Here is a 56,774-nt window from a genome sequence, read left to right as displayed (position 1 = left end):
CCGGCATCTGCCCGTGCGGGGCGAGCTTGAAGACGAGTGCCGCGAGCGTCGCCCCCAGGGTCTGCCCGGTCAGCCGTGCCAGCCCCAGCATGCCATTGGCGCTGCCGCTGCGGTGGCGCGGGGCGGAGCCCATGATCGCCCGGTTGTTGGGGGACTGGAAGAGCCCGAAGCCCGCGCCGCAGATCGCCAGCCGCCAGCAGATTTCCCAGTTCGAGGGATGCGCCGGCAGCGCCGCGGTCAGGCCGAGGCCGAGCGCGAAGAGGCCGAGACCGAGGCCGCCGAGCAGCCCGGCCGGAAAGCGATCCGCCAGCCGGCCGGCGATCGGCGCCACGAACATGATGACGAAGGGCCAGGGCGTCATCAGCAGCCCCGTCATCACCTCGCTCTTGCCGAGCGTATCCTGCACGAAGAAGGGGATGGAGACGAAGGCCAGCATCTGCGCGCAGAAGGAGCAGACGGAGGTGATCATCGAGAGCCGGAACAGCGGGATGCGCAGCAGGTCGATCGGCAGCAGCGGCTCCGCCCGCTGCAACTGCCGCAGGACGAGGGCGACACCCGCGACCACGCCGACCACCACCTCGGCGAGCCCGAGCTCCCAATGCCGCCCGCGCGAGAGGTCCATCAGCCCGAACATGCCGACGCCGAAGGAAAGGCCCGAGAGGATGGCGCTGGGCAGATCGAAGCGCATGGAGGAGTGGTGGCTTTCCGGCACCGAGCGGAGCGCCACCGCGAGGCAGATGAGGCCGAGCGGCACGTTGATCGCGAAAAGCCATTCCCAATGCGCGACAGCGAGGATGCCCGACGCGATGGAGGGCGCGACGGCGGTGGAGCCGGCAACCACGAAAGCGTTGATGGCGAGACCCTGGCCGAGCCGCGCGCGCGGATAGGAGAAGCGGATGATGGCGCCTGTCACGCTCATCTCGCCCGCCGCGCCGCACCCCTGGAAGATGCGGGCGAGCGTGAGCTGCCCGAGGGTCGAGGACAGCGCGCAGGCGAGCGAGGCGAGGGTGAAGAGCACGATGCCGCCGAGGAAGATCCGTCGGTAGCCGTAGATCTCGCCGAGCGCCGAAAAGGGCAGCAGCAGCACGATCACCGCGATCTGGTAGGCGTTGATGATGGCGACCGAATCATGCGGGCTGACATGCACATCCGCCGCGATCGTCGGCAGCGCGACATTGGCGATGGTGCCGTCCAGCACCGCCATGACGAGGCCGAGTGCGACCGCCGCCACCGCCCAGAAACGCTGCGGCTGAGCGAGCCCATCCTCGGGCACAATGAGCGAGCGCGGGGTCACGCGGCGGGCCTCGCGCCCCGCATGGGCGTGGCGGAACGCTTCCATAGGATCGGCATCTAAGGCTCCTTCTGCGCCGCGGCGGCGGGCTTTGCGGCCGGCGGATCGAGATCGATCCGCTGCCAGCCGCCGCCGAGCGCCTTGTAGAGGCTGACATCGTCGAGCAGCAGGGCGAGGTCGCTCTGCGCCACCGCATCCCGCGCCTGGAAGACGGTGCGCTCATCGGTCAGCACCGTCAGGAAATCGAGGAGGCCGGCATTGTAGAGCCGGGTCGATTGCGCGAGCGCCGCCTCGGCATCCCGGGCGGAGGCGCGGAGCGAGGCGTTGGCCACCCGCTCGGTATCGACGCGCACCAGCGCATCCTCCACCTGTTGCAGGGCGGTGAGCACGGTCTGCTGGTAGGAGAGGCGGGCGGCCTCGGCGGCGGCGCGGGCTTTCTGCACCTCTGCGCGCAGCTTGCCGCCGGCATAGAGGGGCGCGGTGCCCTCGATCGCCGCGGTGAAGGTCATGCTTGCCGCCTTGAACAGATTGCCGATGAGGCTCGCCTGCGGGGTGATGGTGAGGGGAATGGTGAAATGCGGCAGCTCCGCCGCGATCGCGACCCCGATCTCGGCATTGGCCGCGCCATATTGCATCAATGCCGCATGCACGTCCGGCCGATTGGCGATGACATCGGCCGGGACCGTATCGGGGAGCGAGGGCGGCGGCAGCATCGGCGGCTGCGCGGCCGTCAGCATCGCTTCCAGATCCCCCGGATCGTGGCCGAGCAGCACGGCGATCGCATGTGCCATCACCGCGACACCGGCGCGCAGGCCGGGCAGGCTCGCCTCCGTCTGTTCCAGCTGCGCGCGCGCTTGCAGGACGGCGACCGAGGTGCCGAGGCCCTGGGTTTCGAGCTTCTGCGTGTAAGAGAGCGTATCGCGCGCGATTTTGACGTTGCTTTCGGCGATCGCCAGCTCCTCCTGGCGGGCGCGGAGCGTCGCGTAATCGGTCGCCAACTCGGCGAGCAGGCTGACGAGCAGGGCGCGGCGGTTTTCAATCGAAGCCTGCACCCCGAAATCCGCCGCCTGCGTCGCGCGCCGGTTGCCGCCGAAGATATCGAGTTCCCAGCTCGCATCGAAGCCGGCCTGATAGTACTGGTAATTGCCGATGCCGGGCGGCCAGGTGACCGTGGTGCTCGACCGGGCGCGGACGTATTCGCCGCCAAAATCGACGGTGGGGAGGCCGCCGGAGGCCGCGATCACCCGGTCCGCCCGTGCTTCCACCAGGCGCTGGCGGGCGATCTGCAGGTCGAGATTGCCCGAGACCGCCTCGCTCACCAGCCGGTCGAGCGTCGGGTCGTCGAAGGAGGTCCACCACCGGGCGACCTGGGCATCAGCGAGGGCGATTTCGGTGGGCGTCGCCGGCCGTTCGGTGAAGGCCGCCGGCAAGTGGAGTTTCGGCGCCTGGAAATCGGGGCCGACGGTGCAGCCGCCGAGCACAAGCGCCAGGATCGGCGGGGCGAGCCGCATGCGCGCAAGCCAGCCCATCTCAGAGATTGCCTTCGAACCAGCGCTGGATGCGGCCGGCGAGGCCCGGGCGCGGCGGCACCGGCCGCCCGACATCGACCGAGCAGGTCATGCCTGAGGCAAGCAGCACGCCGGGCGGCACGCGGTCGATCGCGATATCGACGGGAATGCGCTGCGCGAGGCGCACCCAGTCGAAGACCGGGTTGATCTGCGGCAGGCCGCGCGGATCGGTCGCGTCGTTAATGTCGCCGATGCCGTGGCCGATGCTCAGCACATGGCCGGCGAGCAGCTCGGGATAGCCCATGAGGCGGATGCGCGCCGCATCGCCCGGATGGATGAGGCCGATCTTGGTCTCTTCGAAATAGGCGCGGATCTGGAAGGTTTCGGTGTCGATCAGGGTGACGACGTGCTGCCCGGCATTGACGTAATCGCCGGCTTGCAGCCGCAGATGCGTCACGATCCCGGTGACGGGCGCATAGACGGTGGCGCGCTGGAGGTTGAGCTTGGCGAGCGCCACCGCCGCCTCCGCCCCCTGGACCTGGGCGGCCGCGACATTCGCGGCGATATTGGTGTTGGCGAGGTCTTCCTTGGAGATGAGGCCGCTGAGGCCGCGCCGGCGGGCGGCATCCTCCGCCGCCTTCTGCTGGTCGAGCCGGGCGGCGGCGAGGCTCGCCTCGGCCTGGTCGAGCGCGATGCGAAAGCGGCTCGGGTCGATCGCGAAGAGCACCGCGCCCTTCTGGACGCGTTCATTGTCGTGCAGCGGCACCGAGACGACGGTGCCCGGCACTTCCGGGGCGACGACGACGGTTTGCGCGAAGACCCGCCCGTCCCGCGTCCACGGCGCCAGCATATAGACGTTCCACAGCTGGACGATGACGAAGACCGCCGCGGCAACGACCGCGAGGGTGATGAGGAGGCGAATCAGGCGGAGAAGAAGATGCATGGGGATGGCTTGTGCTGTCACGCTAGGAGAAGGACGATCGCACCGGTGATGAGCGCGTAGAGAGCGACCTCGAAGAGGGCCGGGTGCCAGACGAGGGAGAAGAAGCCGATCCGCCCGAGGATTGCCCGCAGGGGCAGGAAGATGACGGCGGCAATGAGGCAATAGAGTACGATCGGCGCGTAGAACAGGCCGGCTGTCTGGGCTTCGACGAACATGGTGCTCAGGCTCCTTCCTGCGGCAGCGGCGCTTCGAGCGCGAGAAGGCGCTCGGCTTGCGCCATCATCGCGGCGATCGTGCGGAAGCTGGCGGCCGCCTGCAACAGGCCCTGCCGCCGCCGCCCGCCCGCTTCGTAGAGCGCGATCAGCCGCTCGCCCATGGCATCCGCCGCGCGCGCGGCCCGCCGGGGCCGGCGCAGCCGCCCGAGATGGCCGAGCGCGAGCCCGGCCGCGGCCGCATCCTCGGCGGCGAGATTGAGCGCCGGCAGCAGAGAGCGCAGCCGTACCGCCTCCTGCGCCACGATCAGCAGCGCGCCACAATCGCCGATGGTGCGGGAGCGCAGCGCCGGATCGACCTGCAGCCTGAGGGCCAGCCGCTGGATCGCCTGGTTGTAGGTCACGAGCCAGCCGAGCCAGTCCCGCCGCCCGCGATGGCCGCCGCCGGCGCGCACGAGATGCTCCGTCATCCGGCGGATGCGCCGCGTCAGATAGGCGGCGTTGCGCATCGGGTTGGGCGGCAGGATGACGCGAAAGACGAGGACCGTGAGCCAGGCGCCCATGATGAAGGCGACGGCGTTATTAATAAAAGTAACCACGTCGTAATGCATCTGGTTGGCGAAGCCGAGTTCCGTGATGAAGAAGATCACGAAGCCCAGGGAGAGGAGGGCGGTGCGGGGGCGCGTGGTACCCCACACGGCTGGCAGCAGCACGGGCAGCAGCACCAGGGCGAGGATGGGGAAGCCGGTGATATGCGGGAGGATAAAGAACTCCCACAGGAAGGCGAGCAGGGTGGCGAGGGTGATGCCCTGGGCGAAGGCGATGCTGGCGGCAGCCGCGCTCGGCAGGCCGGAGAGCAGGGCGCAGGCGGAGGCGAGCACGACGAGGAGCGAGGCGCCCATGTTCCAGCCGGTGATATAGGGAAAGAGCCCGCCGAGGACGACGGCGATGAAACTGCGCGCGCCGTTGCGCCCGGCGGTTGCGTAATCGATGAAGGTGTGCAGACGAGGCCCGTGATGATAGGGCCGCCTGCCCATCCGCCAGGCGGCAAAGGGCACGATTGCCGCATGCAGCAGATCGAGTTCCTGATAGAGCCGCGCGAGCGTCGTCGTCTCGTCAAGCGTGCGGGTTTCGCTGGCGAGGTTCGAGAGCATGCGGGTGCGGGCGGCGATCGCCTCAGCGAGCGCGAGCGGGGCGCGCCGATCCTGCGGATCGTAATGGGCGATCGCGGCAAGCTGGCCGCGCACTTCGGCGACGATATCAACGCCGGGCGCGGCCGCCGGCGCCTCGGGCAGGGTTGCGGGCTCGGCTGCAGGCTGTGCGGCGGGCGTGCCATCAAGCCCGGCTGCGAGCTGCAGCGCCGGCATGGCGGCGGTCTCCCGCCGCTCGGCCAGGATAGCTGCGAGGCGGGTGAGGGAATTCCCCGCGATCGAGACGGAGAGCAGCGCCGCATACATCGCGGCGAAGCCACGCCGGATGCTGCCTGCGTGGCGGCTGACATCCGGTGCCTCGGCGCCGGAAAACTCCACCGCCTCGTCCAGCCGTTCGATCTCGGTCGCAAGCCGCGTGCGCTCGGCGATGAAGGCCGGATGGTCCATGGCGAGGCCGTCGGCGCGGGCCAGCATCAGCCGCGCCACGCCCTGCAAGGCGCCGCGCCCGCGCGCCCGCATGCCATCCGTCGTCACGCTTGGCTGAAAGACCATGGTGACGATGGTGGAGACGACGACCCCGATGGTGACGACGGCGAGGCGCGCGAGAGCGAAGCCCAGCACATGGTCCGGCGTGGCAAGCGCGCCGGCCGCGATGAGCGCGACGGTATAGCCCGAGAGCACCGCCGCATAGGCGCGGAAATGGCGGAACATGCTGGAGGCGAAGGTGCAGAGGCCGAGCCAGAAGGCCAGGCCGACGACGAAGAGCAGCGGCGCCTGGCCGAAGGCGCCGAGAATGACGACGGCGGCGACCGCGCCCGTCAGCGTGCCGAAGATGCGCCAGAGCCCCTTGGAGAGAATGCCGCCGCGCGAGGGATTGGCGACGATCATCACGGTGACCGCCGCCGAGGCCGGGGTTTGCAGCTGCAGCCAGAGTGCTGCGTAGAAGGCAAGTCCCATGGCGAGCAGGGTGCGCAGCACATAGCCGATCGTGCTGAGCGTGGCCGGGCTCGGCCCGGCGCGGAGCCGCGCGAGACGCGCGGCAAGCGCCAGCCATGGCCCCGCGGAGCGGTGGCCCGCTCTCCCGCTCGCCCCGCTGGCCGTCGGATCAGCAGGCTTGGTGCTGTCGGTCGCGCCGCTCATGCGCTGCCCTCATCGCCCGGGGCAGGATGCTCGGTCGCCGCCAGGATGCGCTGGAGCACGCGATCGCAGACGGCCAACTCCTCGGCCGAGACATCCCGCACCAGTTCCTGCGCGAGCTTCTCATGCACCGCGTTGACCTTGGCGAAGGTCGCGCGGCCAGTCTCGGTCAACCAGACGCGCTTGGAGCGGCGATCCTCGGCATCCTCCAGCCGTTCCACGAAGCCTGCCCGTTCGAGCGCATCGACGAGGCGGACGAGGGAAGCGCCTTCGATGAGGAGAGCGGCTGCGAGATCCGTCTGGCGCAGCCCGTCACCCAGCCGCCCGAGATAGAGCAGCGGGCGCCAGGTGGCGTCGGTCAGGCCGAAATCGCGTACACGCAGATCGATCTCCCGCCGCCAGGCGGTGGAGACCCGATAGATCAGGCGGCCGAATTCGGTGGCGCGGATGGATTGCAGGGGCATGGCTTCGGGCAAACTGGCGATGGCCAAATAATAAGCAACCTAACTATCAGCAAGCAAACGAATTCGCGCCTCTCCCATGCATCCATCGCGACCGCGCACGGCCGGGCATCTCGCCATAGGGAATGGCCTCTTGATCAACATCAAGGCGCCGGCCGCGGAAGCCTGCGAGGGTTCGATATGAGGAGCGCGTCTCGCTCATCCAGCCTTCGCGGGGACGGCCGGAGCCAAGGTTCGGCCGCCGTCCTCCCTTGGCCGGATGCGCTACCGGGGCGGGCTCCGCTCGAACGAAAGGACAAGCCATGCGCGCGCGCGACATCATGACAGCCAAGGTCGTCACCGTCGGGCCAGAGGCCAGCATCGATTCGGCGATCGCACTGATGGTCGGGCAGCGAATCTCCGGCATCCCGGTGGTGGCGGGCGATGGCCGTCTTGTCGGCATGCTGACCGAGCGCGATCTGCTGCGCCGCGCCGAACTCGAGACCGAGAGCCCGCACCGCCGCTCCTTCCTCGGCCTGCTGCTGGGCCATGGGGAGGAGGCTGCCGCCTATGTGCGCAGCCATAGCCGGCGGGTGGGCGATGTGATGACCGAGAAGGTCATTTCGATCGTCGAGGACACGCCGCTCGAAGAGATCGTCCAGCTCATGGAGAAGCATCGCATCCGGCGGCTGCCGGTGGTGTGGGATGGCCGGCTCGTCGGTATTGTCTCGCGGCTCGATCTGGTGCGCGCGCTCGGTGCTCGGCTGGCGGCGGAGCCTAAGGCCGCGGCCGATCTGCCGGACCAGGAGTTGGAAGCGCGGGTGAAGGCGGCGCTCGCCCGCGTCTCGCTCTTCGATAGCAGCAGCATCGCGGTCACGGTCGCCCAGCATCGTGCGCGGATCGAGGGTGTCATCCCGGACGAAGCCCTGCGCCCGGCGATTCGCGTGGCGGTGGAGCGCGTGCCGGGCATCGCGGCGGTTGAGGACAGGGTTGTTTTCGTGGAACCGGTGACGGGCGCGATCTATCCCGCCTGAGGCGACAGCCGCTCCCCCGGCGGGGCTCGATCACCGGCATCAGGTGATTGTTTTCAAAAATATTTCGTCGCACCGACTGCGTGTCTGACGCGCAGTCGTGCTGACCGCCCGGGGCGCGGCGGCCCGGTGGCGCCCATCCGATCTGGCCAAAATCCAGGCAGGCAGTCCGATTCGGGGCTTGCGCCGCAGGCGTCGGCCTGTTTTCTGCCCCCTTTGCGCATTGACGGCAGTCTTGCGCAGCCCCGGCCGCGCGCGGCGGAGGCAGGCTCCCGCAGGTGGCCATCGCAGCGGTCGGGCCGGCCCCCCGCGTGAAGCGGAGCGCGGGCTGCGCCAGATTGCCGGCGCGCTCGATTCTAACACGGATTGGACGCTTCATGAATTCTGGCGATGCCAGCCCCTTGCTCGTGACCCATAGTGGCAAGTTCCATTGCGATGAGGTCTTTGCCTATGCGGTTCTGCGCCTTGCCCTCGGCCTCGGCCGCACGGGCGAGGATCATCGGCTCGTCCGCACGCGCGAGAGCGGGTTGATCGCGGCCGGCACCATCGTCTGGGATGTCGGCCTTGTCCATGATCCGGCGCGCGGCCGCTACGATCACCATCAGCGCGGCGCCCCGCTGCGGCCGGATGGCACGCCCTATTCGGCGGCTGGGCTCATCTGGCAAAGCTATGGGGTGCGGGCGGTGGCGGCGCTGCTCGGCGAGGGCAGCGCGGCAAGCCTTGCCGTGGCGATCGCAGGCGAACTTGACGAGAGGCTTCTGCGTCGCATCGACGAATTGGATAACGGCGTCTCCCCGCACGGCCCGGTGTTCGACGATGGCCTCGGCCTCGGTCATCTTATTGGGGACTTCAATCCGCCCTGGGATAGTCCGGAGGCGACTGGGCCGGGCGCCGGGGATGCGGCGTTCCTGGAAGCAGCGGAATTCGCCCGCGGCGTGCTCGCCCGGCGGGTTGCGGCCCTGCGTGCGCGCTTCGAAGCGGAGGCGGTAGTCCTCGCCGCCCATCGCCAGGCGCAAGACCCGCGGGTGTTGGTGTTGGAGCGCGGCATGCCCTGGAAGAACCCTGTCTTCGCGCGGGATCTGCCGGTAGTATTTTGCGTAAGCCCGGCATCCAACGGCAATTGGATGGTCGATACGATGCCGCCGGAACCGCATTCCTTCGCGCAGCGCGTGCCGCTGCCGGCCGCCTGGGCCGGGCTGGAAGGCGATGCGCTGGCGGCAGCCAGCGGCGTGCCGGACGCGGTGTTCGTCCATCTGCGCCGCTTCGTCGGCGCCGCCCGCTCCCGCGAGGGGGCGATCGCCCTGGCGCAGCGGGCCCTCGGGATCGCCGAGCGGGAGGAGAGCGCGACGGCCGCGTGAGCCGTTCACGCGCGGGCAGGGGGCAGCCGCTCCACCTCAACTCGCCCGCCCGTGCCATTTCGCCTCTGTCTCCCCGGCGCCCTCAGCCCTTCGCCTGGCGGTTTTTGCCGGGCTTCACGCCGAGGGCCGGGGCGGGTGGTGGGGTTTTTAGAATTCTGCCCAGCCGTCATCCTCTGCTTCGGCCATGGCGGGTGCCCGGCGCGGGGCGCTGGTGGCTTCGGCCTTGGGGCGGGCGGCCTGCGGCCGGCTGCCTTCGGCCGTCGGGTGCTCAGCAGTCCTTGCCTTAGTCGGCCGCGCCTCAGCCGGCCGCGCCTCGCCCTGGCGGCTCGCGGTCTTGCGCGTGGCCTCGGCGGGCAGGGCGCGCTTGCTCTCGGCGGGGGCGCGCGGTGCGGGCCGGGCCGGGGCTGCCTCGTGGCCCCGCGCCGCCGTGCCTTCCGCCTCGATCCTGAAGCGGGCCACCAGATGCGCCAGGGTTTCCGCCTCGCGCGCCAGGCTATGGCTCGCCGCCGTCGATTGCTCGACCATGGCGGCGTTCTGCTGCGTCACCTGGTCCATCTGATTGACCGCGGTATTGACCTCGGCGAGGCCGGTCGCCTGTTCCTGTGCCGAGCTCGCGATCTCGCCGATGATCCCGTTGAGCCGCGCCACCTGTTCCGCGATGCTGGCAAGCGCCGTGCCGGTTTCGCCGACGAGTTGCACGCCGCTTTCCACCTGGCGGCTGGAGGCGGAGATGAGCGTCTTGATCTCCTTGGCGGCCTCCGCCGAACGCTGGGCGAGCGCCCGCACCTCGGTCGCGACCACCGCGAAGCCGCGCCCGGCTTCCCCGGCACGCGCGGCCTCGACGCCGGCATTGAGCGCGAGCAGATTGGTCTGGAAGGCGATCTCGTCGATCACGCCGATGATATTGCCGATCTGCTTGGAGGAGTTTTCGATCCCGCTCATCGCGGTCACGGTATTCTGCACCACCTCGCCCGAGCGGGTTGCCTCGTGCTGGGCGGTTTCGGCGGCGCTGCGGGCTTCGCGGGCGTTTTCTGCCGTGCGGCGGACGGTTGCGGTAATCTCGTCGAGGGCGGCGGCGGTTTCTTCCAGGCTCGCGGCCTGCTGCTCGGTGCGGCGGGAAAGATCGTCGGACGCCTGGCTGATTTCACCGGCGCCGGCCCGCACGCCATGGGTATTGGCGGAGATTGAGGCCATCGTCTCCTGCAGCCGTTCCATCGCCGCATTGTAGTCGTGCCGCAGCTTCTCGTATTCGGCGGAGAAGGCGCGGTTGAGGCGGAACAGCAAGTCGCCCTCGGCGAGCTTTTCGAGGCCGAGCGCCACCTGTTCGACGACGGCCGTGGTGCGTGCGGCAATCTCCGCCCGCTCGGCTTCCTGCGCAACGCGGGCCGCCTCCGCCTCAGCGCGATGCTCGCCGGCGGCCGCTTCCACCCGCAGCTTCTCCCGCCCGGCATCGCGAAAGCCTTCGACCGCACGCGCGATCGCGCCAATCTCGTCCCGCCGTTCGCTCCCCTCGATCGCAATGTCATACTGGCCGGCTGAGAGGGCCGTCATATAGCCAAGCTGCGTGCGCAGCGGGCGGTTGATCCAGGCACGGGTGCCAAAAAAGGCGATCAGGCCGATCGCGACCAGCCCGATGATGATGCCTGCAAAGGTCGTCAGGATCGTCGTATGTGTCATGGCGACCAGCACCTTCTGCCGCGCGATCGCCTGGGCGCCCAAGATAGCGCTCTCTTTGCGGAAGTCTGCCAGCAGAGGGAGAAATACCGGCGAGCAATGGGCCAGATATTCATTATGGGCGACGGTGTTCTGAGCGGCGGTGACCGCCGTATCGCCTTCGACGATCGCCGTGTGGCAGGTTGCGTCCAGGATCTGCTTGGCCCGTGCGGCAAGGCTCTCGATCGCCGGCACCGTGCTGGCCGGCGCAATCTTCAGCGTGTCGTTGATGGTTTTGTCGAATTCCTGGCGGGCGCTGGCGATCTTTGCCATGGCGCTCGCATTGCCCTCGGCCGTGGAAGAGACGAGCAGATCGCCAAGGCCGCCGTGGATCGTGCTCAGGTTTGCTTGTGCCTTGGTGATGCCCAGGCTGGTCGCGCGTTCATGGTTCAGCAAGCTTTGGAAGTTTCCGCTGATGCTGCTCATCTGCCCGGTTGCATAGAAGGCAACGCCGAGCACGAAGATGCCGAACAGCCCGAGCAAGGCCATGATCTTCATGGCGATGGGAACATTCTTCAACGCTTCTCTCCTGAGTGCCGCCGCGCAGCGCGAACCGGGGTTGGAAGGCGAGCTTGGCCGTTCTGCCGCACCAGCCGTAAAGTTTTGATGACGACTTCGGAATGATAGGAGGAGTCTGTGGAAAATATTGCGGCTGCCCATCATCCGGCGCCGAGCGGCAACGGTTGCCGCAATCACGCGGCGGCGGCGAGCGCTGCCGCTCAGCCGCTCGCGGAAAGATCGAGCGCGCCCGCGCCGGCGAGCAGCCGGGCAGCGGCGGGCGTGTAGCCCAGCCCCTCGTGCAGAAGGAGGCCGGGGAGGATGCGGCATTCGGCCCGTCCGCCGCGCCGGGCTTGCAGCAGGAAGATCCGCGCGGCGCGGCCGGCCCGCGGCCAGAGCGGAAAGATGACCGGGGCGCCGAGTGCCGCCGGCGCCAGCGCGGCCAGCGCCTCGGGCAGGGCGCGCGCCGGCAGCACGAGGGTGAGCGTGCCGCGATGCCGGAGGCAGGGGGCGAGGGCAGTGACCCAGCCGCCGATCAGCCCGGCGGGCGCGACCTTGGCGCGGTGGCGCAGCGGCTCGGCCGGCGCGGTGCCCTCGGCGGGATGCCAGGGCGGATTGGCCATCGCATGATCGAAGGCGCCGTGAAGATCGGCGAGGCTGCCGGGGCGCGCCAGATCCGTCACCCGTACGGCGAGCCCGGCAAAATCGTTATCGGCGAAGTTCCGCGCCGCGATCGCCGCCATGCCCGGCTCGATTTCGAGGCCGAGGCCGCGCAGCCCGGGGAGCCGGGCCGCGAGGCATAGCAGCCCCGCGCCCGCCCCGGTGCCGGCTTCCAGCACCTGCTCACCCGGCCGCGCGGGCACTGCGGCGGCGAGTAGCACCGGCTCGATCCCGGTGCGATAGCCTGTGCGGGGCTGGGCATAACGCAAGGCTTTGCCCAGCAGATAACCCTCCGTCACCTCCGGTGCCTGCATCGCCCCCTCATGCCATCCCGCGGCGCAGGGGTGTAGCGAGCGCGGCTTTTTTGTGCGATGCCGAGGAAGGCCTCTCAGCGGCCATCCGGGCAGGCCTTCGGGCGCGGCGGCCCGGAGCGACACCCCAGACCGGAAGGGCTTGGACTTGGGCATGAGTGCCGGCGAGACGATCTATTCCCCCGAAGATGCGGCGCCCGCCCCGGCGGCGGACAAGCCGGATGCGCTCTCCCGCCTGCTCGGGCTGCTGCAAACGGATATGGAAGCCTGCAACCGCGCCATCGTGCGGCGGATGGCAAGCCCCGTCGCGCTCATCCCGCAGGTCGGTGCCCATATCGTCGCGGCCGGCGGCAAGCGCATGCGCCCGCTGCTGACGCTCGCGGCGGCACGCATGTGCGGCTATGCGGAGGGGGAGCGGCACGTCAATCTCGCCGCCTGCGTCGAGTTCATCCATACCGCGACCCTTTTGCATGACGACGTGGTGGATGAAAGCAAACTCCGCCGCGGCCTCGCCTCCGCCAATGCCGTCTTCGACAACAAGACCCCGGTGCTGGTGGGGGATTTCCTCTTCGCCCGCGCCTTCGACCTGATGGTCGAGGATGGCTCGCTACAGGTCCTGCGCATCCTCTGCTCGGCCTCCGCCACCATCGCAGAGGGCGAAGTGCTTCAGCTGGTGACGCAGCACGACCTCTCGACGACCGAGGAGCGCTATCTCGACGTGGTGCGCGGCAAGACGGCCGCCCTCTTCGCGGCGGCGGCTGAGGTGGGCGCCGTCATCGCCGGCCGTCCGGCGGCGGAGGAACAGGCGCTCGCCACCTATGGCATGAATCTCGGCATCGCCTTCCAGCTGGTGGATGATGCGCTGGATTACGCGGCGGATCAGGCGGTGCTTGGCAAGACGGTGGGAGACGATTTCCGCGAGGGCAAGATCACCCTGCCGGTGCTGATCGCCTATCAGGCGGGATCGGAGGAGGAGCGCGTCTTCTGGCGCCGCACCCTGGAGGAGGGTGCCCAGGCCGAGGGGGATCTCGCGCATGCGATGCGCCTGCTCGCCCGGCACGGGGCGATCGGCGAAACCCTCGCGCGGGCCCGGCAATTCGTGCGCGGGGCGGAGGAGGCGCTGCAATGCTTCCCCCCCTCCGAGCTGCGCGATGCGCTGATCAGCGTCGGCGCCTATACGATCGACCGCGCGCATTGACGGCGCGCCCGCCGGCCCCACCTCTGCGATGAAGCGCCGCCCCGGTTTGCGGGCGGCTTCCAGACACAGCGGAACGGAGACGGCAGAGCCATGGCCAAGACGCCCTCGATGCGGATGCACAAGACCCTCAACGATCTCGACGATAATGCCCGCAAGGTGGCGATCGACACGCTGAACGCGCGTCTCGCCGATATGGTCGACCTCGCGCTTATCACCAAGCAGGCGCATTGGAACCTCAAGGGCCCGCGCTTCATCGCCATCCATGAAATGCTGGACGGGTTCCGCACCCAGATCGACGGGCATGTCGATATCGTGGCGGAGCGGGTCGTGCAGTTGGGCGGCACCGCCCTTGGCACCAGCCAGATCCTCGCCGGGCAGTCCAAGGTCGCGCCCTATCCCACAGATATCTACAAGATCGAGGATCACCTCCAGGCGCTGATCGAGCGCTATGGCGCGGTCGCCAATGCGGTGCGCGCGGCGATCGATGAGACCGACGAGGCGGGGGACGCCGATGCCGCCGATATCTTCACCGCCGCCTCCCGCGATCTCGACAAGGCGCTCTGGTTCCTCGAAGCCCATATCCAGGAACCAGCCTGAAGCGGGCGGAACGGCGCTGCCGGCTGCGGGGCAAGCTTACCAAATTGTAGCACAAAGAAGGCGGGTGGCTGGCTGGGCAGCGCCTATCCTACGCGCTATGTGCTGAGGCGATGGACACGCGCAAGAAAGCAGCAACTGCCTGGCTTCGCCAGCAGAGCATGATCGGCCGCCAGGCGGCGATGCGGGCTATCCTTCTCGGCCTGTTCGGCATTCTCTTGGCGATCGTGCAGGCGGCGGCGGCGGCGGATCTGCTGCGCGCGCTGATCGCGCGGGATCATCAGCCTGTGCTATTGGCGGCGATCATCTTCGCGCTCGCGGCACTGGCGCGCGCTGTGGCAGGGGCTGCGGCCGATGGGGCCGCCTTCGCGGCGGGGGCTGCCGGGCGCCGGCGGTTGCGCAGCGAGACGCTCGGCCGCCTGCTCGCCATCGGGCCGAGCCTGCTGCGCCAGGGCCATAGCGCGCATTATGCCGGCATCGTGGTCGATCGCATCGAGGCGCTGGACGGGTTCTTCGCCCGCTGGGTGCCGGCCTCCACCCTCGCCATCGCCGGGCCCACCCTGATCGTGATCGCTGCCGCCATCGCTGATCCGCTCGCCGCCCTCATCCTCGCCGCCTGCGGCCTCTTCGTGCCCTTCGCGCAGGCCGCTGCCGGTATTGGCGCAGCCATCGCCAGCCGATCCCAGCTTTCGGCGATGATGCGGCTCGAACAGCGCTTCCTCGACCGTATCCGCGGCATCGGTACCATCGTGCTGGCCGGCCGCGCGGCGGACGAAGCGGCCGCCCTCGGTGCCGCGGCGGAGGAGCTGCGCCGCCGCACCATGCGGGTGCTGCGCACCGCCTTCCTCTCCTCCGCGGCGCTCGATCTCGCCGCTGCCGTCGCCCTCATCGGCATCGCTATCCAGCAAGGCGACCTTATCCTGCATGCGGCAGGCGGCGAAGCGCGGGCCGAGCAGGCCGGCCGGGCGCTGTTCCTGCTTCTGCTGGTGCCGGAAATGTTCGCGCCCCTGCGCGCCTTCGCTCTTGCCTACCAGGATCGCGGCCATGGCGTCGCCGCGGCGGAGGCGATCATCGCCCTGCCGCAAAGCGAGCACGATCCGGCGCAGTTGGGCGAGCCGCCGGCGGCAGCGCCCGTCACCGTTGCAGCGCACGGCATCAGCGTCGCCTTCGAGGATGTGCGCCTGACCTGGGACAAGGCGCGCGGCCCCGCGCTCGATGGGGTGAGTTTCCGCCTGCCGGCCGGGGGCGTGCTGATCCTCGCCGGGCCATCGGGTGCCGGCAAGTCCTCGGTGATCGAGGTACTGCTCGGCTTCGCCCGGCCCGATTCGGGGCGAGTGCTGCTCAACGGCATGGATATCGCCAGCATCGTGCCCCAGGCACTCTCACGCCTCACCGCCTGGATCGGCCAGAAGCCGGTGATCTTCGCGGCCTCGATCCGCGACAATATCCGCTTCGCCCGGCCCGAGGCGAGTGCGACCGAATTGGCCGAGGCGGTGCGCCTCGCCAGTATGGAGCAGTTTCTCGCCGAGCTTCCCGAAGGCCTCGATACCATGGTGGGCGAGGGGGGCTTCGGCCTCTCCGGCGGGCAGGTGCAGCGGATCGCCATCGCCCGCGCCTTCCTCAAGAACGCGCCGCTGCTGCTGCTGGACGAGCCGACGGCGCATCTCGATCCGGCGACGGAGGCCGAGGTATTCGAGAGCATCCGCCATCTCGCCATCGGCCGCACGGTGATCATGGCGAGCCATTCGACCCAGGCGCATATGCTCACCGGCCGGCGCATCAACATGCAGGCGGGCCGGCTGCTCTCCGGCGATGCCCAGAAGGGGGTGGCATGATGAGCGATCTCCTCGCGATCTTCCGCCTGTGGCGCAACCGTGCGCCCTGGATGGCGGCCGGCATTGGCCTCTCGCTGTTGGCGCTGGCGGCCGGCCTGCTGATGATGGCGCTGGCCGGACGGATCACCGCCGCCGCGCTCACCACGGGGCTCGTCCTCACGCCCATCCTGCTCCGCGTCTCCGGCGTGTTCCGCGTCGTGCTCCGCTACCTGGAGCGTGTCGTCACCCATGAGGCGACCTTTCGGGCGCTTGCCGATCTGCGCGTCTGGTTCTTCGCCGGCCTTGCCACCCGCATGGCGGGCGGCCTCGCCTTCGCGCGGAGCGGCGATGTGCTCACCCGTGTCGTCAACGACGTCGAAAGTCTCGACGGGCTCTATTCGCGCATCCTCGTGCCGCTCGCCGGCGCGGTGCTGGTGCTGCCGGTGCTCTTCATCGTGCTGGCCCTGCAATCCTTGCCCCTCGCCCTGCTCGTCGCCCTGCTGTTCGTGGTGGCCGCCTTCCTGCTGCCCCTGCTCGCCGCGCGGGTGACGGCGACGAGCGGCAACCGGCTCGCCGCGGCCGTCTCCGCCCTCCGTGTCGCCGTGCTCGATGCCATCACCGGGCTGCGGGAGGTGCGGGTTTACAGTGGGGAGGGGCGGATGCTGGCGCAGGTGCAGGCGCGGGAGGCGGGGCTGCTCGCCGCCCAGCGCTCCGTCGCGCGATCGGCCCGATTCGCTCAGGCCGCGGCCTTCCTCTGCGCCCAGGCGGCGATCCTCGCCGTTCTGCTCGCCGCTGGGGCGCCGCCGCCGGCCGCGGTCGCGGCGGCTTTCCTCACCGTCGCCGGGTTCGAGGCGGTGGGCGGTCTGCCGCGCGCCGGGGCGCTGGCCGGCTACGCCGCGGCGGGCGCCCGGCGGGTGCGGGAAACCGCGCTCGGCCCGATCATCGCCCCTGACCCCGCGGTGCCGCAGCCATTGCCGGCGGAGAACAATCTGCGCTTCGCCGGGGTGCGCTTCCGCTGGGCGGCCGACCGCACGCCGGTGCTCGACGGGCTGACGATGGAAATTCCCGCTGGCAGCCGGGTGGCGATCCTCGGGCCTTCAGGCTCGGGCAAATCGACGCTCGCGGCCCTCGCCCTGCGGCTTCAGGTGCCGGAAGCGGGGCGCATCCTGCTGGGCGGCACAGATATCGCCGATCTCCGCGCCGATGATCTCCGCGCCCGCATCGCGCTGCTTTCCCAGCAGACGCACCTCTTCGACGATACGATTCGCGCCAATCTTCTGCTCGCGCGGCCGGATGCGGACGAGCGGGCGTTGTGGGCCGCGCTCGACGCCGCGCAGATCGGCGATTTGGTGCGCGGCTTGCCGGACAAGCTCGAAACCTGGGTGGGCGAGGGCGGGCATCGCTTCTCGGGCGGCCAGGCGCGGCGGCTGGCACTCGCCCGCGTGCTGCTCTCGCCCGCGATGATCGTGATCCTGGACGAGCCCTGCGCCGGTCTCGATATCGAAACGGAACAGGCTTTTCTCACGACGCTGAACGATCTTGGCCGCGCGCGGACCTTCATTCTCATCGCGCATCGGTTGACCGGTATCGAGAAGCTTGACCGGATCTGGCGGATCTCCGGACAGCATGCGGTGGCGGCGACGGCGTAAGCGCCTCCCTGCGGCCGCGGCGCCCGGCGGGAATGCTTGCGCGAGCGGCGTGATTTGGGGCCCTCCGCAGGTTGCGGGTTTCTCCGCTCTGCCCTTGACGGATGAGCCGCGCTCAGGCCCCATCACGCGCCGAAATCCAGGAGAGTTGACGCCATGCGCCGCCGTGCCGCCCTTATCGCCTTGTCCTTGATCGCGCTCGGCGGCTGCCAGGCGACCAGCCAGACCGTGGCCCGCCAATACGCGCCGGCCGAGCCGCGCTATGTGGTGTTCTACAGCCCGTGGTCCTCCACGCTCGATGCCAAGGGGCTGGGCGTCGTCTCCCAGGCGGCGCAGGCGGCGGCCAAGGATCCGGCGGCGCAGGTGCAGGTGGTGGGCTTTGCCAGCACCATCGGGACGGACGCTGCCAATCAGGCGCTTTCGGAAGAGCGGGCGCAGGGGGTGATGACCCAGTTGATCGCCGATGGCGTGCCGCAGGACCGCATCGTGACCATGGCGCGCGGCGCGACCAGCTATCAGCTGAGCGCGATCGAATCCCGCCGGGTCGAGATCGACATCGTGCGCGCGGGTTTCTGAGGGCGAGAAGCGCGCGAGGAGAGCCCGCCCTGGCGGCCTGCGTCGGTTACGCAAGGCTTGCGCTGAATGGGCAAAAAACGGCATGAGAGGAGCGGGATAGAGCCCGTTCTTGGAGTGAAGCCTCATGTCCTTCGGGGCGATGGTAAAGCGTCGGACCAAAGCCGCGATCCCGCCGATCATTTTTCTGGCGCTCGCCGGCTATTTCGCTTGGAACGCGACCCGCGGAGACCGCGGGCTCGTGGCGCAGCAGCAGGATCGGCTCGATCTCGCGGCCGCCCAGGTGCAGCTTCAGAAAGCCGATGCCGATGTCGCGGATTGGACCAACCGCATCCAGGGGATCGGCGGCCGGGTGCTTGATCTCGACGCGCTCGATACCCAGGCGCGGCGTATGCTCAACCTCGTCGATCCGAACGACATGGTGGTGATGATGGGCCGCAACACCGCGCCGAACGGTCTGCCCCCGCCCGATCCCGCCTCGGTGCAGGTTGTCGCCCCCGCCCCATCCGCCGCGACGCCCGGCCAATAGGCGCGGGCTGCGCTGGCCGCGGCGGCGGCTCTGATACGGAACGGTATCGGCTGGAAAAACAGCGGCCAGGCCCCATCTCCCCCAAACAATGCTGATCGCTTGCCCAGCACGAGGGCGTTTTGGATCAGCGCGCATCTGGATCCGGTCGCAGAGTTGGCGGTGGCGGGAACCCGCTCTCGCAGCGCAAGCCAAGGGAGGTAGCAATGGCCGAGAACAAGGCAAGGCAGGAACCAAGGCCCGCCGAGGCGGGACCGGGCAAGGGCGAAGAAGGGGTCGCCCCCTCGGTCGGGCGGGAGCCCGATCCGATGCCGACACCGCAGGACGATGAACAGCGGGTGACGGAAGAGGACGAGCCGAAGGGGCACCCGACGAGCGACCGCTTCCATTCCGAGCAGGCGCATCGCAAGCCGAAGGGCGAGCGGCCGGGCGAATAGCGGCTCGCCGCCGGTCGGGCTGCGCGAAAACGGCGCGGGACGAGACGGCCGGGCCGTGGCAGTATGCGGCCATGTCCGCGGTGCCGCCTTCCTCCGATCCTGAGCCGACCGCGGCGGCACTGCCGGTTCTGCTATTCCGGGTGGCGGGGCAGACGCTCGCGATCCGCCGCGCGGAGGTGGCCGAGGTTCTGCCCCTGCCGCGCCTCACCCGCTTGCCGGAGGCGCCGCCGATCCTGCGGGGCGCCTTTCATCTCGGCCCCGATCTCGTCCTCGTCCTGCCGATCGCCGAACTGCTCGGGCTCATCGGCCCGGCGGAAGGCACGCCGCTCTATCATCACCTTCTTTTGATCCCCGGGCGGGATCAGCGGATGCGCCTCGCCTTCCTCGTCGATCGTGTCCTCGATATCACCGAGGCCGAGCATCAGCCGGTGCCGGCGGTGACGAGCTTCAACAATTGCGTGGAGGGCGATGTGCGGCAGGCGGGGGCGCTTATTCCGCTGGTGGCCTTGCCGCGCTTGCTGGCCGCGCATGAGGAAGCGCGCCTGGCCGCCTTCGCGGCGCGGGCGGCTGCCCGGCTTGCCGCCTTCGCCCTGCCGGGCGAGGCAGGCGGCTGATGGCGCGGCCCGAAGGCGGCCAGGCGCTGCCGGCAACCGAGAGCGAGCGGGAGGCCTTCGCCGCCCTTAAGCAAGCCATCATCGCCCGCACCGGGCATGATTATTACCGGGACAAGGATCCGCTCTTGTGCGAGCGGCTGCATCGCCGCCGCATCGCAACCGAGATGGCGGATCTCGCGGGCTATCAGGAGCTGCTCGCCAGCCCCCGTATCGGGGATGCGGAATGGCGGGAGTTGGAAGCTGAAATCACCATCGGCGAGACCTTCTTCTTCCGCCATCAGGAGCAGGTTTCCGCCCTTCGGGATGTCATCCTTCCGCGGCTGATCGAGCAAGGAGCGGATCGGCGCCGCCTGCGGATCTGGAGCGCTGGCTGCTCGGTCGGGGCGGAAGCGTACAGCCTGGCGATCTTGCTGGAACGGGTGCTCGGCCAAGCGGCGCAGAATTGGACGATCGATATCATCGGGACCGATATCAGCAGCCGCGCTTTGGCCCAGGCGCGGGCCGGCACCTATGGCGAATGGGCCTTGCGCGGCGTGCCGGCGGAGGAGCGGGCGCGCGATTTCGTCCGCGCCGGCGCGCGCGGCTGGGAGATCGCGCCGCGCCATCGCCAGCGCGTGCGCTTCGAGCGACATAATCTGCTCGATCTGCCCAAGGTCGGCGCGCCCGGCCTGTGGCGGGAATTCGATCTCATCCTCTGCCGCAACGTGCTGATCTATTTCGGCACCGAGCGCATCGTCGGGACGCTGATGGCGCTCTCGCGCTGCCTGGCGCCGCAAGGCTGGCTGATGGTCGGCCATTCGGATGCGATCGCCACCCTACCGCCGGATCTGACGGTAGTGGAATTGCCGGGCACCCTCGCGTTTCGCCCCGGTGCCGGCAAGCCCGGTGCCGACAAGCCCGGTGCGGATAAACCCGAGGCCAGTCCTTTCGGTGCCAGCGCTTTCGCTAACAGCCCGGCGGCGGGAGTGGGGATCGGCGGTGCCGCCTGCCCTGAAACGCGCGCGGGCAGGCCGCCGCCGCCCCAGCCCGTGGGCCCGAGCGCCGCTCACAACCCTCTTGCGCCACGGCCGAGCGATGAGCCTCCGGCGGCCAAGCCTCCGGCCGCGATGGCCGCGCGGGGCACGGGCCTGGCTCTCCCCGCGCCCTCCGCCGCCGCGCTGATCCCGACCGTCAAAGCCTTGGCCGATGCCGGGCGGCTGGCAGAGGCGGCGGCGGCGGTGGCGGAGGCACTGCGGCAAGATCCGCTCGATGCCCGCCTGCACTTCTACGATGGCGTCATCGCGCAGGCGGCGGGGAGGGCGGGCGCGGCCGAGACGGCGCTGCGCCGGGCGATTTACCTCTCGGGGGAGATGGTGATGGCGCATTACCACCTCGGCCTGCTGTTGAGTGCCGCGGGGCGGAGCGGAGAGGCCGCCCGGGTGCTCGGCCAGCTGCAGCGGCTCTGCGCCGCTCTGCCTGAAGATCGGCGCCTGCCGGACGGGGATGGGCTGACGGCGCGCGGCTTGATGGAGCGGCTGGGCAGCATGGCCGGGCGGCGCCGGGCGCTGCGGAACGGGCCGGGAGGGGCTGCTGCCGATGCCCGATGAACAGGCCCGGATCGAGGCGATCCTTGCGGCCCGCATGGCCGCACTCGCCGCCCGCGGCGGGCGCGGCCGCGCGGCAGCTGCGGACCAGCCGCTCCGCCACCTGCTGCTGGCCGAGGCGGGGGGCATGATCGCCGGGATCGACCTTGCCGCGGTGGAGGCGGTTACGCCCTTCCTCGGCTGTGCCCGCCTGCCTAACCGACAGCCTGCCTGCCTCGGCGTCATCGGCCGGGGCGGGCGGTTCTACTCGGTGCTGCATCTCGCCACCCTTCTGGGAGCGGCGAGCGGCGGGCGCGATGCGGCGGAGGGTGCGGGCAGGGGGGATGCCCGCCACCTTATCCTCCTCGCCCAGGCGGCACCCGCTCTCGCGCTCGCGGCGGATACGGTGCTCGGCCGGTTCAGCCTGCCCGAGGGGCCGGCCGGTCTCGACTTCGAGGGCCGCCCCGTCACCCTGCTCGACCTCGCTGCATGGCGTCAGCGCCTCGGTGCCGTGCCATGAGAGCGCGCGCGCCCGTCGCCTTGCACGCCGCGACTTTCCTGGCCTTCCCCCCGACCCTCGATCTGCGGAGTCCTCGCGCGTGACCATCGCCGCCCGCCTCTTCCTTGGCTTCCTCGTCAGTATCCTGTTGCTCGTGGGGGTCGGGCTTTTCGCCCTCAGCCAGATCGGCGCCGTGCGGGATTCGACCGTCACGATCGTCGATCACGACATCACCGCCTATCGCGCGCTGCAGCAGATCGTGCAGAGCCAGGTCAGCCTGCTCGATGCGCGGCGCGCCGTGCTGATGGATTTCATGCTGCAACACGATGGCGGCAATACTGCGCCTTCGGATGCCTATGGCCTCGGCGGGATGGCCGACGACGCGACCCATTGGAAAGCCCTGTCCGACCGGCTCTCGGGCGAGATCGCCCGCGCGATCGCCGTCACCACCGCCTATGAGCAGGCGGCGCTGACCGCGCAGAGCCTGACCCGGGCCGATACCTGGCATAGCGTCACCGGTCTGCTGCAGCAGGCCCAGGTGCAGTGGAACATGCTGCGCACCGATGCCGCGACTCAGTTGAATGTCATCCAGGGGGGCGGCTCGCTCGCCCAGGTGCTCGCGGCCGAGCCGAAGCTCGTGAACGACAATATCGAGCTCGGCAAGACCCTGGGCCAGGTGGAGGAAGCTCTCGCCTCCGGCAGCGGAGCGGGGCTCGGTTTCATCTCCCAGCTCTATGGCGAGGCACGCTCGGTCCTCGTCATCGCGCTGCTGGCGGCGGTGGTGCTGCTCATCGGCATCGCCTGGCTCATCCTGCGCTCGATCATCCGGCCGCTGGAAGCTTTCACCGCCTTCGCCGACCGGGTCGGCCGTGGCGATCTCACCGGCGAGCCGCTCAAGATCGGGCGGGACGAGCTCGGCCGCCTCGCCGCGACGCTCAACGGGATGGCGGCGAGCCTGAAGCAGGTGACAGCGCAGAGCCGGGAATTGACGACGACGCTCAACGCTTCCGCCGCGCAAATCCGCGCCTCCACCCAGGAGCAGGCGGCGAGCGTGGAGCAGCAGCTCGCGGCTTTGCAGGAAACCGCGGCGACGGCGGATGAGATCACCCATTCCGGCGCGCGCATCACCATGCGGGCGCAGGAGGTGATCCAGGTGGCGCAGCAGGCGGTGCAGACGAGCGCCAATGGGCTGCGCGCCGTCTCGGACGCCGCGCGCGCCATGGATGCGATCCGCGACCAGGGCGAGGTGGTGGCGACCAATATCGTGGCGCTGAGCGAAAAGACGCAGGTGATCGGCGAGATCATCGCGACGGTGAACGACATTTCCGAACGCGCGCATCTGCTCGCCCTCAATGCCGCGATCGAGGCGGCGGCGGCGGGCGAGAACGGGCGCAGCTTCGCCGTCGTCGCTTCCGAACTCAAGGTGCTGGCCGATCAGGCCAAGCAGGCGACGGTGCAGGTCCGCTCCATCTTGGGTGAGATCCAGCGCGGCATCAACGCCTCGGTGATGATGACGGAGGAGGCGGTCAAGCGCGTCGCCGTCGGGCGGGAGCGGTCGGACGTGACGGAGCGGACGATCGAGGCGATCACCGCGAGCGTCCAGGAAAGCGTGCAGACCTTCCAGCAGATCGTCGCCTCCACCAACCAGCATCAGATCGGCATCGAGCAGGTGATGGGCGCCTTGCAGAACATCCGCCAGGCGAGCCAGCAGACGGCGGCCGGCACGCGGGAATTGGAGATCGCCGCCGGCAGCCTGGCGGAGCTCGCGGGGCAGCTCGTCATCCTCGGCGATCGCTACAAGATCTGATCGCGGGCTGACGCGCGCCGATGCCGCCGCCCCCGAGCCCCGCCGATCTGCGCCAGGAATTGCTCGCCGCCTTCGAGGTCGAATATCGCGACCATCTGGTGGCGGTGCGCCTCGGCATCGCCGCGGCCCGGCAGGGGCAGCAGCCCGACCTGCGCGAGCTGTTCCGCCGGCTGCATTCGCTGAAAGGGGCTGCCCGCGCCGTCGATCTCGACGAGGCTGAGCGGCTGGCGCATGCCCTGGAAAACGAGATGGCGAGCGTCATCGAGGCCGGCGGCACCCTGCCCCCGGGGTGGGACGGTGCGATGGAAGCCGCCCTCGACCGGCTGGAAACGGCGATCGCCGCGGGGCTCGGCACGGGCGAGGCCCGGCCGGCGGCGGCAGGTGCCCCAAACCCCGAGCCCAACGAGCATTCCTTCGGCTATCTGCCGATCGATGCCGCGCAGATCACCGATCTGGTGATCGCGACCGGCACGCTCGCCCAGGCGATTGAGCGTCAGGGGCGCCTCGCGCAGCGGGTGCAGGGCCTCGAAGCGGCGATCGAGGCGGTGCGCCGCCTGCCGGGCCCGGCGCCGCACGGCACCATCGCCGATCTTGCCCGCCAGGTCGCCGGGCTGCGGCACGAGGTGCAGGACGGCGCCTTCACCCTCGGCCAGAGCTTCCGGCGCGTGCGCGACGATGTCTATCGCCTCAGCCTGGTCGCGGCGGAGACCGTCTTCGGGCCGATGGCCCGCGTGGTGCGCGAACTCGCGCGCGACGAGGGGCTCGCGGTCGAGACGGAATTTCTCGGCCTCGGCCTCTCGGCGGATCGCCGGCTGCTCCAGGCGCTGAAAGATCCGGTGATGCAGCTGCTGCGCAATGCGGTGAGCCACGGGGCCGAGCCCCCCGCCCGCCGCCGCGCGCGGGGGCTGCCACCGGCCACGCGCATCCTGCTCAGCGTGCGCGGCGGCGGCGGCTCGCTGAAGCTGACGGTGAGTGATGACGGCCCGGGGCCCGATCTCGCGGCGATCCGCGCCCGGGCGGTGGAGCGCGGACTGCTCTCCCCGGCCGAGGCGGAAAGCGCAGCGGCCGAGCGAATCCTCGCCCTGGTGTTCGAGGCCGGGCTTTCGACGCGGGCCGATGTCGGCGCGCTCTCCGGGCGTGGCATGGGCCTCTCGATCGTGGCGGAGGCGGCGCGCGCCTTCGGCGGCGAGGTGCGCATGCGCTTCGCCGAGGACAGGGCGGCCTATGGCACCGCCGTCGAGATCACCGTGCCGCTGCTGCTCTCCCGCCAGAGCGCGGTGCTGCTGCGGTTCGAGGATGCGACCGTGGCGCTGCCCGCCGGCAGCGTGATCCGGCTGTTGCGCGTGCCGCTCGGCGCGATCCAGCCCGTGGCCGGGCAGATGTGCGTGCGCATCGCCGAGGCTGAGGATGCGCCGCGCGCCCCGGTCGCCGTGCTCGGCGCGCTGCTCGGCATGGCGGGGCCGCGCCTGCCGGCAGCCGACGGCATGGCGAAGCTCGCCGTCATCCGCGGCAGCGTTTTCGGCCAGCGGCTGGCGCTCGCGGTCGATGAGTTCGAGGATGTGCGGCGCTTCCTCACCCACCGCGCCGAGCTTGTGGGCACCGAGCCCGATCTCGTCTCCGGCCTCGTGATGGTGACGAGCGAGCGGCCGGCGGCACTGCTCTCGCCGGACGGCATCTTCGCGCGCTGGCAAAGGCGGGGCGGCTGGGGCGGGGCGGCGGAAGGCGAGGGCGAAGCCGGCGGCGAGGGCGCGGGGCCCGAGCCTTGGCCGCAGACGGCGGCATCGGCGCGTACCATCCTCGTCGTCGATGATTCGATCACCAGCCGCACGCTGGAAAAATCCATCCTCGAAGCCCAGGGCTATAAAGTACGCGTGGCGGTGGATGGCGTGGAGGCGCTGGAAATCCTCCGCGCCTCTTCCCAAGCCGCGCCGCCCACCGATCTAGGGGAAGCCACAGCGGAGGAGATTGACCTGGTGCTCGCCGATGTCGAAATGCCGCGCATGGATGGTTTCACCTTGCTGACGACGATGAAGGACGATCCCAGGCTCTGCCGCATTCCGGTGATCATCATGACATCGCGTGATACCGCGGGCGATGTGCGCCGCGGCCTGGAACTTGGCGCCAGCGCCTACATCGCCAAGCAGAGCTTCGACCAGCAGGAGCTGCTGGCCACCATCGGCCGGCTTTTATGACAGCCAGCCTCACCCCGCCGCCGCATCGCCCCGTGCGGGTGATGGTGGTGGAAGACAGCCTCGTGGTGCAAAGCCTGCTGCGCCTCATCATCGGGGCCGATCCGCGCCTCGAAGTCTGCGCCGTCTGCCCCTCGGGCGAGGCGGCGATCGAGATGCTGCCGCGGCTCAAGCCCGATGTCATCTCGATGGATATCCGCCTGCCCGGCATGGACGGGCTGGAGGCGACGCGCATCATCATGTCCCGCCAGCCGACGCCGATCGTCGTCATCGCCGATGCGGTGGAGGATCGCTCGCTGCAGATTTCGATGAATGCGCTGCGCTCGGGCGCGCTCTCGGTGGTCGAAAAGCCGCCGGGCTTCGCCCATGCGGCGCATGCGCAGATCGCCGAGACGATCCGCACCCAGCTGCTCATCATGAGCCAGGTGCCGGTCATCCGCCAGCGGCCGGTGGCGGCCCGGGCGGCGGCGCAGATGGCGGCGGGCCGCGCGCCGGAGCCGGCGCCGCCGCGCATCGCCGCCATCGTTACCTCGACCGGCGGGCCGCCGGCGCTCGCCCGGCTGCTCGCCGATCTGCCCGCGGATTTTCCGCTGCCCCTGCTCGTCGTCCAGCATATGGGCGCGGCCTTCATGCCGGGCTTCGCCACCTGGCTGGACGGTATCGTGCCGATGCGCGTGCGCCTGGCCGAGGCCGGCCAGTCCCCCATGCCCGGCCATGTCTATATCGCCCCGGGAGACGCCCACCTCACCCTCGGGCCCGATGGGGCGCTGCGGCTGGGGCGGGAGCCGCCGGTGCATAGCCAGCGGCCCTCCGGCAGCGTGCTCTTCAACAGCCTCGCCCAGGTCTGCGGCCCGCGCGCGCTCGGCATTCTGCTGACCGGCATGGGCGAGGACGGGGCGGACGGGCTGCTCGCCATGCGCCGGGCGGGCGCGCTGACCATCACCGAGGATGAAACCACCGCCGTGGTCTATGGCATGCCGGCCTCGGCCATGCGGATCGGCGCCGCGAGCCTCGCCCTGCCGCTCGACCGCATCGCCGACGCGCTGCGCCGGGCGGCCGCCGGGGCGCGGCCATGATCCGCGAGCCCGAGCCCACGCGGGGGGCGAGCCTCCTCGTCGTCGAGGATTCCGAAACCCAGGCGATCCTCATCCGCCGCATGCTGGAAGGCCATGGCTTTCAGGTGGAGCGCGCGGCCTCGGCCGAGGCGGCGCTCGATCAGCTCAATGCCCGGCTGCCCGATCTCATCATCGCGGATTTCCATCTCCCCGGCATGAGCGGCGGTGAGCTTTCGCGCCAGCTCCGCCTCAATGCGCGCACCCGCTCGATCCCGCTCCTGATGCTGACGGAGGCTTCCGCCGCGGAGACCGAGCGCGAGGGGCTGGAAAGCGGGGCGGATGCCTATGTCTCGAAAGGGGCGGACCCGGATTTCATGATCCTGCGCATCCGCGCGCTCCTCCGCCAGCGCCCGGCGCATGCCGAGGAGGCGGGCGGGGAGACGCCGCATTTCCGTCGGGTGCGCTTCCTGCTGCTCGACGATGATGCCGCGGCCCGGGCCGAACAGGGCGCATCCCTCGAACGCGAGGGCTACCGCGTGCGCCAGGCGGCGGACGCCGCCGCGGCCGAGGCAGCGGTGATGGACCCGGCCGAGCCGGTCGATTGCGTCATCATCGGCCTGCCGGCCCGCCATTTCGCGAGCGAGGCGGTGTGCCGCCGGCTGCGCGCGCTGCGCCGTGCCGGGGGCCCGGGGCCGCGCGGCGTGGCACCCTTCCTCCTGGTCGGGCTCGAACGCGGCGGCGCGCTGCCGAAGGACGAGCTCTCCCGCGCTTTCGAGGCCGGGCTCGACGAGTTCATCCCGCAACTCGGCGACGCGACGCTTCTGCGCGCGCGGCTCCGCGCCATCGTCCGCCGCAAGCTGATGCTGGACGAAATGCAGGAGGCGGAGGCGGAGCGGCAGGAGCATGCGATCACCGCCGAGCGGGCGCGCATGGCGGAAGCCCTGACGAGCGCCAATGCCGAACTCGCCGCCGCCAACGAGAAGTTGATCGAGGCGCAGGCCAAGCTCGTGCAGGCGGCCAAGATGGCATCGCTCGGCGAACTCGTGGCCGGCATTGCGCATGAGATCAACAATCCACTCGCCTTCATCCTCGCCCATCAGGCGACGGTGCAGCGCGAACTGGACCGCATCGCGCCCGAGGCGGTGGCAGGGGAGGAGGCGCGGCGCCGGATCGTCAAAGCGCGGGACAGGGCGATCGCCATGGGCGCCGGCCTGCAGCGCATCCGCGATCTGGTGCGCAACCTGCGGCAATTCTCCCGCATGGAGGAGGGCGGGTTCCAATCGGTCGATGTCTATGAATCGATTGACACGATCGTGACCCTGCTCGGCCCGAAACTGGGCGAGCGCGTCAGCGTGACGCGGCGATATGATGCGCCGCCCACCTTGTGGTGCTCGCCTTCCCTCTTCAATCAGGTGGTCATGAATATCGTCAGCAACGCCGCCGATGCCATCGAGGGGCCCGGGCAGATCGCCATCGCGCTCTCGGTCGAGGATGGCAGCTACGTCATCGCCATCGAGGATTCGGGAGCCGGCGTGCCGGCCGACCTGCAGGAGCGGATTTTCGAGCCGTTCTTCACGACCAAGCCGATCGGCACCGGCACGGGCCTCGGCCTCGCCATTGCCTATACCGTGGTACAGGCGCATGGCGGCAGCGTCTCCATCGGCAGCTCGGCGCTCGGCGGCGCCTGCTTCCGGATCGCCGTGCCGATCAGGCAGGATACCGGGGAGGCGGTGGGCGCAACGGCGGCGGCTGGCCGCGAGGGAGCATGATGGGCGTGAACCGCGGTATGATCCTCATCGTCGATGATGAGCCCGAGATCCTCACGGCGCTCCGCGATCTTCTGGAAGACGATTACGACGTCTGGAGCGCGGTCTCCGCCCAGGCGGGGCTCGAAATCCTCGCCGAGGAGCCGCGCATCTCGGTGATCCTCTCCGACCAGCGGATGCCCGAGATGACGGGCGACGTCTTCCTCTCCAAGGCGCGGGAAATCTCGGATGCGCAGACCATCCTGCTGACCGGCTATGCCGATCTCGGTGCGGTGGTCAACGCGGTCAACAACGGCCGGATCTCGGCCTATATGCAGAAGCCCTGGGAGCCGGCGCTGCTCATCAGCGTCGTCGGCAATGCCCATGAGCAGTGCTGGCTGAGGCGGAGCCTCGCGGAAGAGCAGGCGCTGCTCCGCGGCCTCATGACGGGGAGCCAGGATGCGCTCTCCTTCAAGGACACGGAAGGGCGTTTCGTTCGTATCAATCACGTCAAGGCGGATAGTCTCGGCCGCCCGCCAGGCGCCTGCCTGCGGCTGCGGGAGCAGGACCTGCTGCCGCCGGGCCCGGAGGTGGCGCGGCTGACGATGGCCGAGGCGGAGGCTTTCGCCGCCGGGCGGGCGACCGAGATGCTGGAGGAGCGCAACCAGGGCGGCGTGCCCCGCTTCGTCAGCGTCACCCGCGTGCCGATCCCGGGCCCCGATGGCCGCCCCCGCTACCTCGCCGTGCTGGAGCATGACGTGACGGACCGGCGCGCCATGGAGAACCGGCTGCATCAGGCGGAGAAGATGCAGGCGCTCGGCACCATGGCCGGGGGCGTCGCGCATGATTTCAACAATCTGCTGACGGCGATCCTCGGCAGCCTCGAACTCGCGCTGCGGGGGGCGCAGGGCGATCCGCGCCTGCGCCGCCTGCTGGAGAACGCCACCATGGCGGCCGAGCGCGGCACGGCGCTGACCCAGCGGCTGCTGACCTTCAGCCGGCAGCGTGACCTCGCGATGCGCTCGGTCGATGCCAATGAGGTCATCCGCGAGATGGAGGATCTCGTGCTGCGCAGCATCGGCGCGGGCATCTCGGTGCGCCACGAACTCGCCCCCGATCTCTGGGCCGCGCATGTGGACCCTGACCAGCTGGAACTGGCGCTTCTCAACCTCTGCATCAATGCGCGCGACGCGATGGAGGGCGAGGGGAGCCTCGTCTTTCGCACCGGCAACCTCTGCGTCGGCGCCGAGGATGATGTCGATCTGACGCCGGGGGAATACGTCATCCTCGGCGTGCGGGATTCGGGGCCGGGCATTCCGCCGGAGGTCATCGCCCGGGTGTTCGAGCCCTTCTTCACCACCAAGCCGGTCGGCAAGGGCACCGGGCTCGGCCTCTCGATGGTCTATGGCCTCGCCCAGCAGGCGGGCGGCATCGCGCGCGTCATCTGCCCGCCGGGCGGGGGCACGACGGTCGAGATCATCCTCCCCCGCGCGCCGGATGGCGCGGATATCGGGGGTGGAATTTAGGAGCGGAGCGGGAGCGGCGCTTACGCGGCGGCCGGCTTCTTCAGCCGGTCGATGAATTCCTTTCGCATCTTCGCGACCTTCGGCGCGATGATGACGCGGCAATAGCCGGCATTCGGGTTCCGGGCGAAGTAATCGTCGTGATAATCCTCGGCCGGGTAGAAGGTCGCGTTCGGCTCGATCGTCGTCACCAGCGGCGCGCCCCAGGCGTTCCGCTCCTCGATCTCGGCCATCACCGCCCTGGCCGTCGCCTCCTCTTCCGCCGTCGCCGGCATGATGGTCGAGCGGTACTGGGTGCCGACGTCGTTTCCCTGGCGGTTGAGCGTCGTCGGGTCATGCGTCGCGAAGAAAACGCGGAGCAGGTCGGCGTAGGAAATCACCGCCGGATCGTACGTCACGGCGATCACCTCGGCATGGCCGGTGCGGCCGGTGCAGACCGCCTCATAGCTGGGATTGGCGAGGCTGCCGCCGGCATAGCCGGATTTGACGCCCTGAACGCCGGCCAGCTCCTTGAATACCGCCTCGGTGCACCAAAAACATCCTCCACCGAGGATCGCCGTTGCGAGCGCCATCTTTGTCTCCACTTTTGACCAAATGTGCGGAAAAGCATATCGGCACGGCTACACGACCAGAACAGAGGGCAGGGGGCAAGAGGAAGGCGGATGGATCAGGCAGAGAGGCCGGCAGGACCGGGCGGCATCGTCACGATCGGAGAGATCCTGGCGGAGATCATGGCGACCGAGCCCGGCCACGGCTTTCGCGAGCCCATCAGCCTGGTCGGCCCCTTCCCGAGCGGCGCCACCGCGATCTTCATCGATCAGGTCGGCAAGCTCGGCTTTCCCTGCGGGATCATCAGCTGCGTCGGCGAGGATGATTTCGCCGCCGTCAATATCGAGCGGCTGCGCGCCGATGGCGTGGATGTAAGCGCGATCGCGGTCGATCCCGCCTATGCCACCGGCAGCGCCTTCGTCCGCTACCGGCCGAATGGCGAGCGCGACTTCGTCTATAACATCCGCCACAGCGCCTCCGGCCAGACGAGCCTCACGGATGCCGCGCTCGCCCTGCTCCAGCGCAGCAGCCACCTCCATATCATGGGTTCCTCGCTCGCCTCCCCGCGCATCATCGAGGAGACCAAGCGGGCGATCGCCATCATCAAGGGCCAGGGCGGCACCGTCTCCTTCGATCCCAATAGCCGCAAGGAGATGCTGCACCTGCCCGGCATGCGGGAGGCGCTGACCTTCATGCTGCGCGCCTGCGACATCTTCCTGCCCTCCGGGACAGAGCTTACCCTGCTCACCGAGGCGCAGACCGAGGGCGGGGCGATCGCCGAGATCCTCGGCCATGGCGTCTCCGCGATCGTCATCAAGAACGGGATCGAGGGCGCGGCCTATCACGACGGGCGGGAACATCGCCACCAGCCGGCCTTCCATGTGGAGGAGATGGACCCGACCGGCGCGGGAGATTGTTTCGGCGCCACCTTCATCACCTGCCGGCTGCAGGGGCGGAGCGTCTCTGAATCGCTGCGCTATGCCGCCGCTTCCGGGGCGCTCGCGGTCACGCGCCGCGGCCCGATGGAGGGCACCGCGTCCTTCGCCGAGCTCGACGCCTTCATCCTGGCGCAGCGGCGCGGCCTGCCGGAGGCGGGGTCATCCCAGCCCCATGCCCGTGGCCAGACGCGCCCGCCGGCACCGCGGACGGTCGCGGCCGATATTCTCGCCGATCTCGCCCCCGCCCGCGCGGCCGGCCGGCCCTTCGGCATCACCTCGGTCTGCTCCGCCCATCCGGTGGTGATCGAGGCGGCGCTGCTTCAGGCGCTGGAGGATGGTGGCCCCGCGCTGATCGAGGCGACCTGCAACCAGGTGAACCACCAGGGTGGCTATACCGGCATGACGCCCGCGGATTTCCGGGCCTTCGTCTTCGGTATCGCCGAGCGGGTGGGCCTGCCGGTGGAGCGGATCATCCTCGGTGGCGATCATCTCGGCCCCAATCCCTGGAAGGCGCTGCCGGCGGAAGAGGCGATGGCGGAAGCCGAGACGATGGTGGAGGCTTTCCTCCGCGCGGGCTTCCTCAAGGTGCATCTCGACGCCTCGATGGGCTGCGCTGGCGAAGCCCCCGCGCTCCCCGATGCGCTGGTGGCGGAGCGCGCCGCGCGCCTCGCCCAGGTGGCCGAGCGGGTCGCCGCCGAAATCGGCACCCGCCCTTACTACATCATCGGCACCGAGGTGCCGACGCCGGGCGGCGCGCTGGAAGCGGTGCCCGAAACCGAGGTGACGGCGCCTGAAGCGCCGCTCGCCACCTATGCGGTGCATCGGGAGGTGTTCACCGCCCATGGCCTCGCCGGGATGCTCGATCGGGTGGTGGCGCTCGTCGTCCAGCCCGGGGTGGAGCATGGCAATGAGAGCGTCACGCGCTACGTGCCGGAAGCCGCCAGCGCGCTGACGGCTGCGCTGGGCTCCCTGCCGGGCCTCATCTTCGAGGCGCATGCGACGGATTACCAATCGGCCGAGGCGCTGCGGAACCTGGTGCGGGACGGCTTCCCGATCCTCAAGGTCGGACCTTCGCTCACCTTCGCGCTGCGCGAAGCGCTCTACGCCCTCGATGAGATCGCCGCGGTGATCGCCCCCGAGATCGACCCCGAGGTCGAACCGCTGCCGCAGGTGATGGAGCGGCTGATGCTGCTGCGGCCGGAGCATTGGCGCGCCCATTACCATGGCAATCCTGCGTCGCTCCGTATCCTGCGCCACTACAGCTATAGCGACCGCATCCGCTACTACTGGCCGGAGCCGGAGGCGGTGGCCGCCGTTTCCCGCCTCTTCGCGCGGCTCGAGCAGGTGACGATCCCGGAGCCGCTGATCAGCCAGTTCCTGCCCCGCCTCTATACGCGCGTGGCCGCGGGCAGGCTGGCGCCGGCGGCACCCGCGCTCGCCCTCGAAGCGGTGCGGGATGTGCTGCGCGACTATGCGGCGGCTTGCACCGCGCGATAGCTGCGCTGCAACATGAGCCATGGCGGGACCGTCCCGCCATGCTTTATTGCCATCGCGCTGTGCGAGCGACACCCACAAGCCAGAGGAATCGCGGCGGAATGTCTGCCTTCAATACGGAAACGGTTACCAGCGTCCATCATTGGACCGACCGGCTTTTCAGTTTCCAGACGACGCGCGACCCGAGCTTCCGCTTCATCAACGGCCAATTCACGATGATCGGGCTGGAGGTTGAGGGCAAGCCGCTGATGCGGGCCTACAGCCTGGCCAGCGCCAATTACGAGGAAGGGCTCGAATTCCTCTCGATCAAGGTGCCTGACGGGCCGCTGACCTCCCGGCTGCAGCATCTCAAGGAAGGCGATACCGTCCTCGTCGGCCGCAAGCCGGTCGGCACGCTGGTGGCCGATAGCCTCCTACCGGGCAAGAACCTCTATCTGCTCGGCACCGGCACCGGCCTCGCCCCCTTCATGGCGATCATCAAGGACCCGGACATCTATGAGCGGTTCGAGCATGTCGTGCTCTGCCATGGTGTGCGGCAGGTGGCGGAACTCGCCTACGCCGATTACATCCAGACGCATCTGCCGAACGACGAACTGCTCGGCGACATCCTGCGCGGCAAGCTGCTGTACTACCCGACGGTGACGCGCGAACCCTTCCGCAACCGTGGCCGGCTGACCGACCTCATCGGCCAGGGCACCGTCGCCGCCGAGCTGGGCCTGCCGCCGATCACCACCGCGGATGACCGCTTCATGCTCTGCGGCAGCCCGGAGATGCTGGCGGATATGACCGCCTGGCTGCGCGGCGCCGGGTTCGCGGAAGGCAGCCATGCCCAGCCGGCCGAATTCGTCGTCGAGAAGGCTTTCGTCGAAAAGTAGTGATGCGCGCTGATCGGCTTCCCCCCGCTGCGGTCGGCCAGGCGGCCGGGCCAGATCCCAAGGCCGCGGCCTGATGGCCGGGGGCGGCGCGGCAGGGCGCCCCGCGCCCGCGGACGGCAAGATAGAGCAGGGCACCGCCGCCTTCCTGCTCACGCAGGCGGCGCTCGCCACCGCCGGCTTCTCGACCTTTGCGCTGCTCTATTCGATCCAGCCCCTGCTGCCGGTCTTCGCCCGTCAGTTCGATCTCAGCGAGGCGCAGTCTAGCCTGGCCCTGTCACTCACCGGCCTCTTCATGGCTGTTTGCATGCTGGGCGCCAGCACCGTTTCCGAGACGATCGGCCGCAAACCGATGATGGTGGCCTCCGTGCTCGCCTCCTCGGCGCTGATGATCGTCTCGGCGGTCGTGCCGCTCTGGTGGCAGTTTCTCGTGATCCGCGCGCTCATGGGCATCACGCTCAGCGGCCTGCCGGCGGTTGCCATGGCCTATGTGGCGGAAGAGATCCATCCGCGCTCCACCGGGCTCTCGATGGGCCTCTATATCGGCGGCAATGCCTTCGGCGGCATGTCCGGGCGGCTCGTCATCGGCGTGCTCGTGGGGCACATCGGCTGGCGCAGCGCCATGCTGTTGGTGGGCTGCGTCTCTTTCATCGGCGCCTTCATCTTCTGGCGCATCCTGCCGCCGTCGCGGTATTTCAGCCCCCGTCGCCTCTCGCTGGAAACGCTTGGCGGTGCCTTCCTCGCCCATCTGCGCGACCGCGCGATGCAGATGCTGTTCGCCGAAGCCTTCCTGCTGATGGGCGGCTTCATCGCGATCTACAACTATCTCGGCTTCCGGCTGCTTGCCCCCCCATTCAACCTCAGTCAGGCTGCGGTCGGCCTCATCTTCTCAGCCTATGTCATCGGCATCTTCAGCTCGGCCTGGATGGGCAGCCTCGGCAACCGGCTGGGCCGGCGCCGCGTGCTCTGGGTCGGCTTCGTCATCATGCTCCTCGGCATCGCCCTGACCGAGACGGAAAGCGTCGCGAGCGTCATCCTGGGCGTCGTGCTCGTGACTTTCGGTTTTTTCGGCAGCCATTCCATCGCCAGCGGCTGGGTTGGCATGCGGGCGCGGCATTCCAAAGCGCAGGCCTCCTCCCTTTACCTCTTCTTCTACTACATGGGGGCAAGCATCATCGGCACGCTGGGCGGCGTCTTCATGCAGCGTTTCGGCTGGAACGGCGTTGTCGGCATGACGAGTGCGCTGGTGCTTGCCGGGCTCTACCTCTCCTGGCGGCTCAGCCGCATCGAGCCGCTGCCGCAAGGCTGAGCCACCGCAGGGGCTTGCCACCTGCGCTTCCCGCCAGCGCTGCCAGCGGCGGCGCAGCTCTCCCGGAGCGAGGCCGGCCGCGGTCCCCGTCTCTGCCACGTCGAGGATGCGGTCTGTGCGAAAATGGCGGAAATCGCCGCGCAACTCGCACCAGGCGACGAGGATGCGCCTCGTCTCGGCATAGCCGAGAATGACGGGCCAGATGGTCCGCGCCGTCTCCTCTCCGGCTTCACTGCGATAACGGAGCGCGAGCTTCCGTCCGTCGCGGATCGCGCCGCGGAGGGCTGCGAGATCGACCGCATCCTCCGGCAGCGGCGGCTCCGGGCGCAGACCGAGGCTTGGCGTTTCGATATAGGGCCGCAGCCCTTCCGGCACGGCGGCGGCGACCTTGGCGAGGAGATCGCGCGCGGCGAGCGCCAGTGTCCGGTCTCCGCGGTGAGCGACCCATTGCGCGCCCAGCACTACGGCCTCGATCTCGGCCGGGGTGAGCATCAGCGGCGGCATGTCGTACTCTTCGGACAGGACATAGCCGAAGCCTGCCGCGCCCGAGACCGGCACTCGCTCGCCGATAAGGGCGGCGATATCGCGATAGACCGTGCGGGGCGTGACCTCCAGCTCGGCGGCGAGCGCCGCGGCGGTAACCGGCCGGGCCGAGCGGCGGAGAATCTGGATGATCTGGAACAGCCTGTCGGCGCGGCGCATGGCGTGCGGCCCTCCTGCTGACAGAATGCTGTCAGCAGGGCTGTGCGACAAGGCTTCCGCCGCAGACGCCGGGCATCGGGCCGGGCGGGGCCCAGGAGAGAACGCCATGAAATTCGCATCCACCCGACTGATCGCCTGCGATGTCGCGGCCATGGTGGGCTTTTACGAGCACGTGACAGGTGTTGCCGCCACATGGCTCTCGCCGGAATTCGCCGAAATCATCCTGGAGGGGGCGACGCTTGCTATCGGCAGCGCCGCCACAGTCGCCCTCTTTGCCGCGGGAAGTGCCGAGCCCGCCGCCAATCGCAGCGCCATCATCGAATTCCGCGTCGCGGATGTGGATGCGGACTTCGCCCGCCTCGCCGGCCAGGCCGAGATTGTCTGCCCGCCGAAGTTGATGCCTTGGGGCAACCGCGCCTGCCAGTTGCGCGACCCGGAGGGTACGCTCGTCGGGCTTTTCACGCCATCGACGGAGGCTGCCCGGGCGCGCTTCGCGGAGCGCTAACGGGAAAGCGAATTAATCCATCGCGACATGCACTTCGCCCGGCTCCTTCTTCGCCGGCACCGCCTTCGGCTTGCGCATCAGGAGGAGCAGGAAGAAGCAGGGCACCGAACTCAGCATCAGCGCCTTGAAGGCGTCGCCATAGCCGATGATGTTGGCCTGCCGGTCGATCATCTGGTTCATCATTTCCGCCCCCGCCGCCGTGCTCGGCGCGACGAAGCGGAAGCTGTCGCTCGTGAAGACATGCGCGAAGGGCTGCACGAAGTAGGAGAGCACGGCATGCTCGTACTGCGTCATCTGCGTCACGATCGCGGAGCTGACGGAGGTGCCGATCGCCATGCCGACATTGCGGGTGAGGCTCATCGCGGCCGCGCCATCGCTGCGGAAGCGCGGCTCCAGGGTCGCGAAGGCGATGAGCTGGAGCGGCATGAATACGAGGCCGAGCCCCGCGCCCTGCACGATGATGACGGTGAGGATCCAGGCGGAGGAGACATCCGGGGTCCATAGCGTCATCCAGTAGAGAGAGAGGATGAGCAGCGCGATGCCCACGAACATCTGCAGCCGGACATCGACCTTGGTGCCGAGCCGCCCGGAGATCAGCATCACCGCCATGGTGCCGAAGCCGCGCGGCGCCATTTCGAGCCCGGCATCCCGCACCGAATAGCCCGAGAGCTTCTGAAGATAGGGCGCGAGCAGGGCGGAGCTGGAGAGCAGCACGAGCCCGACCAGGAACATCATGAGGATACCGCTCAACATGTTCCGGTCGGCGAAGATCGTCTTGGGCAAGAGCGGCCGCTCCGTCGTCAGCATATGCACGAGAAAGAGGTAGAAGCCGAGGGCTGCGATGATCGCCTCGGCGATGATCTCGTCCGATCCGAACCAGTCCTTGGTCTCGCCGCGATCGAGGGCGAGCTGCAGCCCGGCGAGCGCGATGCCGAGGATCGCAAAGCCCGTCCAGTCGAAGCGCGGGGTTTGCGCCACCTTGTCGTTATGCATGAAGAAGAGGACGCCGAGGGTCGCCGCGATACCGAAGGGGAGGTTGACGAAGAAGACGTAGCGCCAGTTGTAGAGATCGGTGAGGTAGCCGCCGAGCGTGGGGCCGAGGATCGGCCCCAGCATCACCCCCATGCCCCAGATGGACATCGCGCCCCCGCGCTTTTCCACCGGGTAGATGTTGAGCAGCGTGGACTGCGAGAGAGGGACGAGCGCCGCGCCGAATACCCCCTGCAGAAAGCGGAAGATCACCATCTCGCCGATCGTGCCGGCGATCCCGCAGAGCATCGAGGTGACGGTAAACCCGATGAGGCTGACGGCGAGCACGTTCTTCGGCCCGAAGCGCGCGGCAAGCCAGCCGACCGGCGCCGTCATGATCGCCGCGGCGATCACGTAGGAGGTCAGCACCCAGTTGATCTGGTCGGAATTGGCCGAGAGCGTGCCTTGCATATAGGGCAGCGCGACATTGGCGATGGTGCTGTCCAGCGCCTGCATCAGCGTCGCCAGCATCACGCAGATGGTGACGATGGTGCGGGTGAGCGGGGTGATCCGCTCATGCAGCGGGGCGAGCGGCGCGGCTCCTGCGGTGGCGGACATGGCCTTGTGCCTTCGCTTCCCTCAGAACAAATCCGACAGATGGCGCTGATGCCCGGTATCGACCGAGACCTCGGCGCTCATGCCCGCGCGCAGCGGCAGATCCTGAGGCCCGCCGGTGATCTTGATGCGCACCGGGATACGCTGCACCACCTTGACCCAGTTGCCGGAGGAGTTCTCCGCCGGCAGCAGCGAGAATTGCGAGCCGGTGGCGGGCGAGATGCTCTGCACCACGCCCGTCCAGTTCTGCCCCGGATAGGTATCGACCGTGATCGTCACCGGCTGGCCAACCCGCACATAGGTCAGCTGCGTTTCCTTGAACTGGGCGGTGACCCAGATATCGTCGGTCGAGACGATGCCGAAAGCCGAGGCGGCGGCCGAGAGGTAATGGCCCGGCTGGAGATCTTCCACCCGCGTCACGATGCCGTTGAAGGGGGCATAGACGATGGTGCGGTTGAGCTGGCGCTGGGCTTCGGCCACATCGGCGGCCGCGCTTTGATAGGCGGGCATCTGATCGATCGGCCGGTTGATGTCTCCCCCGAGCTTGGCGAGCTGCGTCTTGGCCTGGGCCTGCAGGGATTCGAGACGCGCCTGATCGGCATCGAGCTTGAATTTCGCATCGTCATATTCGGCCCGCGTGACGCCGCCGCCATGGATGAGCGAAGCGTAGCGGCCGAAGTTCGACTTGTCCTCCGCCACCACCGCTTCCTGGGTGGAGACATCCTTGAGCATGCGCTGGTAGTCTTCCTTCTCGGCGGAAAGGCTTTCCGCCGTCTGCGCGAGCTTCGCCTTGGCGCCATCCAGCATGATGCGATAGTGGTGCTGGCGCAGGCGGAAAAGCTCCTGCCCCTGCCGCACGCGCTCGCCCTCATGCACCGCGACCTGGGCGACGATCCCCGAGACATCGGTGGTGGCGTTGACCTCCGCGGCCTCGACGTAGCTGTCGTCGGTCGAGACATAGCGGCCGCCGGTCAGCCAGTAATAGCCGACACCGAGGATGACGACGGCGATGCCGCCGAGCATGAGGATCGGCCGCAGGATGTTCCGTCGCCGCCGGGCGGGCGGGGTGGGGGCGGCCTGGCTCGATTGCCCTGCCGGGCTTGCCGTCTCGGGCTGGGCGGGCTTGTTCGCATCCGCCGTCACCCGGTCACGCGTGGTAATCTGGTTCATGCCTTGGCCGTTGCTTTGGGTCTGAGGGAAGCGAGCTCGGCGGGCGGCTCTGGCCGGCCGAGCGCCGCCGTGACGTTGCATTTGATGAGGGAGAGGCCGCGGGTCGCCGCCGTGATCGTCGCGTCATCCATGCCGCTCAGGATCATCGCGGCGATCTCCGCCCGTCTTTCGGCCAATTCACCGAGCAGCGGCTCGGCTGCCGGCAGCAGGTGCAACCGCCAGATCCGCCTGTCCTGCTCGTCGGGCAGGCGCTCCACCAGGCCATGCGCTTCCAGCCGATCGACGAGCCGCCCGACGGTGATGGGTTCCACCTCCATCATCTGGGCGAGATCGCGCTGGGAGAGGCCGGGATGGCGCGCCAAGCGCATCATCAGTGCCCATTGCGCCTTGGACAGGCCATGGCGCCGGGCGATCCGATCGGCGTAAGTGCTGATCAGCCGCGCCGTATCGCTCAACAGAAAGAGCAGATCCTCTTCGAATTGGACCTTGATCATCACATGAAATTATAACGCTGCTTATCATCCGCATAGATAAGATCAGGTTATAAGCTGTCTATCGCGGCCGTATGAATGCGCGGCGGATAGGGCCATGCGTGGCGGGGCCTTGCGCGCGGCCTGGCCTGCGCGTCTCACTAGCCAAGGGCCGGGCGCTTCGTCCGCCCACAGCCGGCGATCTGGCCCAAGGGTCGCTCTTTTGGCGGGCGTCTGCATCCGGCGGGGAGATCGGGCCGGTCTCTCTGTTCCACCTCTGAGGGAGTGTTTTCGGGATGAGCGATGGCAAGATCGTGATCGGCACCAAGCGGTATTCCTCCTGGTCGCTGCGGGGCTGGCTCGCGGTGCGGCTGGCCGGGCTCGACGTGCGCGAGGTCGTCATCCCGCTGGCCGGCGGCTATACCGAGGCGCTGAAAAGCCAGACACCGACCGGCCTCGCACCCTATCTCGAACATAATGGCGCGCGGATCTGGGAGAGCCTCGCCATCATCGAGTATTGCGCCGAGTTCGATTCCACCCTGTGGCCGAAGAAGCGCCGGGCGCGGGCGATGGCGCGCTCGGTCGCAGCCGAAATGCATGCCGGCTTTGGCGAAGTGCGGCGGGCGATGCCGATGAACCTCGGGCGGGAAGATTACGCGGGCCTCGGCCGGACGGAAGGGGCGCTCGCCGATATCGCACGGATCGAGGCGATCTGGGCGGAGGCGCGGGAGGAGTTCGGCGCGGACGGGCCCTATCTCTTCGGGCCGCGCTTTACCGGCGCCGATATCATGTTCGCGCCCGTCGTCTTCCGCTTTCTCACCTATCAGCCCGAGCTTTCGGAGACGAGCCGCGCCTATTGCCAGGCGGTGCGGGCGCATCCGCTGATGGAGGCCTGGCACAGGGCGGCGCTTGCCGAGCCCGAGCAATGGCAGATCGAGAAATACGAGTCGCTCCGCCCGGCTGCCGCTAGCGCAGGTTGATCAGCACCACGCCCACCAGGATCAGCCCGACGCCGAGCCATTGCCGCGGCAAGAGCCGCTCCCGCAGCAGGAGGAAGCCGAGGATCGCGGTGATGGTGCTGCAGAGCGAGCTCAGCACCGCGACGATGGCGACCGCGCCGGTTTGCAGGCCGAGGCCGAGGGCGTAGAAGGCAAGCGCGGTCAGGCTGCCATAGCCGAAGGTGAAGGCGAGCAGCCGCCGCGGCGGCGGCGCGAGGTTCTGCCGCCGCGCTTTGGCGAGCGCGAAGGTGACGGAGACGCCTGAGAGGGCCGCGATCCAGAGTGCCGCGACCGGGCCGAGGGAGGGGACGACGTAGCGCCCCTGCAACCAGACGGTGACGCCATAACCGAGCGCGGCGCCGATCGCCCAGCCCACACCTGTGCCTGCGGGCGGCTTGGCGGGCCCGCGCCCGGCCTCCAGCCGCGCGGCGCGTGGCCCGAGCGCCGCGGCCCCGACCCCGAACACGGTCAGCGCGATGCCGACCGCCTCCGGCAGCGCGAGGCGTTCGCCGGTGAGCACCGCGAGCAGAGCGGAGACCGCGCCGTAGCTCGCGGCAACCGGCACGACCAGCGTGATCGCACCGGCGATGAGGCCGCGGGTCAGGCTGAAATTGCCGAAGGTGCTGCCCAAGGCGGCGCAGAGACCGAGGAGCCAGAAGGCCGGCGGCGCGGCGGCGGCCTGGGCGCGGGCGCTGTGGCTGAGGGCGAGAAGGGCGGAGAACAGCAGCAGGCTCGGCATCTGGCCATAGAAGGCGGAGCGCCAAGGGCCGAGGCCGCGGGCCGAGAATCGGGAGAGCAGATCGCCCACACCCCAAAGCAGTGCCGCAAGAAGCCCGTAGAAGATCGCCATGGCGCAGGATAGCCGCTTTCCCCGGGCCGACCCATCGAGGCCCACCGGCCACGCCAGCCGCATGATCCGGCGGACCTCCGGGGCAGCCGCGCCGGCCGGGCGGCTGCAGCTCGCCCGCTCCCCCATCACGCGGCATGCGGCTCTTGCGGCCCTGGCTCTTGCGCCCCGCGCTACCCTCGGTTCAGCCTGGGGCGCGAGACCGATCCGCGTCAGAAGGGCTTGATGACCATCTCTCCAAGGCAGGCAGGCCCGACACCCCTGGCATCTTATCGGCTGGCGCGTGGCGCGGTGCTGGCGGCGGTCGCCGCCGCGATGGTGGGAAGCAGCGCGCCATCGCCGATCTACGGCCTCTATGCGGCGCATTACCGGATCGACCATTTCGGGCTGACCGCGATTTACGCCGCCTACTCGGTCGGCACGGTCGCGGCGCTGCTCCTGCTCGGCGCGCTCTCCGACCGCCTGGCGGATCGGCGGCGGATTCTCTATGTGGGCCTGCTCTTCGTCATTGCCGGCGCGGTGCTGATGGCCTTGGCCGGCTCCGTCCCGCTGCTGCTGCTCGGCCGGCTGCTGTCCGGCACCGCCTCCGGCTGTCTGATGGGCCCGGCGACCGCGGCGCTGATCGAACTCGACCCGGCGCGGGACCGGATGCGCGCCGGCACGGTGATGACGGTCGCGGTGACGGCCGGGATCACCGCCGGCATCATCCTGACGGCGATCCTGCTGCAGCTTCGCCTGGCGCCGATGGTCTCGCCCTTCGTGCTGCTGGCGCTCGGCTCGCTGGCGCTGATCCCGCTGCTGCGCCTGGCCCCCTGGGCGCCGCCGGATGTAGCGCCCGCCATGCTGCATCCTTCCGCCGCCGCCCAAGCGCGGCCGCGTGCTTCCAGCCTGCTGCGCGAGGCAGGGCTTCCCTTCCTCCTCGCCTGCGGCGCGATGATGACGGCCTGGATGGTGGGCGGCAGCTTCCTGGCGCTCGGCGCGATCTTCGCCCGCCAACTCGCCCATATTCACAATGCCGCCGAAGCGGCGATGACGGTCGCGATCTTTCAGATCGTCGCCGGCAGCATGCAGTTCGCGGCCCGCGGCTGGCCCCCGGGCAGGACGGTGCCGGGCGGCGTCGGGCTGACGATCCTCGGCCTCATCCTTGCAACCCTCGCCGCGCTCACCGCCCGGCCCTGGCTCTTCTACGCGGGCGCGCTCTTCACCGGCTTCGGCTATGGCAGCATCTTCTGCGGCGCGGCGGCGCTCGCCAGCCACAGCGCGCCGCCGCAGGGCCGGGCCGCCTTCGTCTCCTACAGCTATATCGCGGGCTATCTCGGCAATCTCGGCCTGGTGCTGGGCTTAGGCGCGGTCGCGGATCGGTTCGGCCTCTTCGCCGCCATGGCGAGCCTGACGGGCGGCGCGATCCTGCTCGGCCTCTCCGTCAGTCTCGGATTGTGGCGCCTTCGGCAGCGGCCGGGGTGAGGGTGCCGGCTGGCCGGCGCCCTCAGGTTCAGGCGGCGGCGGCGAGGTTCCGATGCACCTCGAACGGCGCTTCGGTCTTGGCGCGGATCTCCTCGACCGTGACGCCCGGCGCGATATCGACCAGCGTCAGCCCCGGGCGCGCCACATCGAACACGCCGAGATCGGTCACGATGAGATCGACGACACCCTTGCCGGTGAGCGGCAGGGTGCATTGGCGGAGGATCTTGGGCTCACCCTTCGCCGTATGCTCCATGAGCACGACGACCCGCTTGACGCCGGCGACGAGATCCATTGCACCCCCCATGCCTTTGACCATCTTGCCCGGCACCATCCAGTTCGCGAGGTCTCCGTTCTCGGCGACTTGCAGCGCGCCGAGGATCGAGAGGTTGATATGCCCGCCGCGGATCATGGCGAAGCTCTCGGCACTGTCGAAGAAGCTCGTCGTCGGCAGTTCCGTCACCGTCTGCTTGCCGGCGTTGATGAGGTCGGCATCCTCCTCGCCCTCATATGGAAAGGGTCCCATGCCGAGCATGCCGTTCTCGCTATGCAGCACGATCTTCATGCCGGGCGGGATGAAATTCGCCACCAGCGTCGGGATGCCGATGCCGAGGTTGACGTAGAAACCGTCCTGCAACTCCCGCGCTGCGCGGGCCGCCATCTCGTCGCGTGTCCAGGGCATGATGTTATTCCCTTCGGTAAGTCGGCACCGGCCCTCTCCCCCGCCCGGCCAGCCATTCAGCATACTGGCGTGGGTGGCCGGGTGGGGGAGAGGGCCGGCAACGGTTTGAATAATTAAGCAGCGCGCGGGCGGGTGGTGCGCTGCTCGATATGCTTCTCGACCCGATCGAGCTTGACGATACGCTGCACAAAGATGCCGGGAGTGATGATGTGATCGGGGTCGAAGCTGCCTGGCTCGTGCAGTTCCTCGACCTCGGAGACCGTCGTTTTCGCCGCCATTGCCATCATCGGGTTAAAGTTGCGCGCCGTCTTGCGGTAGATGAGGTTGCCCTCGGTATCGCCCTTCCAGGCGTGGACGATGGCGAGATCGCCGACGATGCCGCGCTCCATCACGTAATGCTGGCCGTCGAACTCCCGCGTCTCCTTACCCTCCGCCACCGCCGTGCCGTAGCCCGTACGAGTGAAGAAGGCGGGGATGCCGGCGCCGCCGGCGCGGATACGCTCGGCCAGCGTTCCTTGCGGGTTGAATTCGATTTCGAGTTCGCCCGCCAGATATTGCTGCATGAAGAGCTTGTTCTCCCCCACATAGGAGGAGACCATCTTCTTCACCTGCTTCGTCTCCAGCAGCACGCCGAGCCCGATGCCATCCACCCCGGCATTGTTGGAGACGATGGTGAGCCCCGTGACGCCCGCCTCCCGAATGGCGGCGATGAGCGCATCGGGGATGCCGCAAAGGCCAAACCCGCCGGAGAGGATCAGCATGTCGTTCTTCAACAGGCCGGCGAGGGCTTCGCCCGGCGTTGCATAGACTTTGGACAAGGCCATCCTCACCACTCCTTCCTACGCGGGCACCGCTTTTTCCGGCGGATAATGCCTCAGGAGGTAGAGCATGACAGCGATCGAGGGAAGCGTGGCGAGGGCCGTCATGGCATAAAAGGCGTGCCAGCCGAGCGCCTGCGCCATCTCGCCGGAGAGGCTCGCGACCGTGCGGAGCGGCAGCGCCGCGATCGAGGACAGCAGCGCATACTGGGTCGCCGAATGGGCGCGGGAACAGAGCGAGGAGAGGTAGGTGATGAAGGCGGCATCGGCCAGGCCATCGGCGAAACTTTCCACCACCGCGGTTGCCAACAGCATGTGGTGGAGACCGCCGGCATAGGTCAGCGCCAGATACATGAGCATGCAGAGGGACTGGAAGCAGCCGGTGATGAGGAGCGAGCGGCCGGTGCCGATACGGGCGACGAGCCAGCCGCCGAGCAGCGCGCCGGCCAGCACCGCCGCGAGCGAGACGGGGCCGGTGGCAAGCGCCACCTGGCCGCGGTTGAAGCCGAGGTGATGGTAGAGAGAGGGCAGCATGGTGCCGGCGAGAGCCTCGCCCAGCCGGAACAGCACCACGAAGAGCAGGATCACCAGCCAGCCGCGGCGCTCTGCGAATTCGGCCAGAGGCTCGACGACCGAGCGGCGGAAGCGCTCGCGGAAGCTGAGCCGGCCGGCCACCATATGCGCGACGCCGGCATCCGGTCTCGGCTCCGCCGCGAGCAGGGTGACGATCGGGCCGAGCAGGGTGAGCGCCGCCATGGCGACGAATACACCGTGCCAGCCGAGGGAATCGGCGAGCTTGATGGCGGCGGCGCCTGAAATCAGCAGGGCGGCGCGATAGCCCCAGACATAGGCGGCAAGCGCCGTACCCTGCATGGCCTGGGGAAAGGTGTCGATGCGCCAGGCATCGATGACGGTATCCTGGCTGGCGGAGAAGAAGGCGAGCAGCGCCGCCGCGGCGATGAGCGCGGTGGGAGCCGTGGGGCTGGTGATCGCCATGGCGAGACAGGCGAGCGTCAGCAGCACCTGGATGAGGAGAAGCCAGCCGCGCCGGCGGCCGAGGCGCTCAGCGGCCCCAGGCGCCCGATTGTCGAAGATCGGGGACCAGAGAAATTTCAGCGCATAGGCGAGACCGATCGAGGCGGTGGCGCCGATCAGCGGCAGGCTGACCTGCCCCTCGGTGAGCCATTGCCGCAGCGTGAAGCCCGAGAGCGGCAGCGGCAGGCCGGAGGCGAAGCCGAAGCCGAGCATGAGCCAGATCCGGCGATCGGCAAGGATCGCCGAGAAGCGCGGGCGGGGCGGGGCGGGGCGGGTTGCGGAATCGCTCATCGCCGCAGCCTCTCATGTCTCGCTTGTCCTGTCTCGACTGCGATTTTGGGTTTTGCCTTCCCCAGGGGGGGCGGCCGGCTCGTGACCTGAGCGGCAGGCTCCGCTCATCATCGCTTCGCGGCGCAGCCTCGGGAGGCTCCCGCTGCTTGGCACTGTGGCGCGACCGAGGCCTCCGCGCGGTTATCTCGCACCTGTGGGGACATGCAACTCATATCCCAGCGATCGTCATGGGCGGGTGCGGGAAGGCCTCCACCGATCTCCGAGGTAGGCCTCCGCTTCGGGATGCGCGGCTTTATGCCACGCATCCCCCCGCCGGGTGGTGCAGGCGTTTGCCGACCGGCCGCCGTTCAGTAGGCGGCTTCGCGGGTCCGCGCGCGGCTGGTCTCCTTCGGGCGGTTGTCTGCACCCCGCGCGCCCGCGGCGGGGGATGAGCCCACGCCATCGGACTCGATCTTGAACTGGCTGACCAGATGGGCGAGGTCTTCCGCTTCGCGGGCCAGGCCGTGGCTCGCGGCGGTCGCTTCCTCGACCATCGCCGCGTTCTGCTGCGTCACCTGGTCCATCTGGTTCATGGCGGTGTTGACTTCCTGAAGGCCAGTGGACTGCTCCTTGGCCGAATTCGCCACATCGCTCATCAGGCCGTTGAGCCGCATCACCTGATCGACGATCACCGCGAGGACGTTGCCCGTCTCGCTCACCAGCTTCACGCCGAGTTCCACCTGCTGGCCGGAGGAGAGGATGAGCGCCTTAATTTCCTTCGCGGCATCCGCGGAGCGTTGCGCCAGCGTGCGTACTTCCGTCGCCACCACCGCGAAGCCGCGGCCGGCATCGCCCGCGCGTGCCGCCTCCACCCCGGCATTCAGCGCCAGGAGGTTGGTCTGGAAGGCGATCTCGTCGATGACGGTGATGATATTGGCGATCTGATGCGAGGATTGCTCAATCCCGCTCATGGCCTTGACGGCGTCCCGCACCACAGTGCCGGAGCGTTCGGCGCTGCTTCGGGTATCCTGCACCAGCTGCCGCGCTTCGCCCACGCTATCGGCCGTCTTGCGGACGGTGGCGGTAATCTCGTCCAGCGCGGCGGCGGTTTCTTCGAGGTTCGCGGCCTGTTGTTCGGTACGCCGGGAGAGATCGCTCGCGGCTTGCTGGATCTCCGCGGCGCCGGAGCGGACGCCCACGGTATTGGCCGCGATCGCCCGCATCGTCTCCTGCAGCGTGTCGAGTGCCGCGTTGAAATCATCCCGCAAGCTTTGATAGGCGGCACTCACGCCGGCGTCGAAGCGCGCCGTCAGATCGCCCTCGGCGAGGCGCGAAAGCGCGGCGGAGACACCCTCCATAGCGACCTTCTGCTCATGGCCCGCTTCGGTGAAGGCTTGCTCGGTCTCGCGCAGCTTGCGATCGAGATCGCGTTGGAACTCCGCCGCCTCGGCTTCCAGCCGCGCCCGCTCGATCGCATTGTCCTTAAAGATCTGCACGGCCCCGGCCATCTCCCCGATCTCGTCCCGCCGGTCGGTGCCGGTAATGGTGAGCTCTGTGTCGTTCGTCGCGAGGCGCTGCATCAGAGCGGTCATCCGCACGATCGGCCGAGCAATATTGACGACCGAGAGTGCCACGGAGGCAAGGATGGCCAGCAGGAGAACCGCGATGCCGATGCCGATGATGAGCAGGCCCTGATGCGCTCGCCGGTTCGCGTCGGCCTTCGACTGCATCGCGGAGCGCTGCTCATAGTTGGTCGCCGCGATGATCGCTTGGCGGAAATTGGTGAGTTCGCTGCCCAGTCGCTGCAGGATCAACTGATTCGCCGTGGGAAAATCGCCTTGGGCGATGGCCAGCGCGCATTTATTAGAGGTTTCGACCATCAGGTCGAAGCTGGTCTTGAAGGCTTGCGCGTCTTTTGTCTCCTCGCCAGGGTCGAGGGCGGCCGAATAGCCGGCCCAGCGGGCCCGGAAGTCCGCCTCCGCCTTCTTCTGCATGGCCACGAAGCTGTTGAACTGATCGAGCGAGTCGGATGCGGTTGCGGATGTCATGCCGAGCGAGGTCAGCCCGGCGACGTCGAAGCCATCCGCGCGCATGGCGCTGAGCGCGGTCAAGGTCGCGACATTGTCGTTGAGGTCATTGGCGATCGCGTTCAGCTTCACGAGTTGCATCATCGACACGACGCCGACGGCAAGCGAAACCAGCAGAACGACTGCATAGCCCGACAAAACCTTGTTGCGGATTTTCATATTCTCGAAGAATCGCATGGCTGAGCAGCCGCTCCTCTATTTTATTGCACTGTCTTAACCAGCTCCCGTTAATATCGGCTGAACCCGCATCGCCAAGCGGCTCATTCCTCGCGGGCGCCTGCCGGTCTGCCGCGGGTGAGAGATCTCCCCACTGCGAATGGCGAGACGGATCCTTCGTCATGATCGGGGCGCCGGGGGAAGCGATCTCCCAGTAATCCTGGAGACCTGCAACGCCGTTGTCCGCAACCTTTTCGGCCATCTCTACTGAAGAGGAGGTTACCGTGGACCGGCAGCTTGCGTGAGTTCAGGATCGGCCCGCGAGGACGCGGCTGCGGCTATAGCCACCTCGTCGCAACGCCGCGCTTTGGGTGGGCGCCCTCCGCCGGGATGAGCGCGGGCGCTCCGGCAGGCCAGGCGGGGCCGTCGGCGAAGCGGGGGCCTCCTGCCCCTGAGACGGCGCCTGCTCCCGCCTCTGTCGCGCGGCAGCAGCGATCGGTGTGGCTGTTGGCCGCGGCGGCATGCACCACCGGGGCGGACGCCTTTGCGGCGCGCGACTGCACGGGAAGGCACGGCCGGGCTCTACCGAAGAGGATGCTTCAAGGGCGCCGGGAAAGTAACGGATTTCGCAGTAAGAAGTGCGGCCGGTCGCCGCCCGGTGGGCCCCTCCACAGAGCCCAGTTGGGCGGCATTTAGCTATCCTGCGTGAGGGACGATGCCCTCTGCGGGCGGGTCGCCTGATCAGCGGGCATTGATCTCAAAATACACGTCAGGCATGGTTCGGGTTCCCAGAATAATCTGACAGCCTTGGCAATGGCGCCAAGCATACAGGTCCAGAAAGAGAAGGCTTCCCATGTCCAATCAGACAGATCGTCTGGACCCGCTTTCGAGGGCGGCGATTCGCCACGGTTCAGATAAATTTGGGGCGCATCTTTATACCAGCTTTTATGATCGTCTCTTTCGCCATCTGAGAGACAAGGCGATCAATATTCTCGAAATAGGCGTCGGCGGCTATGATACGGCGCTGGCAGGCGGTTCAAGTCTCTGGATGTGGGCTGAGTATTTTCCCTATGCCCGGATCGTGGGCCTGGATTACGCCGCGAAGACCATCAACGTCTCGCCGCGCGTAACGATCATCCAAGGGTCGCAGGTCGATATTCCTCTGCTTGATCGGATCGTCGCCGAGCATGGTCCCTTCGATATCATCATCGATGACGGTTCTCATAACGTCCAGCATGTGGACCAGAGTTTTCGCGCGCTCTACCCTCGCTTGTCGGCGCGGGGAATCTACGTCGTGGAGGACACCCAGACGGCGTTTATCGAAGGGGCCGGCGGCAGGCCGAACGGAGCGGACACGATCTTTGACCTCGCCCATAAAATCGCCCTCGCCATGCACAGCAGAGAGGGATTTGCAGGAACCGGAGATCCGGACCTCGACTACTTCGGCAATATGACGGAGCAGGTTACGGTCATCCGCAACGCGGTGGCGTTTCACCGCGGGGATAACAGCTACCCGTCCAACCTGCGCTTCTCCCTCGATCATCCGGCCTCGGCGCGCATCTACCAGACGATCGAGGATGAGGCGGCCCGCAACCCGGCGCCACGCTCCAGCCTGTCCCGCATCGACATGAACATTTGGGCCGGCAGGGCTGATGCCGCCGAGCGCCTCGCCTTAGCGGCGGCGAAGGACTTCCCAGACGATATTCACCTACTCTCCGAGCTGGCGCGGATGATGACCTGGGCCGGAAAGACAGAGACATCGGCCGATCTGCAGCGGCGTCTGGACGCCCTCCTGGCCCATCGCGCGGCGCGGAAAGAGTGACCGGGCGGCGCGGCTGACGATCCAAGAAGAGAGGCAGAAGAGGCTGGGGTAGGTCTCCCAGCCTCTTGCCTTGCCGCGACGGCTTAGGCCGCGTCGCTCTCAGAAGCGCGGTCAGCGCGCTTGCGGGCGTTGGGGTCGAGATGGCGCTTGCGCAGCCGCACGGCCGAGGGCGTCACCTCCACCAACTCGTCATCCTCGATATAGGCGATCGCCTGTTCGAGGGACATGCGGCGCGGCGGGATCAGCAGCATCGCCTCGTCCTTGCCGGCGGCGCGGATATTGGTCAGCTTCTTTTCCTTGATGACGTTCACGTCGAGATCATTCTCGCGGCTATGCTCGCCCACGATCATGCCGACATAGACCTTGTCGCCCGGATCGACGAAGAGCGTGCCGCGCTCCTGCAAATACCAGAGCGAATACTGCACCGCCTCGCCATCGGAATTCGAGATGAGGCTGCCGTTGCGCCGCCCCTCGATCGCGCCGGTCCAGGGGCCGTAGCCCGCGAAGAGGCGGTTCATGATGCCCGAGCCGCGCGTATCGGTCAGGAACTCCGAGTGGTAGCCGATGAGGCCGCGGCTCGGCATGCGGAAGGTCAGCCGTACCTTGCCGCCGCCCGAAGGCCGCATGTCCTGCAGCTGGCCCTTGCGGCGGCTCATCTTCTCGACGACCACGCCGGTATAGGGCTCATCGACATCGACCAGCACATCCTCCATCGGCTCCTCGCGCTGGCCGGTCTCCTCGTTGGTGCGGGTCAGCACGCGGGGGCGGCCGATGGTCAGCTCGAAGCCCTCGCGGCGCATCGTCTCGATGAGCACGCCGAGCTGGAGTTCGCCGCGGCCGGCCACCTCGAAAGCGTCGGTCTCGTTGCTGATCGTGACCTTGAGCGCGACATTGCCCTGGATCTCGTACATCAGCCGGTCCCGGATCTGGCGGGAGGTGACCTTCTTGCCCTCACGCCCGCCCAAAGGCCCATCATTGACCCGGAAGGTCATCGAGAGGGTTGGCGGATCGACCGGGATCGCCTGGATCGGCGTCATCAGTTCCGGCGCGCCGAGCGTATCGGGAATGGTCGCATCCGTCAGCCCGGCGATCGCGATGATATCCCCGGCCTGGGCCTCTTCCACCGGCACCCGCTCCAGCCCTTGGAAGGACATGAGCTTCGTGAGCCGTCCGGTCTCGACCACCGTGCCATCGGCCCGCAGCACCTTGAGCGGCATGTTGAGCTTGGCGCGGCCCTGCTCGACGCGGCCGGTGAGCACCCGGCCCAGGAAGTTATCGTAGTCGAGGATCGAGGCGAGCATGGCGAAGGGCGCGTCGAGATCGACCTTCGGCGGCGGCACATGGCTCACCACGAGGTCGAACAAGGGCGCGAGATCGCGCCGCGCACCCTCGATCTCGGTATCCGCCCAGCCCTGGCGGCCGGAGGCGAAGAGGGTCGGGAAATCGAGCTGCTCCTCGGTCGCGTCGAGTGCCGCGAAGAGATCGAAGACCTCGTTATGCACCTCGTCGGGCCGGGCATCGCCACGGTCGATCTTGTTGACGACGACGATCGGCCGGATGCCGCGGGCGAGCGCCTTGCCGAGCACGAACTTGGTCTGCGGCAGCACGCCTTCGGCGGCATCCACCAGCAGGATCGCGCCATCGACCATGCTGAGGATACGCTCCACCTCGCCGCCGAAATCGGCATGGCCCGGGGTATCGACGATGTTCAGCCGGATGTTCTTCCAGACCACGCTCGTTGTCTTCGCGAGGATGGTGATGCCGCGCTCGCGCTCAAGGTCGTTGCGGTCGAGCGCGCGCTCCGCCACCTGCTGGTTTTCCCGGAAAGCGCCGGATTGCTTGAGCAGCGCATCCACCAGCGTCGTCTTGCCATGATCGACGTGCGCGATGATGGCGATATTGCGAATGTCCATGTCGTCTTCCGGTTCACCACGAGGCCGGGGGGCCTGAGGGCAGGCCCAGCCGAGGGTATGCGTGAAACTAAACGCCCTGCCGGTGGCGGGTAGCCGCCAGGGGCAGGGCGCTCATATTGCGGCGCACACATAGCCGAATGTTTGCCCGGAGGCGAGAATAAAGCGCGGCCGCCGGCCCGCGCCGGGCGGGCGGGCGGCATGCGGCGGGCGGGATGCGGGCCGGGCGGCGGGGTCGGCCCGCAATCCCTCACCGCAGATGCAGATCCTCACCCGCGTCTTCGGCGTTGAGCGCCAGATGTACCAGGCGGTGGATGGCCTCGGCCCGGTCTTCGATATGATGGGCGGCGGACCAGGCGTCGATCGCCCGCGCGTCATCCGCTGAGACGACCAGCGCCACCGACCCCTCATGCCCGCCGTGCTGATCGCCAGACCTCTCAACCATGGGACATCGTCTCCTTGAAGCACAATTGTGCCTCGAAGATAGTCGAGCCACGCCGCGTCCGATGCCTAAAAAAACGATGGCTGGGCTGTGGATGACCGGACAACGGAAAGCGCCGCGCCGAGGCGGCCTTCTCCAGAAAGTTCACGCCTGTGTGATGGGAAATTGTCAGACCGGGGCCATGCTGCCGTCACAATTCGCGCTCATACTGCAAGTGCCGCTGTCAGACGCGGCGGAAGCGGGCGATGAAGAAGCCGTCCATCCCGCCTTCCTCCGGCCAGAGGCCCGGATGGGTGCGCAGAAACCCCTCCGCCGTGCGGGCCTCGCCAAGCCCCGGCGCTTCCTCCACCCCGATGGGATCGATCCTGAGCTGCAGTTGGGAAAGTGCGCGGGCAGCGCGTTCGGGCCCTTCCTCAGGCTGCAGCGAGCAGACGGCATAGACGAGCCGGCCCTCGGGCTTGAGCATCGCCGCAGCGGCGGCGAGCAGCCGGTCCTGCGTCTCGGTCAAGGCAGCGATATCGCCGCGCTGCTTGAGATAGGGCACGTCCGGGTGGCGGCGGATGGTGCCGGTGGCGCTGCATGGCGCATCGAGCAGCACGGCGTCCAAAAGCGCGGGCGGCGCCCAGGCCGCCGCATCGGCTTGCACGATCTCAGGCGCGAAGCCGAGGCGGGCGAGGTTATCCGAAAGGCGACGGAGGCGATCGGCCCGCAGCTCGACGGCGGTGACCGCGGCGCCAGTATCGGCGAGCTGCGCCGTTTTGCCGCCGGGCGCGGCGCAGAGATCGGCCGCCCGCTCCCCCGGCCTCAGGTGGAGAAGCCGGGCGGGCAGGGCGGCTGCCGCATCCTGCACCCAGAAGCCGCCCTCGGCGAAGCCAGGCAATTCCGCGACCCGCGTGCCCGCCGGCATCCGCCAGGAGCCCGTCGGCAGCGCCCGCGCCCCCTCGGGCGGCGTGTGGCCTGCCTTGAGCGTGAGATCGAGCGGAGCTTCCCCATCATGCGCGGCGGCGATACGCCGCGCCTCCCGCCCCCAGGAGGCCCAGAGCCAGGCTGGGGTATCGAGGCGCGGGCCGTCCAGCTCAGCAAGGGCGGCCGCGCCCTGTTCCGAAACGCGGCGCAGCACGGCGTTCACCAGCCCGGCGAATTTCTCGAAACCGCGGGCGCGGGCCAGCCCCACGGCGGTTGCCACCGCCGCGTGCGGCGGCGTTTCCAGAAACAGCAGCCCGGCGGTGCCGAGGCGCAGGATGTGCATCACCTGGGCCGGCGGCTCGCGCTTGAGGAAGGGTTCGAGCACGGCGTCGATCGTGCCGCGGCGACGGAGGGCGGCCGCGGCCAGCCGGTGGGCGGCGGCACGGTCGCGCGGTTCGATGGCGGGCAGCGAATCGAGCGCCTCGTCCAGCGGGCGCCGCCGGTCCAGAACCGCGGCGAGAAGGGCGAGGGCGGCCGAGCGCGTCGGGTCCGCGGGAAGCAGGGGGGATCTATCGTTCTTGGTCACCGCCGCCCTATAGCGCGTTCCGCGCATTGCGACCTGCGCGAAGCACGCTATGAAGACCGGCCATCATCAGAAGGCTCGCCATGAATCCGGTCCACGCCATCGCCATCGCCATCCTGCAAGGGGCGACCGAGCTTTTCCCCGTCAGCAGCCTCGGCCATGCGGTGATCGTGCCATCGCTGCTCGGCTGGACGCTGAACATGCATAGCGCGACGTTCCTGCCCTTCCTCGTCATGCTGCATCTCGGCACGGCGGCCGCGCTGTTCGGCTTCTTCTGGCGGGATTGGATTTCCATCCTGCGCGGCCTTGCCGGGCTCGGCACCCCGCACGACGTATCGGAAGCGCGGCGTGTCTTCTGGCTGATCGTGGTGGCGACGATCCCGGTCGTCATCGTGGGCGGCTTGCTCGAGCATCTGCTGCGGCGGGTTTTCTCTGCCCCCCTCATCGCCGCCGGCTTCCTCATCCTCAACGGGCTGTTCCTGCTCTGGGGCGAGGCGCTGAAACGCGACCAGCGCAGCGTCAAGCCGCTCTCGACGCTCACCCCGCGGGACGCGCTCCTCATCGGCTGCTGGCAGTGCCTCGCCCTCATTCCGGGCTTCTCGCGTTCGGGTGTCACCATCATCGGCGGCCTGTTCCGCGGGCTCGACCATGAGGAATCGGCTCATTTCTCGTTCCTCATCGCGCTGCCGGTGATCGTCGCGGCCGGCGTGCTCGAGGTGCCGAAGCTGGTGCATGACAAGGCGGCCCATGGCGCGATGGGCCTCGCCGCGCTTTGCGCCATCGTCGCGGGTGTCACTGCGCTGGCCAGCACCGCCTTCCTCATGCGCTGGTTCAAGGGGCATGAACGCTGGGCGACCACGCCCTTCGCCGTCTATTGCTTGCTCGCCGGCCTCTTCTCGGCGGGCTTCCTCGCTTTCGCAGGCTAGGAGCCGCGCCATGCTCAAGACCTTCCTGCTCGCCGCCACCCTCCTGCTGCCGCTGGCCGCGGGCTCCGCCGCGCGGGCCGAAAGCCCGCCCGCCCGGCCGCCCGTGGTGCATCGCGTGAACCTCGCGGCGGTTCCCATCGGCCGGATGGATCTGCCCTGGTGGCGCGCGCGGTTCGAGCGCAGCCTCGCCCGGGTGGCGCGCGGCCATGTCGGCCTCGTCTGGCTCGGCGATTCGATCACCCAGAACTGGGAGATGACGGGGCCGCAGCCCTGGGCGGATTATCGCCCGGTCTGGCAGCGTTTTTATGGTGACCGTGAGGCCGTCAACATGGGCTTCCGCGGCGACACGACGGCGAGCGTGATCTGGCGGCTCGATCACGGGGAAGTGGCCGGCATCCACCCCAAGGCGCTCATCCTGCTCATCGGCGCTAATAATTTCGGCCGCACGCATTGGGACGCCGAGAAGACGCTGGATGGGATCGAGGCCATCATCCACATCCTCCACACCAAGCTGCCGCAGACGCAGATCCTGCTGCTCGGCGTTCTGCCCAGTGCCCGCTCCGCCTGGATTACCGGGAACACGCAGATCCTCAACGCGATGCTGCAGCGCGAATTCGCCCATGACGCGGGCGTCACTTTCCTCAATGTCGGCTATCTCTTCTACAAGGACGGCCGGCTCAACCGGGCACTCTATCTCGATCCGCACCAGGCGCTGGCGGCGAGCCACAAGCCGGGGCTGACCGTGCAGACGGTGCCGAGCGTGGCGCTGCACCCGGATGCGCAGGGCATGGCGATGATCGCGGCCGCGATCGAGCCGACGCTGCATCGCCTCATGGGGGATCGGGATCATCTGGCCGCGCCCCGGCGCCCACCAGCCGGCTGAGCGGCAGCGCGGTGATCGCCCGGCGCGCCTGGCGTAAGCGCGCGCCGAGCCACCAGCACCAATCGTCGAACAACAAGGTGGAGGCGGCGGCGATGCGGGCCCGCGGCGCCCGGAAGGGCGGCTTCGCCGCGGCCAGGCGCACCGCCGGCGGCGCCACCCCCCGCGCCGCGCATTCGGCCAGCATCGCGGCGTAATCCCGCTCGAACCGCGCCTTGGCCCAAGCGACGAGCGCATCATCGTAGGCGAGATGGCGATCGAGCTCCGCCGCCATCTCGGCATCCATGCCAAGCCGCTCCTGCGGGCGGGAGACGTTGAGGCGGTGATAGGCGATCTCCCGCCAGCCGAGGCGATAGGCGAGGAGTTGCAGCGATTCCTCGAACCGTTCCGTGAGGCCGACCATGCCCATCGCCGCCATGGTTTCCTGCGCGCGGCGGAAATGCTCGGGCTGCAAGGGGCCTAGGAAATGATCGGCGGCGAAGCGCGTCTGCGGGTTATCCGCATCCGCGCCATCGAGCGCGCGATACTGCGCGAGGAAGAGCCGCAGCGCCGCGGCACCGCCCCCAGGCTTCCCGCGAGGCTCGGCAAAGATCGCGCCACCCGCTGCGAGATCCGCGCGGTGGCGGAAGAAATGCGCGAAGCGGGAGAGCAGCACGGCCCGGGGCTCGCGGCAGAAGGTCACGAAGAGCGTCGCGCTGTTGATCGCGCCCGCCGCCCGATACCAGCCATAGGGGGCATGACCTGAGACCAAGGCGAAGCCGCGCCGCTGCAGCAGGGCAAGATCCGGCCGCTGACGGCGCATGAGGTAGGAGCGGTGATGGCCGAAGCGGGCGCTCAAGGCCCGGAACAGGCTGGTGCCGGCCGTTTTCGGGCAATGGCAGAAAACCACCACCGGCTGGAGGCGTGGGCCCGCGCCGAAGCGGCGCTGCCGCGCCCGCTCGGGCAGCAGGCGCCGCGGCACCGCGAGGCGGGCGAGCACGAGGCTCATCGCGCAGAAGCCGATCTGGTCCGAATAGCCCCAAACCGGGACGCGGTTGGGGATGATGTCGATATGGCTCACCCAGTAGAGCGGGCCGATCAGGATCGCGAGTTTGGACGCGAGGCAATCGCGCGAGATCAGCACGAGGCGGGCGAAGATTGCCGCCTCATCCCAGGCTTGCGCCGCGCTGTCGGCGGCGAATTGTTTCCAGAAGAACAGCCAGCAAGCGACCATGGCAGGGACCGTTCACGATCTTGACCGGTCTAAGCTTGGCCCCTTGCTGCCAATCGTCAATCAAAACTCTGCTACGAAGCTTTGCCTCGGGCCGGATGCGCGGTCATAGC

General features: G+C 68.7%; 48 protein-coding genes and 1 pseudogene (2 of these 49 cut by a window edge). 26 read left to right on the top strand and 23 right to left on the bottom strand.

The genetic code is table 11. The features are described from left to right. The 6 genes in view from ACYQ7X_RS11500 to ACYQ7X_RS11475 are tightly spaced (at most 17 nt apart) and all read right to left on the bottom strand, a layout consistent with a single transcriptional unit that may run on beyond the window. On the bottom strand, positions 1-1,339 hold the 5' portion of the coding sequence (locus tag ACYQ7X_RS11500; protein WP_459697164.1) for an MFS transporter. The gene continues 104 nt to the left of window position 1, outside the view; 1,339 of the gene's 1,443 nt are visible here — the first part of the coding sequence; it begins with the start codon at positions 1,337-1,339; the stop codon falls past the left edge of the window. A gap of 11 nt (positions 1,340-1,350) precedes the next feature. Then, on the bottom strand, positions 1,351-2,820 hold the full coding sequence (locus ACYQ7X_RS11495; RefSeq protein ID WP_459697163.1) for an efflux transporter outer membrane subunit: 1,470 nt from the start codon (positions 2,818-2,820) through the stop codon (positions 1,351-1,353). 1 nt (position 2,821) lies between these two features. Then, positions 2,822-3,742 carry an efflux RND transporter periplasmic adaptor subunit gene (locus tag ACYQ7X_RS11490; RefSeq protein ID WP_459697162.1) on the bottom strand — a complete coding sequence of 307 codons (921 nt, stop codon included), beginning with the start codon at positions 3,740-3,742 and terminating at the stop codon, positions 2,822-2,824. A 17-nt stretch (positions 3,743-3,759) separates the two neighbouring features. Further along, the gene (locus ACYQ7X_RS11485) at positions 3,760-3,957 is read right to left on the bottom strand and encodes a DUF1656 domain-containing protein (RefSeq protein WP_459697161.1); all 198 of its coding nucleotides are present in this window, start codon (positions 3,955-3,957) and stop codon (positions 3,760-3,762) included. A gap of 5 nt (positions 3,958-3,962) precedes the next feature. Continuing rightward, positions 3,963-6,245 carry an FUSC family protein gene (locus tag ACYQ7X_RS11480; protein WP_459697160.1) on the bottom strand — a complete coding sequence of 761 codons (2,283 nt, stop codon included), beginning with the start codon at positions 6,243-6,245 and terminating at the stop codon, positions 3,963-3,965. Next, on the bottom strand, positions 6,242-6,733 hold the full coding sequence (locus ACYQ7X_RS11475) for a MarR family winged helix-turn-helix transcriptional regulator (RefSeq protein ID WP_459697159.1): 492 nt from the start codon (positions 6,731-6,733) through the stop codon (positions 6,242-6,244). The genes ACYQ7X_RS11480 and ACYQ7X_RS11475 overlap by 4 nt, the downstream gene beginning before the upstream one ends. 272 nt (positions 6,734-7,005) lie before the next feature. On the opposite strand from ACYQ7X_RS11475, the gene ACYQ7X_RS11470 reads away from it, so the two are divergent. Further along, positions 7,006-7,716: a CBS domain-containing protein gene (locus ACYQ7X_RS11470; RefSeq protein ID WP_459697158.1), complete on the top strand. Its 711-nt coding sequence runs from the start codon at positions 7,006-7,008 to the stop codon at positions 7,714-7,716. A gap of 374 nt (positions 7,717-8,090) precedes the next feature. Next, positions 8,091-9,071, top strand: a complete 981-nt coding sequence (locus tag ACYQ7X_RS11465) for an MYG1 family protein (RefSeq protein ID WP_459697157.1) — start codon at positions 8,091-8,093, stop codon at positions 9,069-9,071. 147 nt (positions 9,072-9,218) lie between these two features. On the opposite strand, the gene ACYQ7X_RS11460 is transcribed toward ACYQ7X_RS11465, so the two are convergent. After that, entirely contained in the window at positions 9,219-11,303 is a 2,085-nt protein-coding gene (locus ACYQ7X_RS11460) for a methyl-accepting chemotaxis protein (RefSeq protein ID WP_459697156.1), read from the bottom strand. A gap of 200 nt (positions 11,304-11,503) precedes the next feature. Next, positions 11,504-12,256: a tRNA1(Val) (adenine(37)-N6)-methyltransferase gene (locus tag ACYQ7X_RS11455; RefSeq protein WP_459697155.1), complete on the bottom strand. Its 753-nt coding sequence runs from the start codon at positions 12,254-12,256 to the stop codon at positions 11,504-11,506. Positions 12,257-12,407: 151 nt separating this feature from the next. On the opposite strand from ACYQ7X_RS11455, the gene ACYQ7X_RS11450 reads away from it, so the two are divergent. The 15 genes from ACYQ7X_RS11450 to ACYQ7X_RS11380 all read left to right on the top strand — a co-directional run bounded on the left by ACYQ7X_RS11450 (position 12,408) and on the right by ACYQ7X_RS11380 (position 30,038). Further along, entirely contained in the window at positions 12,408-13,451 is a 1,044-nt protein-coding gene (locus ACYQ7X_RS11450; RefSeq protein WP_459697154.1) for a polyprenyl synthetase family protein, read from the top strand. Between the two features lie 90 nt (positions 13,452-13,541). Continuing rightward, positions 13,542-14,048, top strand: coding sequence for a DNA starvation/stationary phase protection protein Dps (gene dps, locus ACYQ7X_RS11445; RefSeq protein ID WP_459697153.1), 507 nt, complete (start codon positions 13,542-13,544; stop codon positions 14,046-14,048). 110 nt (positions 14,049-14,158) lie between these two features. Continuing rightward, positions 14,159-15,880, top strand: a complete 1,722-nt coding sequence (cydD, locus tag ACYQ7X_RS11440; protein WP_459697152.1) for a thiol reductant ABC exporter subunit CydD — start codon at positions 14,159-14,161, stop codon at positions 15,878-15,880. Further along, positions 15,877-17,508 carry a thiol reductant ABC exporter subunit CydC gene (cydC, locus tag ACYQ7X_RS11435; protein ID WP_459697151.1) on the top strand — a complete coding sequence of 544 codons (1,632 nt, stop codon included), beginning with the start codon at positions 15,877-15,879 and terminating at the stop codon, positions 17,506-17,508. The genes cydD and cydC overlap by 4 nt, the downstream gene beginning before the upstream one ends. A gap of 153 nt (positions 17,509-17,661) precedes the next feature. Continuing rightward, positions 17,662-18,081, top strand: a complete 420-nt coding sequence (locus ACYQ7X_RS11430; RefSeq protein ID WP_459697150.1) for an OmpA family protein — start codon at positions 17,662-17,664, stop codon at positions 18,079-18,081. A gap of 124 nt (positions 18,082-18,205) precedes the next feature. Next, a complete protein-coding gene (locus ACYQ7X_RS11425) occupies positions 18,206-18,607 on the top strand; it encodes an FtsB family cell division protein (RefSeq protein WP_459697149.1) in 402 nt (133 codons plus the stop codon). Positions 18,608-18,810: 203 nt separating this feature from the next. Beyond that, entirely contained in the window at positions 18,811-19,041 is a 231-nt protein-coding gene (locus tag ACYQ7X_RS11420; RefSeq protein ID WP_459697148.1) for a hypothetical protein, read from the top strand. A gap of 71 nt (positions 19,042-19,112) precedes the next feature. After that, a complete protein-coding gene (locus ACYQ7X_RS11415; RefSeq protein WP_459697147.1) occupies positions 19,113-19,655 on the top strand; it encodes a chemotaxis protein CheW in 543 nt (180 codons plus the stop codon). Continuing rightward, entirely contained in the window at positions 19,655-21,241 is a 1,587-nt protein-coding gene (locus tag ACYQ7X_RS11410; RefSeq protein WP_459697146.1) for a CheR family methyltransferase, read from the top strand. The genes ACYQ7X_RS11415 and ACYQ7X_RS11410 overlap by 1 nt, the downstream gene beginning before the upstream one ends. Further along, a complete protein-coding gene (locus ACYQ7X_RS11405; protein WP_459697145.1) occupies positions 21,231-21,737 on the top strand; it encodes a chemotaxis protein CheW in 507 nt (168 codons plus the stop codon). The genes ACYQ7X_RS11410 and ACYQ7X_RS11405 overlap by 11 nt, the downstream gene beginning before the upstream one ends. 79 nt (positions 21,738-21,816) lie before the next feature. Continuing rightward, a complete protein-coding gene (locus tag ACYQ7X_RS11400; protein WP_459697144.1) occupies positions 21,817-23,523 on the top strand; it encodes a methyl-accepting chemotaxis protein in 1,707 nt (568 codons plus the stop codon). 20 nt (positions 23,524-23,543) lie between these two features. After that, a complete protein-coding gene (locus ACYQ7X_RS11395) occupies positions 23,544-25,715 on the top strand; it encodes a hybrid sensor histidine kinase/response regulator (RefSeq protein WP_459697143.1) in 2,172 nt (723 codons plus the stop codon). Then, a complete protein-coding gene (gene cheB / locus ACYQ7X_RS11390; protein WP_459697142.1) occupies positions 25,712-26,788 on the top strand; it encodes a chemotaxis-specific protein-glutamate methyltransferase CheB in 1,077 nt (358 codons plus the stop codon). Before ACYQ7X_RS11395 ends, cheB begins: the two co-directional genes overlap by 4 nt. Continuing rightward, the gene (locus ACYQ7X_RS11385) at positions 26,785-28,536 is read left to right on the top strand and encodes a response regulator (RefSeq protein WP_459697141.1); all 1,752 of its coding nucleotides are present in this window, start codon (positions 26,785-26,787) and stop codon (positions 28,534-28,536) included. The genes cheB and ACYQ7X_RS11385 overlap by 4 nt, the downstream gene beginning before the upstream one ends. 5 nt (positions 28,537-28,541) lie before the next feature. Beyond that, entirely contained in the window at positions 28,542-30,038 is a 1,497-nt protein-coding gene (locus tag ACYQ7X_RS11380; protein WP_459697140.1) for an ATP-binding response regulator, read from the top strand. Positions 30,039-30,058: 20 nt separating this feature from the next. Here the strand turns inward: ACYQ7X_RS11380 and msrA are convergent, their stop codons facing one another. Then, complete coding sequence (msrA, locus tag ACYQ7X_RS11375) at positions 30,059-30,607, bottom strand: peptide-methionine (S)-S-oxide reductase MsrA (protein WP_459697139.1); 549 nt, start codon at positions 30,605-30,607, stop codon at positions 30,059-30,061. A gap of 90 nt (positions 30,608-30,697) precedes the next feature. Here msrA and ACYQ7X_RS11370 point away from each other — a divergent pair, with 90 nt between their 5' ends. The 3 genes from ACYQ7X_RS11370 to ACYQ7X_RS11360 all read left to right on the top strand — a co-directional run bounded on the left by ACYQ7X_RS11370 (position 30,698) and on the right by ACYQ7X_RS11360 (position 35,197). Then, a complete protein-coding gene (locus ACYQ7X_RS11370; RefSeq protein ID WP_459697138.1) occupies positions 30,698-33,019 on the top strand; it encodes a D-tagatose-bisphosphate aldolase, class II, non-catalytic subunit in 2,322 nt (773 codons plus the stop codon). 98 nt (positions 33,020-33,117) lie between these two features. Continuing rightward, positions 33,118-33,891 (top strand): ferredoxin--NADP reductase, encoded by a 774-nt coding sequence (locus tag ACYQ7X_RS11365; RefSeq protein WP_459697137.1) that lies wholly within the window; start codon positions 33,118-33,120, stop codon positions 33,889-33,891. A gap of 73 nt (positions 33,892-33,964) precedes the next feature. Next, positions 33,965-35,197 (top strand): MFS transporter, encoded by a 1,233-nt coding sequence (locus ACYQ7X_RS11360; RefSeq protein WP_459697136.1) that lies wholly within the window; start codon positions 33,965-33,967, stop codon positions 35,195-35,197. A gap of 156 nt (positions 35,198-35,353) precedes the next feature. Here ACYQ7X_RS11360 and ACYQ7X_RS11355 read toward each other — a convergent pair. After that, positions 35,354-35,899 (bottom strand): annotated as a pseudogene (locus ACYQ7X_RS11355) (helix-turn-helix transcriptional regulator); the annotation flags it as partial. Positions 35,900-36,005: 106 nt separating this feature from the next. On the opposite strand from ACYQ7X_RS11355, the gene ACYQ7X_RS11350 reads away from it, so the two are divergent. Further along, positions 36,006-36,404: a VOC family protein gene (locus ACYQ7X_RS11350; RefSeq protein WP_459697135.1), complete on the top strand. Its 399-nt coding sequence runs from the start codon at positions 36,006-36,008 to the stop codon at positions 36,402-36,404. Positions 36,405-36,416: 12 nt separating this feature from the next. On the opposite strand, the gene ACYQ7X_RS11345 is transcribed toward ACYQ7X_RS11350, so the two are convergent. Genes ACYQ7X_RS11345 through ACYQ7X_RS11335 form a run of 3 tightly spaced genes read right to left on the bottom strand, consistent with a single transcriptional unit; the run spans position 36,417 to position 39,652 of the window. Then, positions 36,417-37,991: a DHA2 family efflux MFS transporter permease subunit gene (locus ACYQ7X_RS11345; RefSeq protein ID WP_459697134.1), complete on the bottom strand. Its 1,575-nt coding sequence runs from the start codon at positions 37,989-37,991 to the stop codon at positions 36,417-36,419. Positions 37,992-38,012: 21 nt separating this feature from the next. Then, entirely contained in the window at positions 38,013-39,158 is a 1,146-nt protein-coding gene (locus ACYQ7X_RS11340; RefSeq protein ID WP_459697133.1) for an HlyD family secretion protein, read from the bottom strand. After that, the gene (locus ACYQ7X_RS11335; RefSeq protein WP_459697132.1) at positions 39,155-39,652 is read right to left on the bottom strand and encodes a MarR family winged helix-turn-helix transcriptional regulator; all 498 of its coding nucleotides are present in this window, start codon (positions 39,650-39,652) and stop codon (positions 39,155-39,157) included. Before ACYQ7X_RS11335 ends, ACYQ7X_RS11340 begins: the two co-directional genes overlap by 4 nt. Positions 39,653-39,924: 272 nt before the next feature. On the opposite strand from ACYQ7X_RS11335, the gene ACYQ7X_RS11330 reads away from it, so the two are divergent. Next, positions 39,925-40,608, top strand: a complete 684-nt coding sequence (locus ACYQ7X_RS11330; protein ID WP_459697131.1) for a glutathione S-transferase — start codon at positions 39,925-39,927, stop codon at positions 40,606-40,608. On the opposite strand, the gene ACYQ7X_RS11325 is transcribed toward ACYQ7X_RS11330, so the two are convergent. Next, positions 40,595-41,476, bottom strand: a complete 882-nt coding sequence (locus tag ACYQ7X_RS11325; protein ID WP_459697130.1) for an EamA family transporter — start codon at positions 41,474-41,476, stop codon at positions 40,595-40,597. The genes ACYQ7X_RS11330 and ACYQ7X_RS11325 overlap by 14 nt on opposite strands. Positions 41,477-41,698: 222 nt before the next feature. Here ACYQ7X_RS11325 and ACYQ7X_RS11320 point away from each other — a divergent pair, with 222 nt between their 5' ends. Continuing rightward, the gene (locus tag ACYQ7X_RS11320; protein WP_459697129.1) at positions 41,699-42,937 is read left to right on the top strand and encodes an MFS transporter; all 1,239 of its coding nucleotides are present in this window, start codon (positions 41,699-41,701) and stop codon (positions 42,935-42,937) included. A 28-nt stretch (positions 42,938-42,965) separates the two neighbouring features. Here ACYQ7X_RS11320 and ACYQ7X_RS11315 read toward each other — a convergent pair whose 3' ends face one another. The 4 genes from ACYQ7X_RS11315 to ACYQ7X_RS11300 all read right to left on the bottom strand — a co-directional run bounded on the left by ACYQ7X_RS11315 (position 42,966) and on the right by ACYQ7X_RS11300 (position 48,003). Next, a complete protein-coding gene (locus tag ACYQ7X_RS11315) occupies positions 42,966-43,616 on the bottom strand; it encodes a CoA transferase subunit B (protein WP_459697128.1) in 651 nt (216 codons plus the stop codon). A 113-nt stretch (positions 43,617-43,729) separates the two neighbouring features. Then, the gene (locus tag ACYQ7X_RS11310) at positions 43,730-44,434 is read right to left on the bottom strand and encodes a CoA transferase subunit A (protein WP_459697184.1); all 705 of its coding nucleotides are present in this window, start codon (positions 44,432-44,434) and stop codon (positions 43,730-43,732) included. A 21-nt stretch (positions 44,435-44,455) separates the two neighbouring features. After that, on the bottom strand, positions 44,456-45,760 hold the full coding sequence (locus tag ACYQ7X_RS11305; RefSeq protein WP_459697127.1) for an AmpG family muropeptide MFS transporter: 1,305 nt from the start codon (positions 45,758-45,760) through the stop codon (positions 44,456-44,458). A 347-nt stretch (positions 45,761-46,107) separates the two neighbouring features. Further along, on the bottom strand, positions 46,108-48,003 hold the full coding sequence (locus ACYQ7X_RS11300; RefSeq protein ID WP_459697126.1) for a HAMP domain-containing methyl-accepting chemotaxis protein: 1,896 nt from the start codon (positions 48,001-48,003) through the stop codon (positions 46,108-46,110). An 832-nt stretch (positions 48,004-48,835) separates the two neighbouring features. Here ACYQ7X_RS11300 and ACYQ7X_RS11295 point away from each other — a divergent pair. Further along, positions 48,836-49,804 carry an O-methyltransferase gene (locus ACYQ7X_RS11295; RefSeq protein ID WP_459697125.1) on the top strand — a complete coding sequence of 323 codons (969 nt, stop codon included), beginning with the start codon at positions 48,836-48,838 and terminating at the stop codon, positions 49,802-49,804. 83 nt (positions 49,805-49,887) lie between these two features. On the opposite strand, the gene typA is transcribed toward ACYQ7X_RS11295, so the two are convergent. The 3 genes from typA to ACYQ7X_RS11280 form a co-directional block, all read right to left on the bottom strand. Further along, the gene (gene typA, locus ACYQ7X_RS11290) at positions 49,888-51,717 is read right to left on the bottom strand and encodes a translational GTPase TypA (RefSeq protein ID WP_459697124.1); all 1,830 of its coding nucleotides are present in this window, start codon (positions 51,715-51,717) and stop codon (positions 49,888-49,890) included. Positions 51,718-51,964: 247 nt separating this feature from the next. Beyond that, on the bottom strand, positions 51,965-52,159 hold the full coding sequence (locus ACYQ7X_RS11285) for a hypothetical protein (protein ID WP_459697123.1): 195 nt from the start codon (positions 52,157-52,159) through the stop codon (positions 51,965-51,967). Positions 52,160-52,379: 220 nt separating this feature from the next. Next, the gene (locus ACYQ7X_RS11280; RefSeq protein WP_459697122.1) at positions 52,380-53,648 is read right to left on the bottom strand and encodes an RsmB/NOP family class I SAM-dependent RNA methyltransferase; all 1,269 of its coding nucleotides are present in this window, start codon (positions 53,646-53,648) and stop codon (positions 52,380-52,382) included. An 80-nt stretch (positions 53,649-53,728) separates the two neighbouring features. Between ACYQ7X_RS11280 and ACYQ7X_RS11275 the strand changes: the two genes are divergently transcribed. Next, on the top strand, positions 53,729-54,571 hold the full coding sequence (locus tag ACYQ7X_RS11275) for an undecaprenyl-diphosphate phosphatase (RefSeq protein WP_459697121.1): 843 nt from the start codon (positions 53,729-53,731) through the stop codon (positions 54,569-54,571). A 10-nt stretch (positions 54,572-54,581) separates the two neighbouring features. Beyond that, positions 54,582-55,454, top strand: coding sequence for a GDSL-type esterase/lipase family protein (locus tag ACYQ7X_RS11270; protein ID WP_459697120.1), 873 nt, complete (start codon positions 54,582-54,584; stop codon positions 55,452-55,454). On the opposite strand, the gene ACYQ7X_RS11265 is transcribed toward ACYQ7X_RS11270, so the two are convergent. Beyond that, the gene (locus tag ACYQ7X_RS11265) at positions 55,402-56,664 is read right to left on the bottom strand and encodes a sulfotransferase family protein (protein WP_459697119.1); all 1,263 of its coding nucleotides are present in this window, start codon (positions 56,662-56,664) and stop codon (positions 55,402-55,404) included. The genes ACYQ7X_RS11270 and ACYQ7X_RS11265 overlap by 53 nt on opposite strands. A gap of 103 nt (positions 56,665-56,767) precedes the next feature. Beyond that, positions 56,768-56,774, bottom strand: the final stretch of a protein-coding gene (locus ACYQ7X_RS11260; RefSeq protein ID WP_459697118.1) for a magnesium transporter CorA family protein. Its footprint extends 986 nt past the window's final position; 7 of the gene's 993 nt are visible here — the last part of the coding sequence; the start codon falls outside the window, past its right edge; its stop codon occupies positions 56,768-56,770.

This window comes from Acidisoma sp. C75, from assembly GCF_054665095.1.
This window is presented reverse-complemented; position numbering and strand designations above follow the sequence as displayed.

Coding starts and splice junctions, on each gene's coding strand:
- ACYQ7X_RS11395 (WP_459697143.1), top strand. CDS start 23,544: ATGCCGCCGCCCCCGAGCCCCGCCGATCTGCGCCAGGAATTGCTCGCC.
- ACYQ7X_RS11350 (WP_459697135.1), top strand. CDS start 36,006: ATGAAATTCGCATCCACCCGACTGATCGCCTGCGATGTCGCGGCCATG.
- cydC (WP_459697151.1), top strand. CDS start 15,877: ATGATGAGCGATCTCCTCGCGATCTTCCGCCTGTGGCGCAACCGTGCG.
- cydD (WP_459697152.1), top strand. CDS start 14,159: ATGGACACGCGCAAGAAAGCAGCAACTGCCTGGCTTCGCCAGCAGAGC.
- msrA (WP_459697139.1), bottom strand. CDS start 30,607: ATGGCGCTCGCAACGGCGATCCTCGGTGGAGGATGTTTTTGGTGCACC.
- ACYQ7X_RS11295 (WP_459697125.1), top strand. CDS start 48,836: ATGTCCAATCAGACAGATCGTCTGGACCCGCTTTCGAGGGCGGCGATT.
- ACYQ7X_RS11275 (WP_459697121.1), top strand. CDS start 53,729: ATGAATCCGGTCCACGCCATCGCCATCGCCATCCTGCAAGGGGCGACC.
- ACYQ7X_RS11325 (WP_459697130.1), bottom strand. CDS start 41,476: ATGGCGATCTTCTACGGGCTTCTTGCGGCACTGCTTTGGGGTGTGGGC.
- ACYQ7X_RS11415 (WP_459697147.1), top strand. CDS start 19,113: ATGTCCGCGGTGCCGCCTTCCTCCGATCCTGAGCCGACCGCGGCGGCA.
- ACYQ7X_RS11490 (WP_459697162.1), bottom strand. CDS start 3,742: ATGCATCTTCTTCTCCGCCTGATTCGCCTCCTCATCACCCTCGCGGTC.
- ACYQ7X_RS11485 (WP_459697161.1), bottom strand. CDS start 3,957: ATGTTCGTCGAAGCCCAGACAGCCGGCCTGTTCTACGCGCCGATCGTA.
- ACYQ7X_RS11450 (WP_459697154.1), top strand. CDS start 12,408: ATGAGTGCCGGCGAGACGATCTATTCCCCCGAAGATGCGGCGCCCGCC.
- ACYQ7X_RS11305 (WP_459697127.1), bottom strand. CDS start 45,760: ATGAGCGATTCCGCAACCCGCCCCGCCCCGCCCCGCCCGCGCTTCTCG.
- ACYQ7X_RS11430 (WP_459697150.1), top strand. CDS start 17,662: ATGCGCCGCCGTGCCGCCCTTATCGCCTTGTCCTTGATCGCGCTCGGC.
- ACYQ7X_RS11370 (WP_459697138.1), top strand. CDS start 30,698: ATGGATCAGGCAGAGAGGCCGGCAGGACCGGGCGGCATCGTCACGATC.
- ACYQ7X_RS11345 (WP_459697134.1), bottom strand. CDS start 37,991: ATGTCCGCCACCGCAGGAGCCGCGCCGCTCGCCCCGCTGCATGAGCGG.
- ACYQ7X_RS11330 (WP_459697131.1), top strand. CDS start 39,925: ATGAGCGATGGCAAGATCGTGATCGGCACCAAGCGGTATTCCTCCTGG.
- ACYQ7X_RS11470 (WP_459697158.1), top strand. CDS start 7,006: ATGCGCGCGCGCGACATCATGACAGCCAAGGTCGTCACCGTCGGGCCA.
- ACYQ7X_RS11315 (WP_459697128.1), bottom strand. CDS start 43,616: ATGCCCTGGACACGCGACGAGATGGCGGCCCGCGCAGCGCGGGAGTTG.
- ACYQ7X_RS11360 (WP_459697136.1), top strand. CDS start 33,965: ATGGCCGGGGGCGGCGCGGCAGGGCGCCCCGCGCCCGCGGACGGCAAG.
- ACYQ7X_RS11285 (WP_459697123.1), bottom strand. CDS start 52,159: ATGGTTGAGAGGTCTGGCGATCAGCACGGCGGGCATGAGGGGTCGGTG.
- ACYQ7X_RS11365 (WP_459697137.1), top strand. CDS start 33,118: ATGTCTGCCTTCAATACGGAAACGGTTACCAGCGTCCATCATTGGACC.
- typA (WP_459697124.1), bottom strand. CDS start 51,717: ATGGACATTCGCAATATCGCCATCATCGCGCACGTCGATCATGGCAAG.
- ACYQ7X_RS11335 (WP_459697132.1), bottom strand. CDS start 39,652: ATGATCAAGGTCCAATTCGAAGAGGATCTGCTCTTTCTGTTGAGCGAT.
- ACYQ7X_RS11420 (WP_459697148.1), top strand. CDS start 18,811: ATGGCCGAGAACAAGGCAAGGCAGGAACCAAGGCCCGCCGAGGCGGGA.
- ACYQ7X_RS11320 (WP_459697129.1), top strand. CDS start 41,699: ATGACCATCTCTCCAAGGCAGGCAGGCCCGACACCCCTGGCATCTTAT.
- ACYQ7X_RS11495 (WP_459697163.1), bottom strand. CDS start 2,820: ATGGGCTGGCTTGCGCGCATGCGGCTCGCCCCGCCGATCCTGGCGCTT.
- ACYQ7X_RS11300 (WP_459697126.1), bottom strand. CDS start 48,003: ATGCGATTCTTCGAGAATATGAAAATCCGCAACAAGGTTTTGTCGGGC.
- ACYQ7X_RS11270 (WP_459697120.1), top strand. CDS start 54,582: ATGCTCAAGACCTTCCTGCTCGCCGCCACCCTCCTGCTGCCGCTGGCC.
- ACYQ7X_RS11455 (WP_459697155.1), bottom strand. CDS start 12,256: ATGCAGGCACCGGAGGTGACGGAGGGTTATCTGCTGGGCAAAGCCTTG.
- ACYQ7X_RS11465 (WP_459697157.1), top strand. CDS start 8,091: ATGAATTCTGGCGATGCCAGCCCCTTGCTCGTGACCCATAGTGGCAAG.
- ACYQ7X_RS11405 (WP_459697145.1), top strand. CDS start 21,231: ATGCCCGATGAACAGGCCCGGATCGAGGCGATCCTTGCGGCCCGCATG.
- ACYQ7X_RS11340 (WP_459697133.1), bottom strand. CDS start 39,158: ATGAACCAGATTACCACGCGTGACCGGGTGACGGCGGATGCGAACAAG.
- dps (WP_459697153.1), top strand. CDS start 13,542: ATGGCCAAGACGCCCTCGATGCGGATGCACAAGACCCTCAACGATCTC.
- ACYQ7X_RS11385 (WP_459697141.1), top strand. CDS start 26,785: ATGATCCGCGAGCCCGAGCCCACGCGGGGGGCGAGCCTCCTCGTCGTC.
- cheB (WP_459697142.1), top strand. CDS start 25,712: ATGACAGCCAGCCTCACCCCGCCGCCGCATCGCCCCGTGCGGGTGATG.
- ACYQ7X_RS11265 (WP_459697119.1), bottom strand. CDS start 56,664: ATGGTCGCTTGCTGGCTGTTCTTCTGGAAACAATTCGCCGCCGACAGC.
- ACYQ7X_RS11480 (WP_459697160.1), bottom strand. CDS start 6,245: ATGAGCGGCGCGACCGACAGCACCAAGCCTGCTGATCCGACGGCCAGC.
- ACYQ7X_RS11425 (WP_459697149.1), top strand. CDS start 18,206: ATGTCCTTCGGGGCGATGGTAAAGCGTCGGACCAAAGCCGCGATCCCG.
- ACYQ7X_RS11410 (WP_459697146.1), top strand. CDS start 19,655: ATGGCGCGGCCCGAAGGCGGCCAGGCGCTGCCGGCAACCGAGAGCGAG.